General features: G+C 64.1%; 58 protein-coding genes (2 of these 58 only partly in view). 29 read left to right on the plus strand and 29 right to left on the minus strand.

What is annotated here, in order from left to right; translation table 11 throughout:
* On the plus strand, positions 1–1071 hold the 3' portion of the coding sequence (locus tag CK218_RS06800) for a Gfo/Idh/MocA family oxidoreductase (RefSeq protein ID WP_095776902.1). Its footprint begins 39 nt before the window's first position; only the last 1071 of its 1110 coding nucleotides appear in the window; its start codon lies beyond the left edge, outside the window; the stop codon is at positions 1069–1071.
* A gap of 12 nt (positions 1072–1083) precedes the next feature.
* Here the strand turns inward: CK218_RS06800 and CK218_RS06805 are convergent, their stop codons facing one another.
* Positions 1084–1785: a YafY family protein gene (locus CK218_RS06805; protein WP_095776901.1), complete on the minus strand. Its 702-nt coding sequence runs from the start codon at positions 1783–1785 to the stop codon at positions 1084–1086.
* Between the two features lie 126 nt (positions 1786–1911).
* On the opposite strand from CK218_RS06805, the gene CK218_RS06810 reads away from it, so the two are divergent.
* Entirely contained in the window at positions 1912–2547 is a 636-nt protein-coding gene (locus tag CK218_RS06810) for a LysE family translocator (RefSeq protein ID WP_095776900.1), read from the plus strand.
* 21 nt (positions 2548–2568) lie between these two features.
* On the opposite strand, the gene CK218_RS06815 is transcribed toward CK218_RS06810, so the two are convergent.
* The 9 genes from CK218_RS06815 to CK218_RS06855 all read right to left on the minus strand — a co-directional run bounded on the left by CK218_RS06815 (position 2569) and on the right by CK218_RS06855 (position 11062).
* Entirely contained in the window at positions 2569–3660 is a 1092-nt protein-coding gene (locus tag CK218_RS06815) for a 3-deoxy-7-phosphoheptulonate synthase (protein ID WP_095776899.1), read from the minus strand.
* A 286-nt stretch (positions 3661–3946) separates the two neighbouring features.
* A complete protein-coding gene (locus CK218_RS06820; RefSeq protein ID WP_095776898.1) occupies positions 3947–4369 on the minus strand; it encodes a type II toxin-antitoxin system VapC family toxin in 423 nt (140 codons plus the stop codon).
* Complete coding sequence (locus tag CK218_RS06825) at positions 4366–4632, minus strand: type II toxin-antitoxin system Phd/YefM family antitoxin (protein ID WP_095776897.1); 267 nt, start codon at positions 4630–4632, stop codon at positions 4366–4368. The genes CK218_RS06820 and CK218_RS06825 overlap by 4 nt, the downstream gene beginning before the upstream one ends.
* Positions 4633–4787: 155 nt before the next feature.
* Entirely contained in the window at positions 4788–5582 is a 795-nt protein-coding gene (locus CK218_RS06830) for an SDR family oxidoreductase (RefSeq protein WP_067002874.1), read from the minus strand.
* Positions 5583–5613: 31 nt separating this feature from the next.
* Entirely contained in the window at positions 5614–6606 is a 993-nt protein-coding gene (gene iolG, locus CK218_RS06835; protein ID WP_095827261.1) for an inositol 2-dehydrogenase, read from the minus strand.
* 83 nt (positions 6607–6689) lie between these two features.
* Entirely contained in the window at positions 6690–7460 is a 771-nt protein-coding gene (locus CK218_RS06840) for an ATP-binding cassette domain-containing protein (RefSeq protein ID WP_067003269.1), read from the minus strand.
* Positions 7461–7462: 2 nt separating this feature from the next.
* A complete protein-coding gene (locus CK218_RS06845) occupies positions 7463–8539 on the minus strand; it encodes an ABC transporter permease (protein WP_067323903.1) in 1077 nt (358 codons plus the stop codon).
* Positions 8540–8720: 181 nt separating this feature from the next.
* Positions 8721–9662, minus strand: coding sequence for a sugar ABC transporter substrate-binding protein (locus tag CK218_RS06850; RefSeq protein ID WP_067002877.1), 942 nt, complete (start codon positions 9660–9662; stop codon positions 8721–8723).
* A gap of 368 nt (positions 9663–10030) precedes the next feature.
* On the minus strand, positions 10031–11062 hold the full coding sequence (locus CK218_RS06855; protein ID WP_095799066.1) for a LacI family DNA-binding transcriptional regulator: 1032 nt from the start codon (positions 11060–11062) through the stop codon (positions 10031–10033).
* 176 nt (positions 11063–11238) lie between these two features.
* Between CK218_RS06855 and CK218_RS06860 the strand changes: the two genes are divergently transcribed.
* Genes CK218_RS06860 through CK218_RS06875 form a run of 4 tightly spaced genes read left to right on the plus strand, consistent with a single transcriptional unit; the run spans position 11239 to position 14773 of the window.
* A complete protein-coding gene (locus tag CK218_RS06860) occupies positions 11239–12342 on the plus strand; it encodes a fatty acid desaturase family protein (RefSeq protein WP_095827542.1) in 1104 nt (367 codons plus the stop codon).
* Positions 12343–12388: 46 nt separating this feature from the next.
* Entirely contained in the window at positions 12389–12703 is a 315-nt protein-coding gene (locus CK218_RS06865; protein ID WP_067002880.1) for a MocE family 2Fe-2S type ferredoxin, read from the plus strand.
* A gap of 15 nt (positions 12704–12718) precedes the next feature.
* Positions 12719–13936: an FAD-dependent oxidoreductase gene (locus CK218_RS06870; protein ID WP_245434940.1), complete on the plus strand. Its 1218-nt coding sequence runs from the start codon at positions 12719–12721 to the stop codon at positions 13934–13936.
* A gap of 27 nt (positions 13937–13963) precedes the next feature.
* Positions 13964–14773 carry a 3-methyl-2-oxobutanoate hydroxymethyltransferase gene (locus CK218_RS06875; RefSeq protein ID WP_095827263.1) on the plus strand — a complete coding sequence of 270 codons (810 nt, stop codon included), beginning with the start codon at positions 13964–13966 and terminating at the stop codon, positions 14771–14773.
* 18 nt (positions 14774–14791) lie between these two features.
* On the opposite strand, the gene CK218_RS06880 is transcribed toward CK218_RS06875, so the two are convergent.
* From CK218_RS06880 to hslV, 5 genes are all read right to left on the minus strand, one after another.
* A complete protein-coding gene (locus tag CK218_RS06880; protein ID WP_067323893.1) occupies positions 14792–15751 on the minus strand; it encodes a DUF1402 family protein in 960 nt (319 codons plus the stop codon).
* A 128-nt stretch (positions 15752–15879) separates the two neighbouring features.
* Entirely contained in the window at positions 15880–17190 is a 1311-nt protein-coding gene (hslU, locus tag CK218_RS06885) for an ATP-dependent protease ATPase subunit HslU (RefSeq protein WP_067323891.1), read from the minus strand.
* A 5-nt stretch (positions 17191–17195) separates the two neighbouring features.
* A complete protein-coding gene (locus tag CK218_RS06890; RefSeq protein ID WP_095827264.1) occupies positions 17196–17795 on the minus strand; it encodes a DUF2585 domain-containing protein in 600 nt (199 codons plus the stop codon).
* A 5-nt stretch (positions 17796–17800) separates the two neighbouring features.
* A complete protein-coding gene (locus CK218_RS06895; protein WP_095782370.1) occupies positions 17801–18325 on the minus strand; it encodes a GNAT family N-acetyltransferase in 525 nt (174 codons plus the stop codon).
* Between the two features lie 49 nt (positions 18326–18374).
* Complete coding sequence (hslV, locus tag CK218_RS06900; RefSeq protein ID WP_067002895.1) at positions 18375–18926, minus strand: ATP-dependent protease subunit HslV; 552 nt, start codon at positions 18924–18926, stop codon at positions 18375–18377.
* Positions 18927–19129: 203 nt separating this feature from the next.
* Between hslV and hisB the strand changes: the two genes are divergently transcribed.
* The 9 genes from hisB (at position 19130) to coaA (ending at position 24903) form a co-directional block, all read left to right on the plus strand.
* Entirely contained in the window at positions 19130–19729 is a 600-nt protein-coding gene (gene hisB, locus CK218_RS06905) for an imidazoleglycerol-phosphate dehydratase HisB (protein WP_095782136.1), read from the plus strand.
* Between the two features lie 4 nt (positions 19730–19733).
* Complete coding sequence (locus CK218_RS06910) at positions 19734–20207, plus strand: DUF2628 domain-containing protein (protein WP_095827265.1); 474 nt, start codon at positions 19734–19736, stop codon at positions 20205–20207.
* A gap of 1 nt (position 20208) precedes the next feature.
* Positions 20209–20859, plus strand: a complete 651-nt coding sequence (gene hisH / locus CK218_RS06915) for an imidazole glycerol phosphate synthase subunit HisH (RefSeq protein WP_095827266.1) — start codon at positions 20209–20211, stop codon at positions 20857–20859.
* Complete coding sequence (locus CK218_RS06920) at positions 20860–21150, plus strand: DUF1330 domain-containing protein (protein ID WP_095827267.1); 291 nt, start codon at positions 20860–20862, stop codon at positions 21148–21150. It begins immediately after the preceding gene.
* A gap of 2 nt (positions 21151–21152) precedes the next feature.
* Positions 21153–21899, plus strand: coding sequence for a 1-(5-phosphoribosyl)-5-[(5-phosphoribosylamino)methylideneamino]imidazole-4-carboxamide isomerase (gene hisA / locus CK218_RS06925; RefSeq protein ID WP_095776890.1), 747 nt, complete (start codon positions 21153–21155; stop codon positions 21897–21899).
* Entirely contained in the window at positions 21896–22735 is an 840-nt protein-coding gene (locus tag CK218_RS06930) for an arginase family protein (protein ID WP_067002904.1), read from the plus strand. The genes hisA and CK218_RS06930 overlap by 4 nt, the downstream gene beginning before the upstream one ends.
* Complete coding sequence (gene hisF / locus CK218_RS06935; RefSeq protein WP_179294462.1) at positions 22732–23526, plus strand: imidazole glycerol phosphate synthase subunit HisF; 795 nt, start codon at positions 22732–22734, stop codon at positions 23524–23526. Before CK218_RS06930 ends, hisF begins: the two co-directional genes overlap by 4 nt.
* A 9-nt stretch (positions 23527–23535) precedes the next feature.
* Positions 23536–23859 carry a phosphoribosyl-ATP diphosphatase gene (locus tag CK218_RS06940; RefSeq protein WP_095827269.1) on the plus strand — a complete coding sequence of 108 codons (324 nt, stop codon included), beginning with the start codon at positions 23536–23538 and terminating at the stop codon, positions 23857–23859.
* A gap of 84 nt (positions 23860–23943) precedes the next feature.
* Entirely contained in the window at positions 23944–24903 is a 960-nt protein-coding gene (coaA, locus tag CK218_RS06945; protein ID WP_067002907.1) for a type I pantothenate kinase, read from the plus strand.
* Positions 24904–25016: 113 nt separating this feature from the next.
* On the opposite strand, the gene CK218_RS06950 is transcribed toward coaA, so the two are convergent.
* The 4 genes from CK218_RS06950 to CK218_RS06965 form a co-directional block, all read right to left on the minus strand.
* Positions 25017–26141, minus strand: coding sequence for a phosphatase PAP2 family protein (locus tag CK218_RS06950; RefSeq protein ID WP_095827270.1), 1125 nt, complete (start codon positions 26139–26141; stop codon positions 25017–25019).
* 58 nt (positions 26142–26199) lie between these two features.
* The gene (locus CK218_RS06955) at positions 26200–26820 is read right to left on the minus strand and encodes an alpha-ketoglutarate-dependent dioxygenase AlkB (RefSeq protein WP_095827543.1); all 621 of its coding nucleotides are present in this window, start codon (positions 26818–26820) and stop codon (positions 26200–26202) included.
* An 86-nt stretch (positions 26821–26906) separates the two neighbouring features.
* Complete coding sequence (gene arfB, locus CK218_RS06960; protein WP_067002912.1) at positions 26907–27344, minus strand: alternative ribosome rescue aminoacyl-tRNA hydrolase ArfB; 438 nt, start codon at positions 27342–27344, stop codon at positions 26907–26909.
* 82 nt (positions 27345–27426) lie between these two features.
* Positions 27427–29037, minus strand: coding sequence for a phosphoenolpyruvate carboxykinase (locus CK218_RS06965; RefSeq protein ID WP_095827271.1), 1611 nt, complete (start codon positions 29035–29037; stop codon positions 27427–27429).
* A gap of 340 nt (positions 29038–29377) precedes the next feature.
* Between CK218_RS06965 and CK218_RS06970 the strand changes: the two genes are divergently transcribed.
* The 13 genes from CK218_RS06970 (at position 29378) to CK218_RS07030 (ending at position 47426) form a co-directional block, all read left to right on the plus strand.
* Positions 29378–30079: a response regulator transcription factor gene (locus CK218_RS06970; RefSeq protein ID WP_006201274.1), complete on the plus strand. Its 702-nt coding sequence runs from the start codon at positions 29378–29380 to the stop codon at positions 30077–30079.
* Between the two features lie 116 nt (positions 30080–30195).
* Positions 30196–31980, plus strand: a complete 1785-nt coding sequence (locus tag CK218_RS06975; protein ID WP_095827272.1) for a sensor histidine kinase — start codon at positions 30196–30198, stop codon at positions 31978–31980.
* 34 nt (positions 31981–32014) lie between these two features.
* Positions 32015–32476, plus strand: a complete 462-nt coding sequence (locus CK218_RS06980) for a serine kinase (RefSeq protein ID WP_067002919.1) — start codon at positions 32015–32017, stop codon at positions 32474–32476.
* Positions 32477–32640: 164 nt separating this feature from the next.
* Positions 32641–33042: a PTS sugar transporter subunit IIA gene (locus CK218_RS06985; protein ID WP_067002921.1), complete on the plus strand. Its 402-nt coding sequence runs from the start codon at positions 32641–32643 to the stop codon at positions 33040–33042.
* Positions 33039–33335, plus strand: a complete 297-nt coding sequence (locus tag CK218_RS06990) for an HPr family phosphocarrier protein (RefSeq protein WP_067002923.1) — start codon at positions 33039–33041, stop codon at positions 33333–33335. Before CK218_RS06985 ends, CK218_RS06990 begins: the two co-directional genes overlap by 4 nt.
* 171 nt (positions 33336–33506) lie before the next feature.
* Positions 33507–34907 (plus strand): adenosylhomocysteinase, encoded by a 1401-nt coding sequence (gene ahcY / locus CK218_RS06995; protein WP_095827273.1) that lies wholly within the window; start codon positions 33507–33509, stop codon positions 34905–34907.
* A gap of 188 nt (positions 34908–35095) precedes the next feature.
* Entirely contained in the window at positions 35096–37651 is a 2556-nt protein-coding gene (locus CK218_RS07000) for a PAS domain-containing sensor histidine kinase (protein WP_095827274.1), read from the plus strand.
* 6 nt (positions 37652–37657) lie between these two features.
* Positions 37658–39169, plus strand: coding sequence for a tRNA (adenosine(37)-N6)-threonylcarbamoyltransferase complex ATPase subunit type 1 TsaE (tsaE, locus tag CK218_RS07005; protein ID WP_095827275.1), 1512 nt, complete (start codon positions 37658–37660; stop codon positions 39167–39169).
* Positions 39166–39927, plus strand: a complete 762-nt coding sequence (locus tag CK218_RS07010; RefSeq protein WP_095827276.1) for a nucleotidyltransferase family protein — start codon at positions 39166–39168, stop codon at positions 39925–39927. Before tsaE ends, CK218_RS07010 begins: the two co-directional genes overlap by 4 nt.
* A gap of 60 nt (positions 39928–39987) precedes the next feature.
* A complete protein-coding gene (addB, locus tag CK218_RS07015; RefSeq protein ID WP_095827277.1) occupies positions 39988–43107 on the plus strand; it encodes a double-strand break repair protein AddB in 3120 nt (1039 codons plus the stop codon).
* Positions 43104–46616, plus strand: coding sequence for a double-strand break repair helicase AddA (addA, locus tag CK218_RS07020; protein WP_095827278.1), 3513 nt, complete (start codon positions 43104–43106; stop codon positions 46614–46616). Before addB ends, addA begins: the two co-directional genes overlap by 4 nt.
* Before the next feature lie 74 nt (positions 46617–46690).
* Entirely contained in the window at positions 46691–47014 is a 324-nt protein-coding gene (trxA, locus tag CK218_RS07025; protein ID WP_041000044.1) for a thioredoxin, read from the plus strand.
* Between the two features lie 130 nt (positions 47015–47144).
* Positions 47145–47426 carry a cupin domain-containing protein gene (locus tag CK218_RS07030; RefSeq protein WP_067002933.1) on the plus strand — a complete coding sequence of 94 codons (282 nt, stop codon included), beginning with the start codon at positions 47145–47147 and terminating at the stop codon, positions 47424–47426.
* A gap of 18 nt (positions 47427–47444) precedes the next feature.
* Here the strand turns inward: CK218_RS07030 and CK218_RS07035 are convergent, their stop codons facing one another.
* The 7 genes from CK218_RS07035 to CK218_RS07065 form a co-directional block, all read right to left on the minus strand.
* Entirely contained in the window at positions 47445–47864 is a 420-nt protein-coding gene (locus CK218_RS07035; RefSeq protein WP_095827279.1) for a VOC family protein, read from the minus strand.
* Positions 47865–47893: 29 nt separating this feature from the next.
* Positions 47894–49219 carry a folylpolyglutamate synthase/dihydrofolate synthase family protein gene (locus CK218_RS07040; protein ID WP_095827280.1) on the minus strand — a complete coding sequence of 442 codons (1326 nt, stop codon included), beginning with the start codon at positions 49217–49219 and terminating at the stop codon, positions 47894–47896.
* Positions 49220–49433: 214 nt separating this feature from the next.
* Positions 49434–50360 (minus strand): acetyl-CoA carboxylase, carboxyltransferase subunit beta, encoded by a 927-nt coding sequence (accD, locus tag CK218_RS07045; protein WP_067002939.1) that lies wholly within the window; start codon positions 50358–50360, stop codon positions 49434–49436.
* A 97-nt stretch (positions 50361–50457) separates the two neighbouring features.
* Complete coding sequence (gene trpA, locus CK218_RS07050) at positions 50458–51297, minus strand: tryptophan synthase subunit alpha (protein ID WP_095827281.1); 840 nt, start codon at positions 51295–51297, stop codon at positions 50458–50460.
* Positions 51294–52025, minus strand: a complete 732-nt coding sequence (locus CK218_RS29970) for a DUF4145 domain-containing protein (protein ID WP_143749604.1) — start codon at positions 52023–52025, stop codon at positions 51294–51296. The genes trpA and CK218_RS29970 overlap by 4 nt, the downstream gene beginning before the upstream one ends.
* A 2-nt stretch (positions 52026–52027) precedes the next feature.
* Positions 52028–53278: a tryptophan synthase subunit beta gene (trpB, locus tag CK218_RS07060; protein WP_095827283.1), complete on the minus strand. Its 1251-nt coding sequence runs from the start codon at positions 53276–53278 to the stop codon at positions 52028–52030.
* Positions 53279–53369: 91 nt separating this feature from the next.
* Positions 53370–54029, minus strand: coding sequence for a phosphoribosylanthranilate isomerase (locus CK218_RS07065; protein WP_095827284.1), 660 nt, complete (start codon positions 54027–54029; stop codon positions 53370–53372).
* Positions 54030–54139: 110 nt separating this feature from the next.
* Here CK218_RS07065 and CK218_RS07070 point away from each other — a divergent pair, with 110 nt between their 5' ends.
* Positions 54140–54358, plus strand: coding sequence for a hypothetical protein (locus tag CK218_RS07070; RefSeq protein ID WP_095827285.1), 219 nt, complete (start codon positions 54140–54142; stop codon positions 54356–54358).
* 44 nt (positions 54359–54402) lie between these two features.
* On the opposite strand, the gene CK218_RS07075 is transcribed toward CK218_RS07070, so the two are convergent.
* From CK218_RS07075 to CK218_RS07085, 3 genes are all read right to left on the minus strand, one after another.
* Positions 54403–55161 carry a M48 family metallopeptidase gene (locus tag CK218_RS07075; protein WP_095827286.1) on the minus strand — a complete coding sequence of 253 codons (759 nt, stop codon included), beginning with the start codon at positions 55159–55161 and terminating at the stop codon, positions 54403–54405.
* A 118-nt stretch (positions 55162–55279) separates the two neighbouring features.
* Positions 55280–55762, minus strand: coding sequence for a DUF2852 domain-containing protein (locus CK218_RS07080; RefSeq protein WP_095827287.1), 483 nt, complete (start codon positions 55760–55762; stop codon positions 55280–55282).
* Between the two features lie 116 nt (positions 55763–55878).
* Positions 55879–56481, minus strand: partial view of a benzoate/H(+) symporter BenE family transporter gene (locus tag CK218_RS07085; RefSeq protein ID WP_095776870.1) — the 3' portion only. 540 nt of this gene lie beyond the right edge of the window; 603 of the gene's 1143 nt are visible here — the last part of the coding sequence; the start codon falls outside the window, past its right edge; it ends in the stop codon at positions 55879–55881.

Here is a 56481-nt window from a genome sequence, read left to right on the forward strand (position 1 = left end):
AAGTGCCACGCCATTGCCTGGAACGCGGTCGGCACCGTCTTTCCCGATGTCGAGAAGGCGAGGCTGGTGCATCTGGGTGAGGTCAATGACGAGCTTGCAAAGCGCAAAGCGGCCGAGTTCGGCTTCACTCGAGGCTCGGGCGACTGGCGTGCCGTCGTCAACGATCCGGAGGTCGATGTCGTGTCGCTGACCACGCCCAACCAGTTCCATCCGGAAATGGCGATCGCCATCCTCGAAGCCGGCAAGCACCTGTGGTGCGAGAAGCCGATGGCACCGAGTTTTGCCGAGGCCGAGGCGATGGCGAAGGCAGCGACCAAATCCGGCAAGGCTGCCGTGCTCGGCTACAACTACATTCAGAACCCGGCCATCCGCCACATCGGCGCGCTGCTCGAGGAAAAGATCATCGGCGATGTCAATCTCGTGCGCATCGAGATGGACGAGGATTTCATGGCCGATCCCGAGGCGCTGTTCTTCTGGAAGCATGAGGCGGCTTCCGGTTATGGCGCGCTCGACGATTTCGCGGTGCATCCGCTGTCGCTGATCAAAGTGCTGTTCGGCCGCGTCGCTCGCGTCATGTGCGACATGGCGAAACCCTATGCCGACCGGCGCGTCGCCTCCGGCGGCCGCCGTGCGGTCGAGACCTACGATATCGCCAGTGTGCTGATGCATCTGGAGAACGGTGTCGCCGGTACGCTGCTGGTCAACCGCTCGGCCTGGGGCCGCAAGGGCCGTATCGCCCTCCAGATCTTCGGCTCGAAAGGCTCGATCCTCTACGACCAGGAGCGAATGAACGAGTTCCAACTTTATCTGACCGCCGACCGGCCGACCGAGCAGGGCTACCGCACGATCCTGCTGGCGCCGCACCACAAGCCCTACGATTCCTTCGTGCCGGCGCCCGGCCACGGCCTCGGCTTCAACGACCTCAAGATGATCGAGTGCCGCGAGCTTTTGATGCGGATCGCCGGCAAGCCGGCGCGGACCATCGACTTCGACGAAGGGCTGGAGATCGAGCGCACGGTGCACGCCATGGCGCGATCGTTCCAGGAACAGCACTGGGTGGAAGTGAGGTGAGCCGGCTCCCCTTCAGGTGCCGGCGGCGGCTGCTGCATTGATCTCCCAGCCGTCCACCCAAACCTGCCGCAGTTGATCGCCTTCGCCTTTGAACCATAGGCCGGTCGGCTGGCAATCCTCGATGCGGTCGCTGCGGAAATTGCGGATGGCCTGGCGCAGTTCGCACCAAGCGACGATGTTGGCGGTCTCGGCGTAGTAGATCAGCGCGATCGGACGGACGATACGCTGTGTGTCGCGGCCGGCTTCGTCGCGGTAGGCGAGGTCGAGCTTCTCCTCGTCGCGGATGGCGCGGCGCACCAGCGCCAGATCGACCGCCGCGGCCGCAGGCGAAAAACCCCAGGCATGAAGAGCGTTGGCGTCGAGCGTCTGGCGCAAGGGCGGCGGCACCGCGCCGGCGATCTTGGCGCCGACGCGCTTTGCCGCCTGCTTGAGCTCGTCGTCGCCGGTGCGTGCGAGCAGCGCCAGCGAGAGCACGATCGCCTCCATCTCCTCGATCGAAAACATCAGCGGCGGCAGGTCGAAGCCGGGGCGCAGGATATAGCCGATGCCGCGCCCGCCCTCGATCGGCACGCGCATCGCCTGCAGTGCCGCGATGTCGCGATAGACCGAGCGCACCGTCACTTCCAACCGCTCGGCGATCGTCGCCGCGGTCACCGGCTGCCTGGCCAGCCGCAGGATCTGGATGATCTCGAACAGGCGCGAGGCCTTGCGCATTTCCTCAACGGCTCCGAACGCAACTGACACATCCCCGTCAGTTGGGGTGATCTATAGGGCCGCTTACACGCTTGAAAATCAACAGATTCGTTAGCGTCCTGCGGGGTGCGGCGACAGGCAACTGACATGAGTTACACGGAAAATCTCTGGCTATTCTTCATCCTGCTGTTCGGCATCATCGCCGTTCCAGGCATGGACATGCTGTTCGTGCTGGCCAATGCGCTGACCGGGGGGCGCGACAGGGGGCTGGCGGCGACCGGCGGCATTATGCTCGGCGGCGTAGTGCATACGTTGAACGGGGCGATCGGCGTCGGGCTGCTGATTCATTTCGTGCCGGTCCTGTTCAAACCGCTGCTGATCGCCGGCGCCGCTTACATGGCCTATATCGGAATTTCGCTGATGCGCAGCTCGATCACCGTCAGCGATGACGGGCCCGCCGGCAGCCGCTCCGCCTGGAAAGCCTTTCGCCAGGGATTGGTCACCTGCCTGATCAACCCCAAGGCCTATCTGTTTATCCTTGCCGTCTATCCGCAGTTCCTGAAGCCGGTTTACGGTCCGATCTGGATGCAGGCGACCATCATGGGACTGCTGACTGTCGTCACACAAGCAGGAATCTACGGCGGCCTCGCCATCACCGCCGGGCGCAGCCGGGCGCTTCTGGTCGGCAATCCGCGGGCAACGGTCATTGCCGGCCGTGCGGCCGGGCTGCTTCTATTCGCGGTCTCGGTATTCACCGCATGGGAAGGGCTGAGGGCGGCGTGAACGCCGCCCTCGCCAGGGTTGTCAGGCGGCGCCCTGACGGGTGGCGAGCAGTTCGCGCTTCACCGACCGGCGCCACTCGACGGCGCCGGCAAGTCCGTGCAGCAGCGTTTCGGTGGTCGCCCAATCGATGCAGCCGTCGGTGATGCTCTGGCCGTAGGTGAGCTGCTTGCTGGGCACGACGTCCTGACGGCCGGCGACGAGATTGCTCTCGATCATGACTCCGATGATGCGCTCGTCGCCCGCTGCGACCTGGCCCGCCACGTCGTGCGCGACTTTCGGCTGGTTCTCCGGCTTCTTGCCGCTGTTGGCGTGGCTGACATCGATCATCAGGCGCGGCGCGATGCCGATGCGCCCGAGCTCCGCGGCGGCCGCGTCGACGCTTGCCGCGTCGTAGTTCGGCGCCACGCCGCCACGCAGAATGACATGGCAGTCTTCGTTGCCGGTCGTCGCCGCGATCGCGCTGCGGCCGCCCTTGGTCACCGCCATGAAATGATGCGGCTGCGCCGCCGACTTCACCGCCTCGCCGGCGATTCTCAGATTGCCGTCGGTGCCGTTCTTGAAGCCGACCGGGCAAGAGAGGCCCGACGCCAGCTCGCGGTGGATCTGGCTTTCGGTCGTGCGCGCGCCGATGGCGCCCCAGGCGACGAGGTCGGCGATATATTGCGGCGTCGTCATGTCGAGGAATTCCGTCGCCGCCGGCAGGCCGAGATTGTTGACGGCGGAAAGCACGTTGCGCGCCATCCGCAAGCCTTTGTCGATGTTGAAGCTGCCGTCGAGATCGGGATCGTTGATCAGGCCCTTCCAGCCGACCGTGGTGCGCGGCTTCTCGAAATAGACGCGCATGACGATCTCGAGCCGGTCGGCCAGGGCCTCGCGCAGCGCCGCCAGACGGCTGGCGTAGTCCACGGCGGCGACCGGATCGTGGATGGAACAAGGGCCGACGATGACGACCAGTCGATCGTCGGCCCCGGTCAGGATGGAATGGATGGCGTTGCGCGAGGCGGCAACGGTGCGCGTCGCCGTGAGCGAGCGCGGTATCTCGCGCATCACGTCGTCCGGCGTGCTCAGGACTTTGAGTTCCTTGACCCGTAGGTCGTCTGTGGTGGTCAACACGGCTTTCTGCTCCTGGTTAGGAGACCTGCCGGCTGAAACGAAAAAGCCGCCAGGTCTGGCGGCTTTTCGGATTAGATGCTGCAATCTTCAGATCGAGCGCAATCCTCCCGCCGCCAGCGAGCTACCGTAGCTAAAGTACCAAAACGAGGCGGTCAGGTGGATCATGCGGCTCATATAGTCGATGCCGAGGCGCTTGTCACGTCCTCATGAAGCTAAGCATTTGCTTGGTTTGCGCCGTGCTCCGTGGCCTCGGGAAAAAAGAGAGCATCATGCAGCGGTTCACGGTTCATGCAGACCATGGATCGAAAAGTTCGATTGCAAAGCCTTCGAAATCCTTCGAATTACGCGTTGCCAAGGTGAGCTGCTTCGCAATCGCGGTGGCGGCGATCAGACCGTCCATCGACGACAGACCGCGACCGCGGCGCTTGGCAAGGCCCATCAGGTCGCCCCAGGCCAAGGCAACGGCTTCGTCCACCGGCAAAACCCTTTGCTCGAAGCGCTGCGGCAAATCTCGAGCGAGCCATTCGGCCAGTGCCTCTCGTTTGCGGCCCTCATCCATGAGGGAAACGCCGCGCCGGATCTCGGCGATCGACACGACGCTGATGAATGATCGATCCTCATCAAGCCCGTCCAGCCACTTTAGAACGCCTACATCCGGCGCCGGCCTCGTCACCTCTGACAGGACATTGGTATCGAGCAGAAGCCTCAAAGCGGCTGATCACGCGGTTCGTCGGCTTGACGCTCAAGGTCGAGATCGGCGCCGCGCAGCGGCGACTCCAGGAGGAACTCCGCAAGCGTTCCTTTGCGGGCGGTCTTCCGCCGCCATTCCTCTGCGGACACGACGACAACGCTTGGTTTGCCGTTACGGGTGATCGTCTGAGGCGAAGATTGCGCCCGATCTATTACCTCCGAGAGCCGGGCCTTTGCCCCAGCGACCGTCCAGCTCGTATCTTCTTTGGGTCCGGGCAGCATCTCAATCTCATGACTATTCTGACCATCTTGACTATACCGGAATAGCGATGCTGCGGCAACAGGGGCTCTCAGGGGCCGGATACCTTTGGGCGCACGAGGCTGATCACATCTGCACCCATAGCTGGCCTGCTTCTGGTGTAAGCTGCTCGTTGTCACTACTCCCCGATCACGCCAGCTATGTTTTGATCATAATCGACCAGCGAGCCGGTCATGACGCCGGCCTGCGGGCTGAGCATGTAGGTGATCAGCCGGGCGAGCTGCGCCGGCTTCACCAGCTGACCCATCGGCTGCGCGGCCTCGGCCTTTTCCAGCCAGTCGTCCGGCGCATCGTGCCACTTCTTCTGCACGATCGCCTCGCCCTCGGTGTCCATCCAGCCGGGCAGCACCGCGTTGCAGCGAATGCGGTTTTTCCGGTAGGAGCTGGCGACATTCTTGGTCAGCGTCATCAGCGCGCCCTTGCTGGTCGAATAGGGCGTCAGGAAGGACTGGCCGGCATGCGCCGACATCGACAGCACGTTGACGATCGAGCCCGGCGCCCTGCGCTCCAGGAGATGCGCGACGAGGCCCTGCATCAGGAAAAAGGGGCCGCGCACATTGGTGTCGAAGATCTGATCGAAAAGCTCTTCCGATGTCTCGACCAACGAGCCGCGGGCCGAAGTGGCGGCGGCGTTGACCAGCGCGTTTAAGGTGCCGAAATGCGCGAGCGCCGTTGCGACGGCGCGCTTGCAGTCGGCGACCTTGGCGACATCGGCGCTGATGAAGATGGCGTCGACACCGTTTTTCTTGAGCGCTGCGACCGCCTTGTCGCCCTTCTCCTGCGAGCGGCCGACCAGCGCCAGCGCGCGGCAACCCTCGTCGGCCAAGGCTTCCGCCACGGCGAAGCCGATGCCCTGCGCGCCGCCGGTGACGATGGCGCGCGTTTCTGAATTGCGACCGGCTAGACCGTTCATCGCTCTGCTCCTGTAATCGAATTCAAAACCTTCAGGCGACGCGGACGGTCTTGCCCGTCTTGGCAGACTCCAAGGCCGCATCCGCCAACTTCAAGGCGACCAGCCCGTCCTTGCCGCTCGGCGCCGCCTTCTTGCCGGCATTCGCGGCGGCGATGAAGGAAGCGATCTCGTTGGCGTAGGCTTCGATGTAGCGGGTCATGAAGAAATCGTGCAGCGGCGGGCGGGTGTAGCCCTTGTCATTGGCGAGCTCGATCGACACCGGCCGCTGATTCTCGGCCGCAACCATGCCCTTCGAGCCGTGCGCCTCGATGCGCTGGTCGTAGCCATAGGTGGCGCGGCGCGAGTTGGAGATGACGGCCTGCTTGCCGGACGCCGTTTCCAGAATGACGCTGACGGAATCGAAATCGCCCGCTTCGCCGATCTTCTTGTCGACCAGCACCGAGGCGTGCGCGCTGACCGCCACCGGCTCTTCGCCGAGCAGGAAGCGCGCCATGTCGAAATCATGGATGGTCATATCGCGAAAAATGCCGCCGGATCGCGCGATGTAGTCGAGCGGCGGCGCGCCCGGATCGCGCGAGGTGATGGTGACCATCTCGACATCGCCGATGGCGCCGTCGTCGATCGCCTTGCGGACGGCGGCGAAATGCGGGTCGAAGCGGCGGTTGAAGCCGACCATCAGCGTAGCGCCGGCCTTTTCGACCACGGCCAGGCACTGCTCGACGCGCTTGACGTCGAGGTCGATCGGCTTCTCGCAGAAGATCGCCTTGCCGGCCCTGGCGAAGCGCTCGATGAGGTCGGCATGAGTGTCGGTCGGCGTGCAGATGATGACGGCGTCGATGTCCTGGGCCTGCTCGATGGCGTCGATGCTGCGCACCTCGGCGCCATAGCCGGAGGCAAGCTCCGTCGCCGCTTTCTCGAAGGCGTCCGCCACGGCCACCAGCTTGGCCTGCGGGTTTGAGGCTACGGCGCGGGCATGCACCTTGCCGATACGGCCGGCGCCGAGAAGAGCGAAGCGGAGTGTCATGGAATGTCCTTTGAGGGTGGTTCTAAAACGTGTCCGCGCCGGCCGGCGCGGACGATTTGGTCTGGTCCCGTCGTGGCGCCTGGTCAGGCGGCCTGAAGCTCCGCCTGCCCGGTCTTGGCGCCGGTGATGTAAGCGACGATGTCGTTGCCGTCGGTGTCCTGCTTGCGCAAATTGGCGACGATGCGGCCGCGCCGGAAGACGACGATGCGGTCGACCAGGTCGAAGACCTGGCGCATGTTGTGGCTGATCAGGATCAGCGGCTCGCCGTTCTCCTTCAGCGTGCGGATGATGTTTTCGACCTGCGCCGTTTCCTGCACGCCGAGCGCTGCGGTCGGCTCGTCCATGATGATCAGCTTGGAGGCGAAGGTTGCGGTCCTGGCGATCGCCACGCATTGGCGCTGGCCGCCCGACATGTGGCGGATGGTGCTGGAAAGGTTCGGGATCTTCACCGCGGTGCGGATCAGCGCCGCCTCCGTCGCCCTGCGCATCGCCTTGCGGTCGAGAATCGAGAAGGGGCCGAGGTTGAAAAGCACCTTCTCCCGGCCGAGGAAGAGGTTTGACGGCACGTCGAGGTCGTCGGCCAGAGCCAGGTTCTGGAACACGGTCTCGATGCCGGCCTCGCGCGCCTCGATCGGGCCGGCGAAGTTCACTTCCTTGCCGTCGAACCAGATCTTGCCGTCGGTGCGCTGCTCGACGCCGGTGATCTGGCGCACGAAGGTCGACTTGCCGGCGCCGTTGTCGCCCATGATGGCGACATGCTCGCCCTTGCGCAGCTCGAAATTCGCCTCCTGCAGCGCGTGAACGCCGCCATAATGCTTGGTGAGGTTTTCGGTCTTCAGAACGATATCGGACATGGTCAAGCTCCTATCGCCCGGCGGCGCTGGCGCCATTGATCGAGAACGACTGCGCCGACAATGATCACGCCCTTGACCATCTCCTGGTAGTAGGCGTCGAGGCGCAGGAAGGTGAAGCCGGAAATGATAACGCCGAAGATCAGCGAGCCGATCACCGTGCCTATGATAGACCCGCGGCCGCCCGAGAGCGAGACGCCGCCGATGACCGCCATGGCGATGGCGTCGAGCTCGTACATCACGCCCATGCCGGCCTGGGCGGTGAGGTTCTTGGAGGAAAGCACCACCGCGGCGATCGAGGCGAGGATGCCGGCAATCACATAGACCAGCACCTTGTGGTTGGCGATCTTGATGCCGGACATGCGCGCGGCGTCCTCGTTGGAGCCAATGGCGTAACAATGCTTGCCGTATCGGGTGTAGCTCAGGACGAGCTGGAACAGGATCGCCAGTGAAATGAAGATGATGACCGGCATCAGCCCCTTGCCGATGGCCGCGAAGCTGTCGGTCGGGAACGAGATCGGTTGGCCCTTCGACCACCATTTGGCGATGCCGCGCGCCGTGACCATCATGCCGAGCGTGGCGATGAACGGCGGAATGCGGGTGTAGGCGATCAGGGCGCCGTTGATCAGGCCGGCAATCAGCCCGCAGCCGATCGCGACCAGAAGCGGCACGATGACCGGCAGGTCGGTCCATCCGTAGTCAATGAACATCGCCTTCGGGTTGGGATTGCCGTTGACGGTCGCAACCTGCGCGAAACTCATGGCGATCATGGCGGTGGCGCCTACGATCGAGCCCGAGGACAGGTCGATGCCGCCGCAGATGATGACCTGCGTGACGCCGATGGCGATGATGCCGACGATCGACACCTGCAGGATGATGATCTGCAGCCGCTGCTCGTTGAAGATAGCATCGACGTTATCGCGGGTGTTGAAGAGGAAGCTGTCGCCGAGGAAGACGCGGCCGATCAGCTCGAATGCGCCGACCAGGATGACCAGCGCCAGAAACACGTTGAACTCGGCAGGCCAGGGGCGCTTCTTGGCGTCATAGCTCAGCCCGCCAATGCCATGCGATGTCTGTGACACGTCTTCTTCCTCCGAATGACCGCGCCCGCTCTCCCGCCCGGTCGGGCGGGAGAAGGAAGGGAGCGACGCTGCTCTGTCTGCAGCCGATTTCAGCCAGCTCGATGCGTCGGAGCGCCGCTCCAGGGTTTGTCCTCACGCAAGTCCGTATGGAAAACTTCCCTGGAATTGCGTTGGCGCGACCTCAGTTCTTCTTCAGGAACTTGTCGATGTTCGCCGGCGTCACGAGCTGGAAGGGGATGTAGACCTTGCGCTCCACCTTCTCGCCCTTGGAGAGCTTCAGCGCCGCATCGAGCGCGCCCGCGCCTTGGCCAGCCGCATCCTGGAAGACCGTGACGTCGAGATCGCCCGCCTGCATCGCGGCCAGCGCGTCCTGGGTTGCGTCGACGCCGCCGACCACGACCGACTTCATGTCGATATTGGCGGCCTTCATCGCCTGGATGGCGCCGATGGCGCTTTCGTCATTGTTGGCGATGACGCCGTCGAACGGCTTGCCGGACGACAGCCAGTTGGTCATCAGGTTCTGCGCTTCGTCACGCTTCCAGTTCGAGGTCTGCTTGTCGATGATCTTGATGAAGTTGCAGTCCGGCGTGGCAATCACTTCATCGATATCCTTGGTGCGCTGCACCGCCGCCTGATTGGAAAGCTCGCCCATGATCACATAGACATTGGCTTCCTTCTTGCCGGCTTCCTTGAACAGCCGGCAGATTTCCTTGGTCTCGAGCGTGCCGGACTCGGCCTCATTGGACGCGACGAAAGCCTGGTTGTCGGGCAGCTTGTCGACATTGACCGGCTCGCGGTTGACATAGACCAGCGGGATCTTGGCCGCGGCCGCCGCATCCGACATCGCCTGGGTGGCCGAAGTGTCGACCGGGTTGACGATGATCGCGTCGACGCCGGAAGCGGCGAAGTTCTTGATCTGGTCGAGCTGCTTGGCCACGTCGTTCTGCGCGTCCTCGACCTGCAGTTCGACGCCGTCCATGCCCTTGGCCTGGGCGATCATGCCGTTGCGCAGCACGGTCAGGAAATTGTCGTCGAAAAGAGCCATCGAGACGCCGATCTTGGCGGCGAAGGCGGACGAACACATCAGCGCCGAAAGCGCGACGCCCAAAAGCAGTTTCTTCATTTTAGTTTCTCCTCCACTTGGTGTCCGGCTGCACCGATTGAACCGGAATCCCCGATGTTACCGGGGAATCTCTCCCATGGCCCTTCCGGCGGCGTTTTCCTCGCATAATGGAACGCCTGGTCCTCTGTTTGAAACAGATGTTCCGGAACGAAAGAACCAAAATACCCAGTTGGTGAAATATTTATTCCATTTCGCTTGCAGCCGTCAAGGGAGATTCGAAATGGACGTGCCGGTTTTTCGATGGAGGCAAGCGTGCAGCGCCCTCGCGGCCGGGCATGCAAACGTTCTGCGGCGGACTTCCGGGCGATTTCACGGCGCGAAAGAATTCCATCAGCCTGATGGATCACATCATTCCGACGGGAGGCGGCTTAGATGTTTTCCGGCAGATAGATGTCGAAGGGGAGAAAAGTCTGGCCGGGCGCATTGGCGGCGCCGGTCTCGATGGCATGCGCCATCAGCCCGACAAGCTCGCGGCAGAGCGCCGCCAGCGGGGTCGAGATCACCATGGTCAGGATGTTGTCGGCAAGTGCCGCGCGCGACTCCGCATTGATCTCGTTGCAGACGACCACCGGCATATGCGCCGGCTTCGCCGCCCTCAACGCCGCGACCGCGCCCTCCATGCCGCCGCCAGCGACGTAGCAGCCGGCAAGGTCGGGATGCCGAGCCAGAAGCTCGAGCATCGCATCATGCGTCACCTGGTTGGCCTCCAGGTTGACCAGCGTCTCCATCACAGTGAAATCCGGCGCATGCTCGCGAAAATAGGAACGGAAGCCGATCTCGCGCAGCTCGTGACCATGAAAACGGTGGCTGCCGACGAAAAGCGCGACCTTGCCTGGCTTGCTGGCGGCCTTTGCGATCATCCAGGCCGCGGTGCGTCCGACCTTGCGGTTGTCGAGCCCGACATAGCCTTCACGGATGCCGGCGGCGAAGTCGGAGAGCAGCGAAAAGACCGGCTGCCCTCGCGCCTTCAGCGCCTCGACCACCGCCGTCAGGGTGGGATGGTCCGGACCGACCACGGCGATGGCCCTGGATTTCGCCGCCAGCTTGCGCATCTGGGCGGCGATCTCATCGGGCGCCAGCGAAGCGGCGAAGTCGATCGTCGCAGTGCCCCGGAAACGTTGCGATTGCGAGACCGCAAGCTCCAGCTCGCGCGCGAAATCGCCGTAGAAAACGTCATTGCCGCGCAGCAGCAGGAAGCCGAGACGATATTCGGGCAACTCCTGGCGCATGCGCTGCCTGATCAGGCCAGCGGCGTGATAGCCGATGTCGGTCGCCGCCTCGTAGACGCGACGCGCCGTCTCCTCGCGCACCGGCAGGCGATTGTTCAACACCCGGTCGACCGTGGCGACGCTGAAGCCTGAAACGCGCGCGAGATCGGTGATTGTCGGCCGCTTTGCCATGAGTGCTCCATCGCTTGCCCGACTCAGATTAGCCCAATCTGATAGAAAATGATAGAATCTATCTTTGTGACATTGAGGCTATCATGACTTGGCGCTATGGTGAAGTCGAAGCCAGCCATGGGCGAGGCGCGGCATTGCCGAGGGCCATTCGCCAGGTGCTGATGGAGGACCCCGCAATGACGGCAATCACGTCTCCGGCGCCGTCCGGACGCGACTACAGCCTGACCGGCCGCGACGCCAAGCGCGCGGTCGAGAACGGTCTTTCGGCGGCCCAGTGGTACCACACCGACATCCCGCGCAAGCAGATGAAGGAGCTGATGCAGCGCTCCGACCAGCCCGCTATCCGCGACACCATCATCTGGCTCGGTGCGCTGATCCTCAGTGGCGCGGGCGGCGCTTGGTTCTGGGGCAGCTGGTGGTGCGTACCGTTCTTCTTGGTCTATGGCACGCTCTACGGTTCCTCGACCGACTCCCGCTGGCACGAATGCGGCCACGGCACGGCCTTCCGCACCCAATGGATGAACGATGCGGTCTACCAGCTCGCCTGCTTTATGATCATGCGCAATCCGGTGACCTGGCGCTGGAGCCATACACGCCACCACACCGACACCATCATCGTCGGCCGCGACCCGGAGATCGCCGTCATGCGACCGCCGGACCTTTTGCGCGTTGTGCTGAATTTTTTCGGCGTGCTCGATGCTTGGCATGCGATGACCGACATGGTGCGCAATGCCGCCGGCGTCATCAGCGCCGCAGAACAGACCTTCATCCCGGAACAGGAGCAGCCCAAGGCCATCCGCATCGCCCGTATTTGGCTCGCCATCTATGTCGCGACCATCGCGCTGGCGCTCTATCTGCATTCATGGCTGCCGCTGATGCTCGTCGGCCTGCCCCGCCTCTACGGCGCCTGGCACCACGTCATGACCGGGCTGCTGCAGCATGGCGGGCTGGCCGACAATGTCATCGACCATCGGCTGAACAGCCGCACCGTCTACATGAACCCGATCAGCCGGTTCATCTACTGGAACATGAACTACCATGTGGAGCACCACATGTTCCCGATGGTGCCCTACCACGCGCTGCCCAAGCTGCATGAGCTGATCAAGCACGATTTGCCGGCGCCGACGCCGTCGATCCTGGCCGGCTACCGCGAGATGATCCCCGCCTTCCTGCGCCAGCTGCGCAACGAGGACTACTTCCTCAAGCGCGAGCTGCCGCCGACGGCAAAGCCCTACCGGGAAGAGCTGCACAACAATCCGGTAGCGGCCGCGGCCGAGTGACCGGATCCGACACAACCGACTACGAAGAATTTCGCCGGAGGACGACATGAGCGACTGGGTCGAGGCCTGCGCGGCCGGAGACATCGACGAGGAGGACGTAATGCGGTTCGATCACGCCGGCCGCACCTACGCCATCTATCGCAGCCCGGAGGACGAGTATTACGCGACCGACGGCCTGTGCTCGCATGAGAAGGTGCATCTGGCCGACGGGCTGGTGATGGACGACATCATCGAGTGTCCAAAACACAATGGCCGCTTCAACTACAAGACCGGCGACGCGCGCGGGGCGCCGGTCTGCGTCAATCTCAAGACCTATCCGGTCAAGGTCGACGCCGGCAAAGTCCTCATTCAGCTTGGGTGAAGCATGGCGGGAGGAATGGTCATCATCGGCGCCGGCGAGTGCGGCGGTCGTGCCGCGCTTACCCTGCGCGACCTTGGTCATGAAGGGCCGGTGACGCTGGTCGGCGACGAGCCGCATCTGCCCTATGAACGGCCGCCGCTGTCAAAGGAGACGATGACCAGCGAGGCGCCCCTCATCAAGGCGATCGCCAGCGACGAGCTTCTGGCCGAACGCTCGATCCGCCACATCCATTCCGTTCGGGCCGTCGCGATCGACCGCGCCGCGCATCTCGTGCGCCTCTCCGACGGCTCTTCGTTTGCCTATGACAAGCTGCTGCTGGCGACCGGGTCCGTGCCGCGCATGCTGCCGATGCCTGGTCTGGGCGGCCGCTGCGTTTATCTCAGGACCTTCAACGACGCGCTCGCCATCCGCGCCCATCTCAAGCCGGAGAACCGCGTCGCCATCATCGGCGGCGGTTTCATCGGCCTCGAGCTTGCCGCTTCGGCGCGCAAGCTAGGCGCAACGGTCACGGTGCTCGAGGCGCAGCCGCGCATCCTGATGCGCGGCGTGCCGGCCGAGGTCGCGGAAAACATTCATAAGGCGCATGAGGCCCAAGGCGTGAAGGTGCTTACCGGCCAAGGCATCACGGCGATTGTCGATGACGGCACGCAAGTTCGCATCACGCTTGCCGACAGGCAGGACATCGTCGCCGATCTTGCCGTGATCGGCATCGGCGCGGTGCCGGTGACGGCGCTCGCCGCCGAAGCAGGACTTGCGATCGACAACGGTATCGCCGTCGATGAGAACCTTTGCACCGCGGATCCGGATGTTTTTGCCGCCGGCGACTGCTGCTCGTTCCCGCTCGCCGTCTATGGCGGTCGGCGCGTGCGGCTGGAAGCCTGGCGCAACGCGCAGGAGCAGGGCGCGCTCGCCGCGAAGAACATGCTGGGCGCCAACGAGGCGCATGCCGCGGTGCCGTGGTTCTGGTCGGATCAATATGGGCTCACGCTGCAGATCGCCGGGCTTTCGGACGAAGGCCGCTCGACCGTACGGCGCGACCTCGACGACGGCGCCTTCATTCTGTTCCACCTGGCCGAGGACGGCAGGCTGGTCGCCGCCAGCGGCATCGGGCCCGGCAATGCGGTGGCGCGCGACATTCGGCTGGCCGAGATGCTGATCGCCAAGCGGGCGACGCCCGCGCCTGAGGCGCTCGGCTCGCAATCGGTCAAGCTGAAGTCGCTGCTGGCGGCATAGACCCGAATAACCGAGGGGTTTACGGACATGGCACGCAACAGACCGACCGTCGCCGATTTGCAATCGCTCAAGGGCAAGCGGCAGCTTTCGAAGCTGCGTGTTTTCTCGCTGGAGGAGGCCGAGGCCGCCGAGCGTGCCGGCCTCGACATCATCTCGGTTCCCTATGACCTTATCTTCGATCCGCGTTTTCGCGACGCCGCGCCCACCTGCTTCGCCATTCCCGGCGACGAACGCATCAAGATGGGCGCAACCACCGACGAGATCCTGCGCATGGCGGTGAAGCTGCGCGCGGCCAGCGCCGACGCCATGTATTGCTCGGCCAGCCTGCAGACCATCCGCCGGCTGCGCGACGAGCATATTCCGGTCTGCGGCCATGTCGGGCTGATCCCGGCGCATGCCACCTGGACGGGCGGCTTCAGGGCGGTCGGCAAGACGGCCGAAAGTGCCGCCTTCGTCTGGAAGCAGGTCAAGGACCTTGAAGCCGCCGGCGCCTTCGCCGCCGAGATCGAAGTTGTGCCGGCCCCGGTTGCAAGCGCGATCTCGCGGCGTACATCGCTGATCATGATCTCGATGGGCGCCGGCGCCGGCTGCGATGCGCAATATCTGTTCGCGGAAGACGTGCTCGGCAGCAATCGCGGCCATTATCCGCGCCATGCCAAGCGGTACCGCGACTTCGCGGCGGAATTCAACCGCCTGCAGACCGAGCGCGTCGCGGCCTTCCGCGAATATGCCGACGATATCCAGTCGGGCGCCTATCCAGAGCCGCGGCACATGGTCGAGGCGGATGCCGACGAAATGCGCAAGTTCGAGGCGTTTCTCGCCTCGGAAGGCTACTGAGCCACCCGGGTCAGCCGGCTAGAACAGCGTCTTCAGCTCGTCCAGCTTGTCGTTGACCAGCCAGCCGTAATAATTCTCCTCGGGCAGCTTTTCCGGTTCCCCGGCAGCGCGACGCTTCTCGTTCTCCTCCTCCAACGCATAGGCGCGCTGCTCGGGGTTGCCGACATTGTAGAGCGTGGCGGTCAGGCCCGGATTGTGCGAGATGTCGAAGCCGGCGATGCTATTGTAGGCGTCGATCGACTTCCTGATGGTCGCAGCGACGTAAGGCAGCGTGAGGTCGGGATCCATGATGGTCTTGTAGACCGTGTTCGGATCATTGACGTCGAGCTCGGGCAGGCCGGAGACCTTGTGCACGAGATCGCTCATCTGCAGCGCCGTCAGCGGGTTGAGCTGGCCGAGTCCGAAAGTCTGGCCGGCATAGTAGGGCTGGAAGAAAGTGGCTCCGAAGCGGTCGTTGGGGAAGCTGGTCCCGCCGACGGTCTTGCCACGGAAGGAATGGTTCCACACCTGCTCGCGGCATTCCCAAAGATCGTAGCTGTCGGTTATGCCGGCGCATTTCTGGAATTGCGGCCGCTCAACGAAATCGCTGACGTCCTCCCCTTCATAAGCAAAGGTGAGCTTGCTCGACAGGTATGACATTGCCTTGACGTAATAGGTCTGCAGCCGATCATAGGCGTCGACATTGTAGGTGTGCTCGCCGACGATAGCGCCGACGATGTGCATCGGATCGATGTCGTAGGCGGCTGCCACTTTCCGGATCTTGGCGCGCAGCTCGGCATCGTTCTGCAAGAGCGCGTAGACCTTGCGATACTTGGCCTGGAAGCTGGTGTTGGTGGCCTGAGTGCGCCGGCTGGAAGCGCCCGGAATATCCGGCTGCACGCTGTTGCGATTGCCCGGCGGCACCATGGTCGCCGCGTTTGCCGTTGCCATCGCCGCGGCCAATGCCAGCCCAACAAAAAGAAGTATGCGTTTCTTCATCCACCGCCGCCTTCAAGTCGGCGGCAAACTAGGTAAAGCGCGTGGGAGAGTCGAGACGAGGCAAGCTTCCGACGGGACGAAAGGTGGCCAGATGGTACCATCTGGCCACACATCGCCGGGCTCGCCCGTTAGAGGATGAACCGTGACAGGTCGGTGTTGCGCGAGAGATCGCCGACATGCTTCTGCACGTAGTCGGCATCGATGGTGACCGCCGTGCCGTGGCGGTCCGGCGCGTCGTAGGAAATCTCGTCCAGCACCCGCTCCATCACCGTCTGCAGGCGTCTGGCGCCGATATTCTCGACATTGGCGTTGAGGTCGACGGCAATGCCGGCGAGCGAATCGATGGCGTCGTCGGTGAAGGCCAACTCGACGCCTTCGGTCTTCATCAGCGCAATATACTGCTTGATGAGGCTGGCCTCCGTTTCGGTGAGGATGCGGACGAAATCCTGCTTCTCCAGGGCACGCAACTCGACCCGGATCGGCAAGCGGCCCTGCAGCTCCGGAAGCAGGTCCGAAGGCTTGGAGACGTGGAACGCGCCCGAGGCGATGAAAAGAATATGGTCCGTCTTGATCGGCCCGTACTTCGTCGCAACGGTGGTGCCTTCAACCAGCGGCAGCAGATCGCGCTGAACGCCTTCACGTGAGGGACCGCCCGAAATGTCGCTCCTGGCCGCGATCTTGTCGATCTCGTCGAGGAACACGATGCCGTCATTCTCCGTCGATTCCAGCGCCTGGCGAACCACCTCGTCCTGGTCGAGCAGCTTGTCGGACTCGTCATTGATCAGTAGCGCGTAGGATTCCTTCACCGTCGTCTTGCGGGTCTTGGTCTTCCTGCCGCCCATCGCCTTCGACAGCATGTCGTTGATGTTGAGCACGCCGATATTGGCGCCCGGCATGCCGGGGATCTCGAAGCCCGGCATACCGCCGGTGCCGGTGTCCGCCACCTCGATCTCGATCTCCTTGTCGTCGAGCTCACCGTCGCGCAGCCGCTTGCGGAAGCTGTCGCGCGTGGCCGGGCTCGCGGTCTTGCCGACCAAAGCTTCGAGCACGCGCTCTTCGGCATTGATGTGAGCGCGCGCCTTGACGTCCTCGCGCATCTTCTCGCGCGTCAGCCCGATGGCGACCTCGACGAGATCGCGCACGATCTGCTCGACGTCGCGGCCGACATAGCCGACCTCGGTGAACTTGGTGGCCTCGACCTTGACGAAAGGCGCGCCGGCCAGCCGCGCCAGCCGGCGCGAGATCTCGGTCTTGCCGACGCCGGTCGGGCCGATCATCAGGATGTTCTTGGGCATCACCTCTTCACGCATCTGGCCCTCCAGCTGCTGGCGGCGCCAGCGGTTGCGCAAGGCGATCGCCACGGCGCGCTTGGCGTCTTTCTGGCCGATGATGAAGCGGTCGAGTTCCGAAACGATTTCGCGGGGAGAAAAGGTGCTCATATTACTCAAATTCCACTTTGCCACTGCCTGATGGACTCGAACGGATGCAGCAGCATGATCACGTTGAGTGTCAGATTGTCCCGGATGATGTAGCCCGTGCCGAATTCGAAAATGAGCGCCAGAGCCACGATCACCAATATAGGGAGCTTTCGCGCCGTCACAAATCCGAGCGCCATGAACAGCGTGTCGGACACCGAATTGATGATGCTGTCGCCGTAATAGTTGAGGGAGATAGTGCCGGCGCGGTAGCGGTCGATGATGAAGGGGCTGTTCTCCAGGAGTTCCCAGCCGCCTTCGATGAGGACGGCGAAAGCCAGCCTCAGCCCGACGGGCGAGCGCGGGAACAGAGCCCAGGCCAGCGCATAGAACAGGAAGCCGTGGATGATGTGCGAGAAGGTGTACCAGTCGGCGATGTGCTGGGAATTCTCCGAGCTGTTCACCACACCATGCCAGAGCTTGACGTAGCCGCAGGTGCAGATCGGCGGATGGCCCATGCCGTAGAGAATGCCGGCCTGGAAAACGACGAGAGCCAGCACCAGCAACAGCCCCATGCGCCAGCTGTCTTCATAGGCCGACAGCGTCTTGTCTCCCCCGGATGCGGTCATTGTGATCAGTCCCCCTCTTGTTGGTCGCTTTCGGCCGCATCGACGGCCATCAGCACGACGTCCCCATATTCCGAATGCCTGCGGCCGATCGGCCTGAAGCCGGCCTTTTCATAGGCGCGGATGGCGCGGCCATTGCCGGGATGCGGATCGATGACGACGCGCGGCGCGCCTTCCTCGAACAGTTCCGCGACGAACTGGCGGACGATGGCCGAGCCGTGGCCGATGCCGACCAGGTCCGGCGGCCCGATCGACAGATCGATACCCAGCGTGCCGAATGGCTGGTCGGCGTAAGGATGGTCGTCCTCGAGATGCGGATCGTAGCTCTGCAGATAGGCGATCGGCCTGCCGCCCAATTCGACGATCAGCGGCTCCACCGAAACCGACCCGATATGCTCGCGTATCTCGGCGATCTCCTTTTCCGGATCGCCCCACCATTCGGCGATATGCGGCTCGGCAAGCCAGCGGGCGATCATCGGCAGATCCTTTTGGGTGACCGGCCGAAAATCGTAGCTGTCTTCCTGTTCGACCATGATCTGTTCCAGAAGCCGATTCCCATTTTTCGGGATCATGGCCGGCCGCCTAGGCGGCATCGAGCGTTTCGACGACGAAGCTGCTGTTGGTGTAGACGCAGATATCGGCGGCGATCTGCATCGCCCTGCGGGCGATCTCCTCGGCGTCCTTGTCGGTGTCCATCAGCGCGCGGGCGGCGGCGAGCGCGTAGTTGCCGCCGGAGCCGATGGCCATGACGCCATGTTCTGGCTCGAGCACGTCACCGGTGCCGGTCAGCGCCAGCGAGACCGACTTGTCGGCGACCAGCATCATCGCTTCCAGGCGCCGCAGATAGCGGTCGGTGCGCCAGTCCTTGGCGAGCTCGACGCAGGCGCGGGTCAGTTGGTCAGGATATTGTTCGAGCTTGGCTTCGAGGCGTTCGAGGAGAGTGAAGGCGTCGGCGGTTGCGCCAGCAAAACCGGCAATGACACTGCCGCCCTTGCCGATGCGGCGCACCTTGCGTGCATTGCCCTTCATGATGGTCTGGCCAAGGCTGACCTGGCCGTCGCCGGCGATGACAACCTTGCTGCCCTTGCGCACGGTGACGATGGTCGTGGCGTGCATGGTCAGTTCATTCGACATTTCCTGCTCCGAGTCGCGCTATCCCTCAAAGGCGATTGGCGCGGTACGAGTGACTTTGATCGGCCATATGTATGCATAGGGCGAGTGATTGCAAACCGTCCGCGGCAAGGCCGATACAGTCCGGAATGGCAACTGGCAATCGCCGGATCATGCTGATAGAAGGCTCTCGTTTTCAAGCCCGCGCCTCTGAACAGGACAGACTGATGCCGCCCCGTTCCGCAGAAATCAGCCGCAAGACCAAGGAAACCGAGATTTCCGTATCGGTCCATGTCGACGGCACGGGTAAATCCGACATTTCGACGGGTGTCGGCTTCTTCGACCACATGCTCGATCAGCTGTCGCGCCATTCGCTGATCGACATGACGATCGAGGCCAAAGGCGATCTTCACATCGACGACCATCACACGGTCGAGGATACCGGCATTGCCATCGGCCAGGCGCTGAGCAAGGCTTTGGGGGAGCGGCGCGGCATTATGCGCTATGCCTCGATCGACCTGGCCATGGACGAGACGCTGACCCGGGCGGCGATCGACGTTTCCGGCAGGCCGTTCCTGGTCTGGAACGTTTCCTTCTCGTCGCCGAAGATCGGCACATTCGACACCGAGCTGGTGCGCGAATTCTTCCAGGCGCTGGCGCAGAATGCCGGCATAACGCTGCATGTGACCAACCACTACGGCGCCAATAATCATCATATTGCGGAAACCTGCTTCAAGGCCGTGGCCAGGGCGCTGCGCGTGGCGCTGGAGCCTGACCCGCGCCAGCCCGATGCGGTGCCGTCCACCAAGGGATCCCTGAAAGGATAACCCTATGGCCATCTATGTCGTGATGGAGCCGCCTGCGGGGGGCAACGAGAAGGACGCCGCCTTGGTGCGCGACAGCTTCACCTGGCTCGGCTTCCTGTTCTCGCCGATCTGGCTCGCCTGGCACCGCCTCTGGATCGAGGCCCTGCTCACCTTCGCGGCCATGGCGGCGTTGTCCATGCTCGGCGAGAAACTAAGGCTTGAATGGGCTGGATCGGCGCTCTCGCTGCTGGTGTCGCTCTATATCGGCTTCGAAGGCCAGGCCCTGCGGATCGCGGCGCTCCGCCGCCGCGGCTGGCGGGAATGGGGCGTCGTCGAGGCCGGCAGGCTCGGCGATGCCGAGGTCAGTCACGCGCTCGAAGCCAGCGAGCGCACGCAGGAACAGGCGCCGATGCCGCACATCGTGCCCGACACCAACCTGGCGCGGCCGGCGCAGACGGGCATGGCGCTGGGGCTGACCCATACGCCGGGAAGGCCCTGACATGCGGGTAGCGATCATCGACTATGGGTCGGGCAATCTGCGCTCGGCCACCAAGGCCTTCGAGCGCGCCGCGCATGAGGCGGGCATCGCAGCGACCATCGATCTCACGGCCGACGCCGAGCGGGTGCGCAGCGCCGACCGTATCGTCCTGCCGGGCGTCGGCGCCTATGCCGACTGCGCTGCCGGCCTGCATGCCGTCACCGGCATGTGGGAAGCGGTGGAAGAGGCGGCGCTTCGCAAAGGGCGGCCGTTCCTCGGCATCTGCGTCGGCATGCAATTGATGTCGGAACGCGGGCTGGAAAAGACCGTCACCGAGGGTTTTGGCTGGATTGCCGGCGACGTCAAGGAAATCACGCCGAAGGATCCGGCACTAAAGATCCCGCAGATCGGCTGGAACACGATCGAGCTCGCGCGCAAGCATCCGCTGTTTTCGGGCATCGAGACCGGTCCGAAAGGGCTGCACGCCTATTTCGTCCATTCCTACCACCTGGAGGCGAGGAACCCGGCCGAGGTGCTGGCGACGGCCGACTATGGCGGGCCGGTGACGGCGGCCGTTGCCCGCGACAACTTTGCCGGCACGCAGTTCCATCCCGAGAAAAGCCAGGCGCTCGGCTTGGCGCTGATCACCAATTTCCTGAATTGGAGGCCCTGAATGAGCAAGAAGGGCTACTGGATCGCCATGATCGATGTCCGCGACCCGGACACCTACAAGAAATACATCGAGGCCAACGCGAAGGCCTTCGCCAAATTTGGCGCGAAGTTTGCTGTTCGGGCCGGCCGCCATACCGACCCGGAGGGGGCAACGGGAAACCGCCATGTCGTGGTGGAGTTCGATTCTTACGACAGGGCGCTCGCCTGCTATCAGTCGCCCGAGTACCAGGAAGCCTTGAAATTCCAGCTGGCGGCATCGACCGGCCACTTCGCCATCGTCGAGGGCGCTTGATCGTGATCCTGTTTCCGGCAATAGACCTCAAGGACGGCAAATGCGTGCGCCTGAAGCACGGCGACATGGCAACCGCCACCATCTACAACGATGACCCGGCGGCCCAGGCACGAGCCTTCGAAGAGCAAGGCTTCGAATGGCTGCACGTCGTCGACCTCAACGGCGCCTTCAAGGGACAGAGCGTCAATTCCGCGGCGGTCGGCGCCATCCTCAAGGCGACGAAGAACCCGGTGCAGCTCGGCGGGGGCATCCGCACGCTGGCGCAGATCGAGGACTGGCTGGACCGCGGGCTGGCGCGAGTCATCCTCGGGACCGTGGCGGTGCGGGAGCCCGAACTGGTGAAGGAGGCATGCAGGACCTTTCCCGGCAAGGTAGCGGTCGGCATCGACGCCAAGGGCGGCAAGGTGGCGGTCGAGGGCTGGGCCGAAGCCTCGGAACTCGGCGTCATCGAATTGGCGAGGAAGTTCGAAGGCGCGGGCGTGGCCGCCATCATTTACACCGACATCGACCGCGACGGCGTGCTCTCCGGCATCAACTGGGATGCCACCATCGACCTTGCCGAGGCGGTGTCGATCCCGGTGATCGCTTCCGGCGGATTGGCCTCCATCGCCGACATCGTGCGCATGACCATGCCCGATGCGAAGCGCCTGGAGGGTGCGATCTCCGGTCGCGCGCTCTATGACGGGCGCATCGACCCGGCGGAGGCGCTCGCCATCCTGCGCGGCAACAACGCGGAGGCACGAGCGTGAACATCTCGATCATCCTGGCGTCCTATGACAGCGGCCACTTTCACGGCCGCTGTGGCCAAGGCCCCGATGCGCTGATCTCCGGCGGGCTGGCCGAGGCGCTGAAGCTTGCCGGTCACGACGTCGAGGTGCGCGACATCGGCAAGGTCGTCGAGGACGAGCAGGAGCGCGAGATCGGCACGGGATTTGCCGTCTGCAACGTCGTTTCGGGCGAGGTCCGCATCGCGCTGGACAACGGCCGCTTCCCCATCGTTCTGGCCGGCAACTGCCTGACCAGCGCGGGCGCGGTTGCGGGCGAAGGCGCGGATGCCATCATCTGGGCCGACCAGCATGGCGACCTCAACACGCCGGAAACCTCCACCTCCGGCTTTCTCGACGGCATGGCGCTGGCAACGGCGCTTGGATTGTGTTGGCGGCGCATGGCGGCGCAGATTCCCGGCTTCAAGCCGATCGAGCCGGCCCGCTGTGTCCTGGTCAACGCACGCGACCTCGATACCGCCGAGAAAGAGCTTTTGGAGAAGCTGCCGATCATCCGCACCGAGTGTCCGGACTGGGCAGTGGCCGCGGCGAAGCTGAAGGCCACGGGTGCCGAGCGCATTCACATGCATGTCGACCTCGACGTGCATGATCCGGAAACGCTGCAGGCCAATCGTTACGCAACGCTCGGCGGCCCGGCGCCGGAGCAGGTCCGCACCGCGATGTGCGGCTTTGCCGGCCCGCTCAGCATCGCCGGACTTACTATTTCCGCCTACGATCCGGCGTTCGACCCGAAGGGCGAGGTGCCGCCGCAGGTCGGCGAGCTGGTGGTCGACCTTTTGTCGACCATGGAGGGGCGCTGATGCTGAAAGCCCGCGTCATTCCCTGTCTCGACGTCAAGAACGGCCGCGTGGTCAAGGGCGTCAATTTCGTCGACCTGGTCGATGCCGGCGATCCGGTCGAGGCGGCGAAGGCCTATGATGAGGCGGGCGCCGACGAGCTCTGCTTCCTCGACATCACCGCATCGTCCGACAATCGCGAGACGATCTTCGACGTGGTCGCCCGCACGGCCGAACAATGTTTCATGCCGCTGACCGTCGGCGGCGGCGTGCGCCAGGTGGCCGACATCCGAAGGCTGCTTCTGGCCGGCGCCGACAAAGTATCGATCAATACGGCGGCGGTGAAGAACCCGGATTTCGTCGCGGAGGCCGCGGACAAGTTCGGCAACCAGTGCATCGTCGTCGCCATCGACGCCAAGAAAGTATCGGCTGCCGGCGAGGCCGACCGCTGGGAGATCTTCACGCATGGCGGGCGCGAGAAGACCGGCATCGACGCGGTCGAGTTCGCCAAGAAGATGGTCGATCGCGGCGCCGGCGAGATCCTGCTGACCTCGATGGACCGCGACGGCACCAAGGCCGGCTACGATATCGCGCTGACCCGCGCGATCGCCGATGCCGTGCGTGTGCCGGTCATCGCTTCGGGCGGCGTCGGCACGCTTGATCACATGGTGGAAGGCATCCGCGATGGCCATGCCGGCGCCGTGCTTGCCGCCTCGATCTTTCATTTCGGCACCTACACCATCGCCGAGGCCAAGGCACATATGGCGAGCGCCGGCCTGCCGATGCGGCTGGACTCGACCGTTCATCGGACTTAAACCACTGCTATGGCTCAATTTTCGCTCGCCGAGCTGGAAACGATAATCCATCAGCGCGCCCATTCCGGCGACCCGGAGTCATGGACGGCGAAACTGTTCGCCAAGGGCATGGACAAGGCGGCGCAGAAGCTCGGCGAGGAAGCGGTCGAGGCCGTGATCGCCGCCGTTCGCGGCGACAGGCAGGCCCTCGTTTCGGAAAGCGCCGATCTTCTATATCATTGGCTGGTAGTCCTCGGCATCGCGGGCATTCCGCTGCAGGACGTGCTGAAGGAGCTCGAGGGCCGTACCGGCCGCTCGGGCGTCGCCGAAAAGGCGTCCCGGCCCCGGGGCTGACCGCTAAAGACGGATAGAGCATGATGTCGTCCGAAAACCGTTCCACACTTTTCGGCATCATGCTCTAGGAGGGCAGGAGACTCGATGGACCAGCTTGCTCCGACCGAGAAATACTCCCCCTTTCGTTTCTTCTCGGCCGAGCAATGGTCACAGTTCCGCGCCGACACGCCGCTCACGCTGACCGAGGACGAGATCGACCGGCTGCGTTCGCTCAACGACCCGGTCGACCTCGAAGAGGTCAAGCGCATCTATCTTTCGCTTTCCCGTCTGCTTTCGGCGCATGTCGAGGCGAGCCAGCTGCTGTTCAGGCAGCGCCAGGCCTTCTTCAACGCGCAGGACGTCGTCAAGACGCCGTTCATCATCGGCATCGCCGGCTCGGTCGCCGTCGGCAAATCGACCACCGCTCGCGTGCTCAAGGAACTGCTGGCGCGCTGGCCGTCGAGCCCGAAGGTCGATCTCATCACCACCGACGGCTTCCTCTTGCCGAACGAGATCCTGCGCCGCAACAATCTGATGGAGCGCAAGGGCTTTCCAGAAAGCTACGACGTCGGCGCCCTGCTCCGCTTCCTGTCCGGCATCAAGTCGGCGCAGCGCGACGTCCGGGCCCCGGTCTACTCGCACCTGACCTACGACGTCATTCCGGGCGAGTTCGTCACCATCGACAGGCCGGACATTTTGATCTTCGAAGGCATCAATGTTTTGCAGCCGGGCAAGCTGCCGAAGGACGGCAAGATCGTGCCGTTCCTGTCGGATTTCTTCGACTTCGCCATCTATATCGATGCCGACGAGAAGCTGATCCACCAGTGGTACACCCAGCGCTTCATGCGACTGCGCGAGACTGCCTTCCGCAACCCGGACTCCTTCTTCCACCGCTATTCACAGCTGTCGGAGGATGCCGCCCGCGCCATCGCCGAGGGCCTGTGGAGCAACATCAACCTGAAGAACCTGCGCGAGAACATCCTGCCGACCAGGGCGCGCGCCGACCTCATCCTGCGCAAAGGCGCCAACCACCTGGTCGAAGAGGTGGCATTGCGGAAACTCTGATCGAATCCAGCGGACCGGCGCCTAAAGCGCATGGCCTGGCGCCGATTCAAGCGACGCGTTTTCAAATTAGTCTTTGTTCTTAGCCGGCGGCAGCTTCGATAAGGAGCCGGGTCTCAGCAGACCGTAGCGGCCGCCACGGGACGGTTGACGGCTCCGACCGGCATGGTCGGCACGAGGCGACGGTCGGCGGGGATCAGCTTGCGAGCGACGACGTAAATCACAGACACGACGACGACGGCTACATAGCTGTCTATTGCATAGTGCCATGCCAGATAGACCGAGCTGACAGCAACAAAGGCTACGTAGAGCAGAGCGAAGACGCCGAGCAGGCGGCTGTATTCGCGCACGAATAATGCATTGAGCATCGCAAGGCCGACGTGAACGCTGGGAAACGCCGAGATACCCGTGGCAAAACCGGTCTGCTTGGCCTCATACAGCGACCATAGATACTGCTGGTAGGCGGCAGCGGAGTTGCTCGACCCAGCCCCGCGGGCCAGGAATGCAAGCTGTTCACCAAACCGCGCCGTGTCTCCCGTGACCGCGCCGTAAAATGCCGGACCCGCCGAGAGGAACAGCGCCGCCAGGATGTTCCCGACAACAATCCAGACTGCCATAAAGCAGGCGAGATAGCGCGTTCGGACCGATGCCACCATGGGCGATGTCGCTACGAAGAACAACCCGACGAAATTCAGCAAAAACCAGAAGACGTTGTAGTTCCATTCTATTATGGCGCGCACCAGATCACTTTCGGCCACGGAGTAGAGCCAGCGCCACGGATCGGCGCCCAAATGGAGGAAAGCGTCGATGTCCGCGTGCAGGACATCGAATTGAAAACCGCCTTGCCAGGCTGACATTCCGTTCTTCACGGACGTGAAATTGCCCTGAAAGATCATGAGCGCCATCAGAAGGCACAATCCCGATAGCGAGTATGCCAACCGCCCGGTCGAAAACACTCTTTTCGCAGCCAAACGTCGCCGGGAATTGAAGCGATGTACAATGAGAATTGCGTCGGCAAGGATTGCTATTGTGGGCAGTGCGAAGCCATTGAGAGAAATCCAGGACCCGAAATATATCGAGAACGCGAGGCGGTCGGCCGCGCCAATCGCGTTCAGAAAGATCAGCCCGGCCAAAACATAAATGACGATGGCCAGATAGAGGCCCGAATCCCTGCGAACAAGTTGGGCTGCCTCCGTGACGATTGCCCACAGGCCGCGGAGGACCGAATAGCTTTCCCTCATTGCCGAGCCCCAAGCTGCAATAGCTGCCCGTCTTTATGAGGAAAACTTCTAGATTTCGTTAGCTTGCGGGCACGGTTACCCGCCGCAGCGTCAGATTGATACGGCCGCCACTCCTCAACAGCGCCGAGGTCGCTGGGTAGATGCGGTCAACGCCGTGGAAACAGAGGCGTCCCTCCCCGCCAAGCACGACGACATCGCCGCTCTTCAGCCTGAACGACTTGGTGCCGCCTTCGCGCGTGGTGTGACCGACCCGAAACAGGCAGTCGTCGCCGAGCGACACCGAAACGACGGGTGCTGCGAAATCCTGCTCGTCGCGGTCCTGGTGCAGGCCCATCTTGGCCTCGCTCGAATAGAGATTGACGAGGCAGGCTTCCGGCGGATGCGGATAGGCCGACACCTCGCGCCACACTTTTAGCAGGGCTTCGGGAATCGGCGGCCAGGGCTCGCCTGTCACCGGGTGCATCGGCTGGTAGCGATAGCCGCGCTCGCGGTCGGTCACCCAACCGAGCGCGCCGCAATTGGTCATGCGCACGCTCATCTCCTTGCCGGTGCGCGGCATGGCCGGCACATAAAGCGGCGCCGCCTGCACGACGCGCCTGATCTCCTCGACCAGCGCTTCCTGCTCCATGCGCGGCAGATAGCCCGGCATATGGCGAACGCCCTTGGGCAGAACGAGCATGGCATTCGATCCGATCAGTTCGTCCGAGCATGCCACCGGCAGAACGGCTTCGCGACCCGAAAGCGGCCGTCGTCGGATGTCGGCCCCTAGTCGCTTTCAACCCGGCCGCGCAGCTTCTTCACCGTCGAGCGCCCGGCCTTGGTCTTGAGGCGCCGCTCGACGGCGCCCTTTGAAGGCTTCGTCTTCTTGCGCGGCGGCGGCGGCGGCTCGGCCGCCTTGGCGACCAGTGCCGTCAACCTGGCTCGCGCGTCGGCGCGATTCTGTTCCTGAGTGCGGAAGCGCCCGGCCTCGATGACGATGACGCCATCCTTGGTTGCGCGCTGGCCGGCGAGCTTGATGGCGCGCTCCCGCACCCGCTCCGACAGGCCCGGCGCATTGGCGGCGTCGAAGCGCAGCTGGACGGCGGTCGCCACCTTGTTGACGTTCTGGCCGCCCGGGCCGGAAGAGCGGATGAAATCCTCGTGCAGGTCGTCCGGATGGATGACCGCGTCACTGGCGATGATGATCCTGTCGTCGGCATTCATGCGCACAGTCATGGCGCGGCGGCGGGAAAAAGAAAAGGCCCGGCCGAAGCCGGGCCCTGAAGGAAGATGTTCGGAGCGGCAGCTATTCCGCCGCCTCCTGCAGGCGCGGTGCCGCGCCGCGGATGGCCGCGTCGACATGTGTTTCGAATTTCTCGAAGTTGGCGGCGAACATGTTGACCAGCTTGGAAGCCTGCCGGTCATAGGCCGCCTTGTCGGCCCAGGTCGAACGCGGATCGAGAATGGCGCCGTCGACGCCCGGCACCGCCACCGGCACCTCGAAGCCGAAATTGGCATCGGTGCGGAATTCGGCGGCATTGAGCGAGCCGTCGAGCGCCGCGCCGAGCAGGGCGCGCGTCACCTTGATCGGCATGCGACGGCCGGTGCCATAGGCGCCGCCGGTCCAGCCGGTGTTGACCAGCCAGCAATCGACGCCGTGGCCGGCGATCAGCTCGCGCAGCAGATTGCCGTATTCTGACGGATGGCGCGGCATGAAGGGCGCGCCGAAGCAGGTCGAGAAGGTCGCTTCCGGCTCGGTAACGCCCTTTTCGGTGCCGGCGACCTTGGCCGTATAGCCGGAGAGGAAATGATACATCGCCTGCGCCGGCGTCAGCCTGGCGATCGGCGGCATCACGCCGAAGGCGTCGGCGGTCAGCATGATGATGTTTTTGGGATGGCTGGCGCGTCCGGTCTTCGAGGCATTGGGGATGTAGTCCAGCGGATAGGCGCAGCGGGTGTTTTCGGTGAGGCTGCCGTTGTCGAAATCCGGCACGCGGTCGGCGCCGAGCACGACATTTTCCAGCACGGTGCCGAAGCGCTGCGTGGTGGCGAAGATCTCCGGCTCGGCCTCGGCCGAAAGCCTGATCGTCTTGGCGTAGCAGCCGCCCTCGAAATTGAAGATGCCGTGCGGGCCCCAGCCATGCTCGTCATCGCCGATCAGCGTGCGTGACGGATCGGCCGACAGTGTCGTCTTGCCTGTGCCGGAAAGGCCGAAGAAGACGGCCGCGTCGCCGGCGGGTCCTTCATTGGCCGAGCAATGCATCGGCATGACGCCTTTTTGCGGCAGCAGGTAGTTCAGCACGGTGAACACCGATTTCTTCATCTCGCCGGCATAGGACGTGCCGCCGATCAGCACGATCTTGCGGGTGAGGTCGACCGCGATAACCGTCGCCGCGCGGGTGCCGTGGCGGGCCGGGTCGGCGCGGAAGGACGGCAGGTCGATGATCGTCATCTGCGGCACGAATCGGTCGAGCTCGGCGGCTTGCGGGCGGATCAGGAGATTGCGGATGAACAGCGAGTGCCAGGCGAATTCCGTCACGACGCGAACCGGCAGTTGGAACTCGGCATCGGCGCCGCCGACGAGATCCTGCACATAGAGATCCTTGGCCGCAGCATGGGCGCGGAAATCGGCGAGCAGTGTCTCGAACTGCGCCGGCGAGATCGCCTTGTTGTTTTCCCACCAGACATGCGGGGCGGTGCTGTCGTCACGCACGACGAACTTGTCCTTCGGCGAGCGTCCGGTGTGCTGGCCGGTCTCGGCAACCAGCGCGCCCTGCGCCGTCAATTTCGCCTCGCCGCGGCGGATCGCTTCCTCATAGAGCTCGGCAGCGCCGAAATTATATCGCACCGTGCCCGTGGTCCTCAGGCCGATCGCGTCAATGGCGCGGTCGGGGTTGCGTTTGCCGGCTTCCGACATCAATTTCCTCTCCGGATTTTGGCCGCGTCTGACCGGTCATTGCCGGAACGCGCAAGGGACTAGTTAGGGTCAGAACCAGAAAAGGCGAATGATATCAAATCATTAATCGATTTAAAAATTTTGAAAGTTGTTTAAATCGTTTATATGTGCAAAAAATCACAGAGGTTGCCCAAAGGATTGGCAGGCTTCGTTCGTCCAATCCGGTTACGGGTGCGATCGTGTGTAGCGGCAGGCCGCCCGTGACTTCGGACAAGGCCCGTGCCACATTTTGTACCCAATTTGTCCTGCAAAAGCCCTTTCTCGACGACAGAAGGGACAGCTCATGAGGGAGCCGCTTGAAATGGCAACAATCGCGCTTGTCGACGACGACCGAAATATTTTGACTTCGGTGTCGATCGCGCTCGAATCCGAGGGCTACCGCGTCGAAACCTACACCGACGGCGCGTCGGCGCTCGAAGGCCTGGCGGCGCGGCCGCCGAACCTCGCCATCCTCGACATCAAGATGCCGCGCATGGACGGCATGGAGCTGTTGCGCCGGATGCGGCAAAAATCCGACTTGCCGGTGATCTTCCTGACCTCGAAGGACGATGAGATCGACGAACTGTTCGGCCTCAAGATGGGGGCCGACGACTTCATCCGCAAACCGTTCTCGCAGCGCTTGCTTGTCGAGCGGGTGCGCGCGGTGCTGCGCCGCACCAGCGCCCGCGAGGCGGCCGCCAAGGCGCCCAGCCAGCAGGCGCGCTCGCTCGAGCGTGGCCAACTGGTGATGGACCAGGAGCGGCACACCTGCACCTGGAAGGGCGAGCCGGTGACGCTGACGGTAACCGAGTTCCTGATCCTGCATTCGCTGGCGCAGCGCCCCGGCGTGGTAAAAAGCCGTGATGCGCTGATGGACTCGGCCTATGATGAGCAGGTCTATGTCGACGACCGCACCATCGACAGCCACATCAAGCGGCTGCGCAAGAAGTTCAAGGCCGTCGATGACGACTTCGAGATGATCGAAACCCTTTACGGAGTCGGGTACCGGTTTCGGGAGGCTTGATATATTGAATAGGCAATGGTGAATGGTGGATGGTGCGAGCGGCCCACCGGGCTCTATCGAAGCGCCCCATTTTTCCATTCGCCATGCACCATTCACCGGACAGGGACTGCTAGTTGATGGCAGTGGACGTAGAGCGAGGCAGGCGGGCGGGCGCGGCGAAGCGCCCGTCGCGTATCGTGCCTGCATTCCTGTCGAAGATCACGGTGCCGATGCGCCGCTTCCTCGGCCACCACATCTTCTCCAGCCTGACGCGGCGCATCCTGTTTCTCAACCTGGCCGGCCTCGCCGTGCTGGTCACGGGCATCCTCTATCTCAACACCTTCCGCGACGGGCTGATCGACGCGCGCGTCGAAAGCCTGATGACGCAAGGCGAGATCATCGCCGGCGCCATCGCGGCCTCGGCGACGGTCGAGACCGACTCGATCAGCATCGATCCGGAAAAGCTGCTCGAGCTGCAGGCCGGCGAAAGCCTGGGGCCAGGCTCCGACCAGCTCGACAATCTCGATTTCCCGATCAATCCCGAGCGCGTGGCGCCGGTGCTGCGGCGGCTGATCTCGCCGACCCGCACGCGCGCCCGCATCTACGACCGCGACGCGAACCTGCTGCTCGATTCGCGGCATCTCTATTCGCGCGGCCAGATCCTGCGCTACGACCTGCCGCCTGTCGGCGACGAGCAGCCCGGCCTGTTGGAACGCGTCGAGAAATTCGTCTTCGACTTCTTCCGCAACAAGGACCTGCCCGTCTATCACGAACAGCCCGGCGGCAATGGCGCGGCCTTCCCCGAAGTGGTCAAGGCGCTGACCGGCAGTCCTTCGACCATCGTTCGGGTAAGCGAGCAGGGCGAGCAGATCGTCTCGGTGGCGGTGCCGATCCAGCGCTTCCGCGCCGTGCTCGGGGTCTTGATGCTGTCCACCGAAGGCGGCGATATCGACAAGATCGTCGCGGCCGAACGCAAGGCGATCCTGCGCGTGTTCGGCATCGCGGCTCTTGTCACGGCCATCCTCTCGCTGCTGCTGGCCTCCACCATCGCCAATCCGCTGCGGCGGCTGTCGGCTGCCGCCGTACGGGTGCGGCGCGGCGTCAAGAACCGCGAGGAGATCCCTGACTTCTCCGACCGTCAGGACGAGATCGGCAATCTGTCGATCGCGGTGCGCGACATGACAAACGCGCTCTATGCGCGCATCGAGGCGATCGAAAGCTTCGCGGCCGATGTCTCGCACGAGCTCAAGAATCCGCTGACCTCGCTGCGCAGCGCGGTCGAAACGCTGCCGCTGGCCAAGAACGACACCTCACGCGCGCGCCTGATGGAAATCATCCAGCACGACGTGAAGCGGCTCGACCGGCTGATCACCGATATTTCCGATGCCTCGCGGCTCGACGCCGAATTGGCGCGCGAGGATGCCTCGACGGTCGATCTGAAGAAGTTCATCACCGATCTTGTCGCGGTCTCGCGCGAGACGACGCGCAACAAGAAGTCGGTCGAGATCGAGCTCAAGGTCGCCAAGCTGCCGCAGGGCGTCAAAGGCTACGTCGTTGTCGGCCATGATCTGAGGATAGGCCAGGTCATCACCAACCTGATCGAGAACGCGCGTTCCTTCGTTCCCGAGGAACACGGCCACATCACCATCTCGCTGGCGCGCGCCGGCAAGTTCAACATCGTCACCGTCGACGACAACGGTCCGGGCATCAGAGCCGAAAAGATCGACCGCATCTTCGAGCGCTTCTATACCGACCGGCCCGCCGGCGAGGCCTTCGGCCAGAACTCCGGCCTCGGCCTGTCGATCAGCCGGCAGATCGTCGAAGCGCATGGCGGCACGCTGACGGCGGAAAACATCCCCGGCACCAAGCCGGGCGAGATCAAGGGCGCGCGCTTCGTGGTGACCCTGCCGGCCGAAGGCTGATCTCCGTTCCCAGACACGATTCGAAGAAACGATCATGTCCGATCCTGCCGTGAAGCCCGAAAATATCCACGCAACGGCGATCCTGATCGGCGATCGCGGCGTCCTCATCACCGGGCCGTCCGGCGCCGGTAAGACGACGCTGGCGCTGACGCTCATCGACCATTGCCGGGTGCGCGGGCTGTTTTCGCGACTGATCGGCGATGACAGGCTGCTTGCCGCCCCGCGTCACGGGCGGCTGGTCTGCCGGGCGCCGGCCACCATCGCCGGTCTCGCCGAAGTGCCCGGCTTCATTCCGAGCCCGCTGCCGTTCGAGCCGGGCGGCGTGATCGACCTGCACGTCCGGCTGGTGCCGAAAGAGGAAATGGCCCGCTTCCAGGAAGAAATCAGCGAGCCGGTCGCGGGCTGCCCGGTGCCGCGCATCGATCTTGCCGAGCGCAATGTTGTCACAGGCGTGCCGGCCGTGATGGCGCGGCTGTCGATAGCGCCTTTTTCATGATCCGGTCCGGATTTTTTGCTGCAATGCGTCAAAATGGACCGGGCCGTCGCAATTTTGGGCTTGTCAACCGGCCGTGCGTCGACAAGATAGCGCTCCCGCCGCCTGGAATGGTTGGCGAACATAAAATACGCCAGTGAAGCGGCGATGACGGGAGCCACCAAAGAATGATCGGACTCGTGCTCGTGACGCACGGTCAACTCGCCACCGAGTTCCGGCATGCCGTCGAACACGTGGTGGGGCCACAGGACAATTTCGAAACGGTCGCGATCGGCGCCGACGACGACATGGAGAAGCGCCGGGCCGACATCGTCGACGCGGTGGCACGCGTCGACACCGGGGCCGGCGTCATCGTGCTCACCGACATGTTCGGCGGCACGCCTTCCAATCTCGCCATCTCGGTGATGGAATCGGGCCGCACCGAGGTCATCGCCGGCATGAACCTGCCGATGCTGATCAAGCTCTCCTCGGTCCGCAAGGGCGACAACATGGCGGCCGCGCTCGACGAGGCGCAGGCCGCGGGGCGCAAATACATCAACGTCGCCAGCCAGCTTCTGAGCAGCAAATGAACGCCCATGCGCCGGAAAGAGACGAGGTTGTGCGAGAGTTTCCGATCGTCAACCAGCGCGGCTTGCATGCCCGCGCCTCGGCCAAGTTCGTCCAGGTCGCCAGCGGCTTCGACGCAACCATCCATGTCGAGAAGGACGGCGTGAAGGTCGGCGGCACCTCGATCATGGGCCTGATGATGCTGGCGGCAAGCCCCGGCTATTCGATCCGCGTCACCGCCAGCGGTCCGCAAGCCGGTCCGGCCATGGACGCGCTGGAGCAATTGGTCGCCTCGCGCTTCGGCGAGGAAATCTGACGGTTGCCGCTCGCTGCTCGCATCGTCTCGAAAGACATGCACGAATAAAGATTTCTTTATATCCCATTGTCGTTTGGCAGCCGATCTGCTAGTCAGGCCGGCAATCCGCGCCCTCCATGCGCCGTCCCGGCGCCGGCGCGCTTTTGAAGACAATCACACCGGAGCACTGCCATGACGGGTAGCAAGGACTATGTGGTCGCCGACATTTCGCTTGCCGGCTGGGGCCGCAAGGAGATCGAGATCGCCGAAACCGAGATGCCGGGCCTGATGGCCTGCCGCGAGGAATTCGGCGACAAGAAGCCGCTCAAGGGCGCGCGCATCACCGGCTCGCTGCATATGACGATCCAGACCGCGGTGCTGATCGAGACGCTGAAAGCGCTGGGCGCCGATATACGCTGGGCCTCCTGCAACATCTTCTCCACCCAGGATCACGCCGCCGCGGCGATCGCCGAGGCCGGCATTCCGGTCTTCGCCATCAAGGGCGAGTCGCTGCAGGACTACTGGGATTACACCGACCGGATCTTCCAGTGGGCCGACGGCGGCACGTCCAACATGATCCTCGACGACGGCGGCGACGCCACCATGTACATTCTGCTCGGCGCGCGCGCCGAGGCGGGTGAGGACGTGCTGTCCAATCCGGGCAGCGAAGAGGAAGAGATCCTGTTCGCCCAGATCAAGAAGCGCATGAAGGCTTCGCCGGGCTTCTTCGCCAAGCAGAAGGAAGCGATCCGCGGCGTCACCGAGGAGACGACCACCGGCGTCAACCGCCTCTACCAGTTGCAGAAGAAAGGCCTGCTGCCCTTCCCGGCGATCAACGTCAACGACTCCGTCACCAAGTCGAAATTCGACAACAAATACGGCTGCAAGGAATCGCTGGTCGACGGCATCCGCCGCGGCACCGACACGATGATGGCCGGCAAGGTCGCCGTGGTCTGCGGCTACGGCGATGTCGGCAAAGGCTCTTCGGCCTCGCTGCGCGGCGCCGGCGCTCGCGTCAAGGTGACCGAGGTAGACCCGATCTGCGCTCTGCAGGCGGCGATGGACGGCTACGAAGTGGTCACGCTGGAAGACGCAGCCCCCACCGCCGACATCATCATCACCACCACCGGCAACAAGGACGTCGTCACGCTCGACCATATGCGGGCTATGAAGGACATGGTGATCGTCGGCAACATCGGCCACTTCGACAACGAGATCCAGGTGGCGTCTCTGCGCAACCTGAAATGGACCAACGTCAAGCCGCAGGTGGACATGATCACCTTCCCGGACGGCAAGCGGATGATCCTTCTGTCCGAAGGCCGCCTGCTCAACCTGGGCAACGCCACGGGCCATCCGAGCTTCGTCATGTCGGCTTCGTTCACCAACCAGGTGCTGGCTCAGATCGAGCTGTTCACCAAGCACGGCCAGTACCACAACCAGGTCTATGTGCTGCCCAAGCACCTCGACGAGAAGGTGGCGCGGCTGCATCTCGACAAGCTTGGCGCGCGCCTCACCGAGCTCTCTTCCGAGCAGGCGGCCTATATCGGCGTGACGCCGCAGGGCCCGTTCAAGCCTGAGCACTACCGCTATTAACCAAAACGAAAATATCTACAACATATTGAAGCCGGGTGTTGACTTTGCGCCCGGCTTCATTTTTTGCACCTGTGATTCTTCACGCCGATTCCGGCAGGCGTTATTGTTGTGATTCGCGGTCCGGGGACAGTTGGGCCGGGGACGCATTCAGGGCGGTCTTGCATTCAAGCGGCGAAGAGGACCAAGACATGCCGGGGGATAACCCGCCACGCGCGGGAAAGGCCGTTTCCGGCGGCCACGAGGATTCGATCACGACCGGCTCCGCCGCGGCGGGCGGAGCCCTCTCATGGCGCGCCGGCGCCCGTCTCGGCACGCTTCTTGCCGCCGCCACGTCTGCCGCCCCATTGCTGAGCGTTGTGGCGCATGCCGATACGGGCGTGGCCGCGGCGGTCAGCACGGTCGAAGTGATGCAGCTTGCCATGTTTGCCGGCGTCATGGGGGCAGCCCTTGTCTCGGCCATCTTCCTGATCCGCGAGCGGGCACGGACGGCGTCGCAAAATGTCCAGCTCAGGGCGCGAATCGCCGACGTCAACGCGGCCTTGCAGCGCTCCGAGGCGCTGCTCAATTTGCGCGACCAGCGCGTCGTCGTGTGGAGTTCCGAGATCAAGAAACCGGAGCTGATCGGCAGCCTGCCGCTCGAAAGCGGCGCACCGGACGAGCGGTCCGCCTTCCTCGCTTTCGGCCGCTGGCTGATGCCGCGCTCCGCCGCGGCGCTCGAGAACGCCATAGCGGCGCTGCGCGACCAGGCGAAGACTTTCGACCTCGTCATCGAAACGCAGGCGGGCATGCCGCTGGAGGTGCATGGCCGCAAGAGCGCCGCGCATGTCCTGGTCCGCTTCATATCGCTGTCGGAAACGCTGCGCAGCCAGGCCCGGCTGAAGATCGAGAACCAGCGGCTCAGCGCCGACTACGATACCATGCTCGGCCTGCTCGACGCGCTGAAGATGCCGACATGGCTGCGGGCGGCCGACGGTCGGCTGAAATGGGTCAACCGTGCCTATGCCGAGGCGGTCGAAGCGGAAAGCGCGGAGGCCGCCGTGCGCGAAGCCAAGGAGTTCCTCGGCGGACAGGCGCGCGAGCAGATTGCCGAACAGCACAAGTCGCGCCCCGTCTTCGAGCAGACATTGTCGACGGTCATCGAGGGTGATCGCCACATGTTTTCGGTCACCGACTTTGCGAGCGCCGACGGCTCGGCGGGGCTCGCGTGCGACATCAGCGCGATCGAGACGATCCGCGCCGAATATGAGCGCACCGTGCGCAGCCATGCCGACACGCTCGACCAGCTCAACACGGCGGTGGCGATCTTCGATACCGACGAAAACCTGCGCTTTTTCAACCAGGCATTCCAGAAACTGTGGGGCCTGGACGGCGGCTTTCTGCACAGCGCCCCCTCCAACGCGCTGCTGCTCGACCGGCTGCGCAGCGAAGGCAAGATCGCCGAACAGCCGGAATGGCGGCGCTGGAAGGAGAACCTGCTCGGCGCCTATCGCGCCGTCGAATCGCAGGAGCATTGGTGGCACCTGCCGGACGGCAAGACGATCCGCGTGGTGGCCAACCCGCAGCCCAAGGGCGGCGTCACCTGGGTGTTCGAGAATCTGACCGAGAAGATGGACCTCGAAAGCCGCTATCAGACCGCCGTGCGTGTGCAGGGCGAGACGCTGGACAATCTGGCGGAGGGCGTGGCGGTGTTCGGCCCGGACGGGCGGCTGCGCCTGTCCAACCCCGCCTTTATCGCGCTGTGGGGGCTGGCGCCGGACGCGATCAAGGCTAACGTGCATGTCTCGGCGATCCGCGATCTTTGCGACCAACGCGCGGCAGACAGTCCGTGGGGCGGCTTCGTCGCCGCCATCACCGGCTTCGACGACGAACGCCGCGACCGCCACGGCCAGGCGGAACTCGTCAACGGCACGGTGCTGAGCTATGCCGTGATCCACCTGCCCAACGGGCAAGTGATGATGACCTTTGTCGACGTCACCGACACCGTCAATGTCGAGCGGGCGCTGAAGGACAGGAACGAGGCGCTGGAGAAGTCAGACCAGTTGAAGAACGAGTTCGTGCAGCACGTCTCCTACGAACTGCGCTCGCCGCTGACCAACATCATCGGCTTCACCGAACTGCTGTCGCTGCCGACGACGGGACCGCTGACGCCGAAGCAGCGCGAATATGTCGAGCATGTCGGCTCGTCGTCCTCGGTGCTGCTCACCATCGTCAACGACATACTGGATCTTGCGACGGTCGATGCCGGCATCATGCAGCTCGACATTTCCGAGATGAGCATCGACAGGACGATCGCCGCGGCCGCCGAGCTGGTCGCCGACCGGCTGGAAGAGCATCAGATCAAGCTCAAGGTCGACGCTGCATCGGCGCCGAAGAGCTTCCACGGCGACGAGATCCGGGTCCGCCAGATCCTCTACAATCTGTTGAGCAATGCCGCGAATTATGCGCCAGCGGCGAGCACGATCACGCTCACTTGCCGTCAAATGGCCGACGGCGTCGAATTCTCGGTGCATGACGACGGGCCGGGCATGCCGCCGGACGTGCTGGAATCGGTCTTCCGACGCTTCGAGCCGCGCGCCAATGGCGGCCGCCGACGCGGCGCCGGGTTGGGACTGTCGATCGTCAAGAGCTTCGTCGAATTGCACGGCGGAACGGTGCGTATAGAGACCGGCGCCGACAAGGGCACGACCGTGATCTGCACCTTCCCGGAGACGCCCTCCGGCGGCATCCGCGAAGCGGCCGAGTAACGCGCTTTGGCAGAAACGGTGTTGGAACGATTTCTCGCCGACGAGGCGGCGACCGCAAGGCTTGGCGAAGACCTTGCCATGGCGCTGCGGGCTGGCGACGCAATTGCGCTGAAAGGCGATCTCGGCGCCGGCAAGTCGACGCTGGCCCGCGCGCTCATCCGGGCGCTTGCCGACGACGCCGGCCTCGAAGTGCCGAGCCCGACCTTCACGCTGGTGCAGAGCTACGAGACGCGGATACCCGTGCACCATTTCGACCTCTACCGCCTATCCTCGCCGGACGAGCTCGACGAGCTCGGCCTCGACGACGCGCTGGCGCAGGGCGCGGCACTGATCGAATGGCCGGACCGAGCCGGCGACCAGCTGCCGGCAAATGCGCTCCAGGTCGAGCTTATCGAGCAGGGCGCGGGCCGGTCGGCAAGGATCTCCGGACAGGGAGCCGCCTTCGAGCGCGCGGCGCGCTCGCTGGCGATGCGTGATTTCCTGGCCTCGGCCGGCTGGGGCGAAGCGAGCCGCCGTCATTTCGTCGGCGACGCGTCCGCCCGTTCCTACGAGATCGCCTCGCTTCCCGGCCGGGCGCCGCGGGTGCTGATGAACTCGCCGCGCCTGGTGCTCGGACCGCCGGTGCGGGACGGCAAGCCTTACGCCGTGATCGCTCACACCGCACAATCGGTCACCGCCTTCGTCGCCATCGACCGCGCACTTCTCGCCGCCGGCGTCAGCGTGCCGCTTACCCATGCGCAGGATCTCGACCAGGGCTTTCTGCTGCTCGAACATCTCGGCTCGGAAGGATTTTTGGGCGGCGACGGCCAGCCGATCGTCGAGCGCTATGAGGCAGCGGCGGAGCTGCTCGCCATGATGCATGGCAAGGCCTGGCCCGACCGCATGGAGGCCGCGCCGGGCGTGTACCACGACGTTCCGCCCTTTGACCGCGAGGCGATGCTGATCGAAGCGGACCTTCTGGTCGATTGGTATGTGCCGATGGTCACCGGCGAGCCGGCAAGCGATGAATTGCGGGCAGGCTACCACAAGGCATGGAACGCGGTGCTCGACCGGCTCGAGGGCCAGGAATACACGCTGATGCTGCGCGACTTCCATTCGCCCAACATCATCTGGCGGGCAGAGCGTTCCGGCCTCGATCGGCTCGGCATCATCGACGTGCAGGACGCGCTGATCGGCCCGGCGGCTTACGACGTCGCCTCTTTGGCCATGGATGCGCGTGTCACCGTCTCGACCGAGATCGAGCGGCGGACGGTCGAAGCCTATGTCGCAGCGCGGCGTTCGGCCGGCGCCTTCGACGAAGCCGGCTTCGCCGAGGCCTATGCGATCATGGCGGCGCAGCGCAATTCGAAGATCCTCGGCATCTTCGTGCGGCTCGAAAAGCGCGACGGCAAGCCCTACTATCTGAAGCACCTGCCGCGCATCCGCGACTATCTGAGGCGGGCGCTGGCGCATCCGGCGCTTGCCGGCCTGAAGGAATTTTACATGGCCCACGGCCTGCTCGAGGAGCGCTCGCCATGAAGCCGAAGACCGCGATGGTGCTTGCGGCCGGTCTCGGCAAGCGCATGCGGCCGATCACCGACACGATGCCGAAGCCGCTGGTGACGATCGCCGGCAAGACCTTGCTCGACTGGGGGTTGGACAGCCTGGAAGCCGCCGGCGTCGCCAGCGCCGTCGTCAACGTTCACTACCTGCCGGAGCAGATCATCGCCCATGTCGCTGGCCGCCAGGCGCCGAAGATCGTCATTTCCGACGAGCGCGCGGGCTTGCTGGACTCAGCCGGCGGCATCGTCAAAGCGCTGCCGCTCTTGGGGAGCGAGCCTTTCTACATCATCAATGCCGATACGTTCTGGATCGACAGCGGCGAGCCCAGCCTCGAGCGCCTCGCCCTTGCATGGGACGCCGCCAGAATGGATATTCTGCTGATGCTCACCGATCTCGACTCAGCGATCGGACACTGCGTCGGCACCGATTTCCTCGTGGCGCCGGACGGCGCGCTGCGCCGTTCCAAAGGCGACCCTGCCGGCTTGATCTATGCCGGTGCCGCGATCATCGATCCGCACATCTTCAAGGATGCGCCCGAAGGCCCGCATTCGATCAACGCCTATTTCGACAAGGCAATCGCCGCCGGCCGCCTGTTCGGCATGAAGATGAGAGGCCGCTGGATCACCGTCGGGACGCCGGACGCCATTCCGGCGGCCGAAGCGGCGGTCACCGGCGCGCCCGCGACCGCGTCGGCCCAAAAATCGGGTGCGATTTTTGGAAAGCACGATGCGTAGACTCAAAGAGTTAGATCGTCGTTTGTGCGCTCAAACGGGCGCACGGCGATCTAATACGGTATGAGCGGCTCGCGCCGCGTCCTTTCCATCCCGTCCGGAGCGCCGTTCCTACCGACGCTGGCGGAGGCGTTGCTCGAAGGCCGTCTGATCCCGGGCTTCCGCTTCGACGGCGAGCCGCTGGCACTGGCCGATGCGACCATCTATGTGCCGACGCGGCGCGCAGCCCGCGCGTTGCGCGGCGCCTTCGTCGACATGCTCGGCAGACGCTCGGCCATCTTGCCGACGGTACGGCCGCTCGGCGAGTTCGACGAGGACGAGGTCGCCTTTGATGCCGAGGCGGCACCGGCAATAGACCTCGCACCGCCGATCGCCGCGCAGGAAAGGCTGCTGTTGCTGGCGCCGCTGGTGCGCGCCTGGAAGGAAAGCCTGCCGGCGCATGTCAAGGCTCGCTTCAACGAGGAGTTCGTCGTGCCGACCTCGGCCGCCGACGCCATTTGGCTTTCGCGCGACCTTGCCCGGCTGATGGACGAGATCGAGACCGAGGGGACGGACTGGGCGAAGCTCGCCACGCTGGTCACCGGCAACCTTGCCGGCTGGTGGCAGGTGACGCTCGATTTCCTCGCCATCGTCACCGACAACTGGCCGGAGTTGCTCAAAGAGCGTGACCGCTCCAATCCGGCCGCGCACCGCAGCGCGCTGATCCGGCTGGAAGCGGCGCGGCTGAAGCGCAGTCCGCCGACCGGACCGGTGATCGCCGCCGGTTCGACCGGCTCCATTCCAGCCACGGCCGAGTTGCTTGCCGTGATCGCCGGCTTGCCGAACGGCGCCGTCGTGCTGCCCGGGCTCGACCGTGAGCTCGACGACGCGTCCTTCGCGGCGATAACCGCGCCCGGCGCGCGGCCGGCAACACTTGGTCACCCACAATACGGCCTCGCCAAGCTGATCGGCAGCATTGGCATTGAGCGCCGCGATGTCGAGGAGATCGGCGCTGCGTCAAGACCGCTTGCATTACGCGCCGCCCTTGTCGGCGAGGCGCTGCGGCCGGCCGAGACCACCGAGCTTTGGACGGAGTCGCGGCCGCGTTTCCCGGTCAGCGATGTCGAGCAGGCGCTGGCCGGCGTGACGCTGGTCGAGGCTGCCAATGAGCGCGACGAGGCGGCAGCGATTGCCATTGCGCTAAAGCGCGCAGTGGAAATGCCGGGCAAGCGCGCGGCGCTCGTCACCGGCGACCGCGCCCTGGCGCGACGCGTCTCGGCCGAGCTGCTGCGCTTCGGCGTCGTCGCTGACGATTCCGGCGGCACGCCGCTAGCCAACACGCCGGCCGCCAGCCTGCTCAGGCTGGCGCTAGGCGCAGCATTCCGGCCAGGCGATCCGGTGGGTCTATTGTCGCTGCTCAAGCATCCGCTGCTTGGCCTCGGTCTCGAACGCCAGAGCGTGCGCAAGGCTGCCGAGCTGATCGAGCTGGTGGCGCTGCGCGGCGGCACCGGCCGGCCGGACGTCGCTTCCCTCGACGCGCTTTTCGAGACGCGGCTCGCGGGCCTTGGCGGCGACAGCCGTCAGCCCTTCTGGTTCCAGCGCCTCACGGTACGCGGTATCGAAGAGGCGCGGGGCGTGCTCAATCGCCTCACCGATGCGCTATCCCCGCTCACGGCGATGCGCGGCGAGAAGGATGCCGATATCGCGACATTGACGCGGGCGAGCGTCGTGGCGCTGGAAGGTCTCGGCCGCGCGGCCGATGACAGCCTGACCAGCCTCTATGCCGGCGACGCCGGCGAGAAGCTCGCCGAGCTTCTGCGCGGGCTGGTTGCCGCGTCATCGCCGTTTATGTTCGATGCGGGCGAATGGCCCGACGTGATGGAGGCGCTGATCGCGCCGGAAACGGTCAAGCCGGCGCAAGGCACCGACCGCAACATCGCCATCTGGGGCGCGCTGGAAGCTCGCCTGCAAAGCGTCGACACGCTCGTCATCGGCGGCCTCAATGAAGGGGTCTGGCCGCGCAAGCCCGAGAGCGACCGGTTCATGTCGCGGCTGATGAAGACCGGCATCGATCTCGAGCCGCCGGAGCGGCGCATCGGCCTGGCCGCGCATGATTTCCAGATTGCGATGGGTACTGAAACGGTGGTGCTGACCCGCTCGGCCCGATCCGGCGACGCGCCGGCGGTGCCGTCGCGCTGGCTGCAGCGCATCCTGACCTTCATCGGCAAGGACCAGGCGACGGCAGTTCGCCGGCGCGGCGACGCGCTGCTTGCCTGGGCGCGCGCGCTCGATGCCGGCGACAGGAAGGATTTCGCGTCCCGCCCACAGCCGAAACCGCCGCTGCACCTGCGGCCACAGCATTTCTCGGTCACCGAGATCGAGACGCTGCGCCGCGACCCCTATGCGATCTATGCCAGGCGGATTCTCGGCCTGATGCCGCTCGACCCGGTGATCCGCGACCCCGGCGCTGCCGAACGCGGCACGCTGTTCCACGAAATCCTGCATTTGTTTTCGCGCAGGGTGGAAGATCCGAGGGCGCCGGGCGCGCTGGCAGCCCTCATCGAGGCCGGTCGCGCGTGCTTTGCCGACGCGGCACTTCCGCCCGATATCGAGGCGGTGTGGTGGCCGCGCTTCGAAAAGCTCGCGGAAAACATCATCGAATGGGAGCATACCCGCGCCGACGCCGTCGCCCGGCGCTATGCCGAGGAACGCGCCGAAAAGACCGTTGTCGGCCGCACCGGCATCACGCTGTCGGGCTATGCCGACCGGGTCGACCTTCTCGCAGGCGGCATGGCCGACATCCTCGACTACAAGACCGGTTCCTCGCCTTCGAAGGCGCAGGCGCATACGCTTCTGTCGCCGCAGCTGGCACTCGAGGGCGCGCTTCTTCGGCGGGGCGCCTTCAAGGAGCTCGGCATCTGCGAGCCCTCGCAGCTTGCCTTCGTGCGGCTGAAGCCGAACGGCGAGGTGTTCGAGGAATCGATCCTCGAATACAACCGCAAGCCGAAGACCGCCAACGAGCTTGCCGAGGAAGCGTGGGCGCGGCTGGAAAGGCTGCTCTTCCACTATGCTGACCCGACCAGCGGCTATCTGTCGCGCGCGCTGCCATTCCGTGAAGGCGAGGCCGATGGCGACTACGACCATCTGGCGCGCGTGCTGGAGTGGTCGGCCGGCGGCGCAAGCGAGGACGAGGCGGAAGGATGAGATATCCCATCCCCTCCGACACCGCCGCCAGCCAGGCGCGCGCTTCCGATCCGCAAAATTCCGCCTGGGTCTCGGCCAATGCCGGCTCGGGCAAGACCCATGTGCTGGCGCAACGCGTCATCCGGCTTCTGCTCAACGGCACCGATCCGTCGAAGATCCTGTGCCTGACCTACACGCGCGCCGCCGCCGCCAACATGTCGAACCGCGTGTTCTCGACGTTGTCGGAGTGGACGGCGCTTCCAGACGCCGAGCTTGCGACACGGATCGCGGCGCTCGACGGGCGGGCGGCCGACCGCGATACGATGCGGCGCGCGCGCCGATTGTTTGCCGAGGCGCTGGAAACGCCGGGTGGCCTGAAAATTCAGACCATCCACGCCTTCTGCGAATCGGTGCTGCATCAGTTCCCGCTCGAAGCCAACATCCCGGCGCATTTCGAGATGCTCGACCCCCAGATGGAGGCCTCGCTTTTCGCGGATGCGCGACGCGACATGATCTCGGGTGCCGGCGCTGGTGTCGAAGGCCTGGCGGAAGCCTTTGCCACGGTGCTGGAGCGCGGCGGCGAATTCGGGCTCGACATGCTGCTCTCCGAGATCGTCGGCAAGCGCGACGAACTGCGCGCCTTTATCGAAAAGCTGGGCAAGGACCGAGATTTCCGGCTGCTGTTCGCCGAGTTCGGCTTCAACCCCGGCCAGACGGCAGCCGGCATTGCCGCTTCGGTCTGGCCGCTGCCAGGCTTTGCGCCGAGCCAGTTCGCTGAATTCGCGCGCGCCGCCGAAGCCGCCGACGCGCGGCAAGTGCTGAACAACGTGCTGCCCTATGCGCAGACCGCCTTTGCCGAAGCCGATCCGATCAGGCGACTGCGACTGCTCGTCAAGGCATTTCTGCGCTCCGATGGCGACCCTTACGATCCACCGAAGATCTTCAAGAAAGCGCTGGTCGACAGGCTGCCCGACCTGCCCGAGCGCTATCTCGCGGCGGCCAAGGCGATCCTTGAAGTATCGGAACGGCTGGCGCTGTTCCGCATGCTCGAAGGCACGGCTGCCGCGCTCACGGTCGCCGGCTGGCTGATCGCCCGCTACGAGCAGCTGAAGCGAAGCCGCGGTTTCCTCGACTTCAACGATTTGATCACCCGCACGGTCAGCCTGCTGTCGCGGCCCGATGCCGGGCCGTGGGTGCAGTTCAAGCTGGACCAGGGCATCGACCATATCCTGCTCGACGAGGCGCAGGACACCAGTCCCGACCAGTGGGAAGTGGTGAAGAAGCTGACGGAAGAATTCTTCGCCGGGCTCGGCCAGCGCGAGACGGTGCGGCGCACCGTGTTCGCCGTAGGCGACGAGAAACAGTCGATCTACTCCTTCCAAGGCGCAGCGCCCGATTCCTTTGCCGAAAGCCGGCTTTTGTTTGCCGGGCGGGTGCGCGACGCGGAGGCTTCGTTTGCCGACCTGAAGCTCACCTGGTCGTTCCGCTCGAGCGACGACGTGCTCGCCGCCGTCGACCGTGTCTTCGCCGAACCAGGCGTGCGGCGCGGCATCAGCCACGATCCCGATCCGCTCAGCCACAAGGCGATCCGCATCGATGCGCCGGGCTATGTCGAGGTGTGGCCCTCGATCGGCGCCGAAATGGTCGAAGAGCCCGACGACTGGACCTTGCCGGTCAACCACGCCAGCGCGCCCGCCGTGCGCGTGGCCGAACATGTGGCAACGACGATCCAGAACTGGCTGCGCCACGGCGAGGCCATCGAAGGCAAGGGCCGCAAGCTGACCGCCGGCGACATCCTGGTGCTGGTGCGCAAGCGCGATCGCTTCGTGCACGCGCTGTCGCGCAGCCTCAAGAACCGGCAGATCCCGGTCGCCGGCGCCGACAGGCTGAGCCTTCCCGGCCACATCGCCGTGCAGGACCTGATCGCGCTCGGCCATTTTTTGATCCAGCCGGAGGACGACCTGTCCCTGGCCGCCGTGCTGCGCAGCCCGATCTTCGAGGTTTCCGAGGAGACGTTGCTCACGCTCGCCGGCGAGCGGCCAAAGGGCCAGTCGCTGATCGCATCACTCCGGCAGCATGCCGGCGGAGACGAGGTCTTGGCCGCCGTTGTTAGCCGGCTCGATGGCTGGGCGACTGAGGTGGCGTTCAAGCCGGTGTTTGAATTCTATGCCGCCGCGCTTTCGCGTGACGGCCTGCGCCGCAAGATGACGGCCCGGCTCGGGCCGGAAGCCGGCGACATCCTCGACGAGTTCCTGAGTTTCTGCCTGGCTGAGGAACGTACCGGCCTGCCGGGGCTGGAATCCTTCCTCTCGACGCTGGAAAACAGCGGGCCGGAGATCAAGCGCGAGATGGACCAGACCCGCAACGAGGTGCGCGTCATGACCGTGCACGCCGCCAAGGGCCTGGAGGCGCCGGTCGTCTTCCTGGTCGACGGCGGCTCGGCGCCGTTCAGCGACCAGCACCTGCCGCGGCTGATGGCCTTCGAAAGCTCGGGCGCTGATTGGAAGGGCAAGGGCTATCTCTGGCGCTCGGCGAGTGACGTCGCCAACGGCGTTTCGAAAGCGGCCTCGGCGCGGGCGCGCGAGCTTGCCGACGACGAATACCGGCGGCTGCTCTATGTCGGCATGACGCGCGCCGAGGACCGGCTGATCGTCTGCGGCTATCACGGCAAGCGCGCGCCGAGCACCGGCACCTGGCATTCGATTGTCAGCCGGGCACTGCTGGGTGCGCCGGAAAGCGCTGAGCGGCCGCATCCGGCGACACCCGACGTGGCGGTGCATCGCTTCCATATGACCAAGCTGCCGCCGATGGCGCTCAATCAGGCTGAGGAGACGATACTGTTCGATCATGCCGCGCCGCTGCCGGACGGCCTGTTCCGGCCGCTCCCGCCCTATGAGGACTTGCCGCGGCCGCTCTCGCCTTCAGGCGCCTCGGCGCTGATCGACGAAGCGACGGAAAGCTTGCCCGACACGCGCTCGCCGGTGCTCGCTGCGGAAACCGAACCCGGCTTTGCGGTGATGCGCGGGCTGGCACTGCACAAATTGCTGCAGATGCTGCCCGGCATCGCCGAGGACGGGAGGCGGAGCGCGGCCGAGCGCTATCTAGCGCGCGCCGGCGCCGACTGGCCGGCCGAAGAGCGCGACACGGCGCTGGAAGCCGTGCTTTCCATCCTGTCCGACAGAAGCTTCGGGGCGCTGTTCTCGCCGTCCTCGCGGGCGGAAGTCGCCGTCATGGGCGGCCTGGAGGTAAGGGGCAGGCTGCGCTCGATCTCCGGCAAGATCGATCGGCTGGCCGTCACCGCGGAAACGGTCTCGATCGTCGACTACAAGACCAACCGGCCGGCGCCGGCCAGCCTGGCCGAAGTGCCGCCGGCCTATGTCCTGCAGCTTGCGCTCTACCGCGCGCTGCTTCAGCCGCTCTATCCGGGCCGCACGGTGACGGCCGCGCTGCTGTTCACCGAGGCGCCGCGCCTGATCGAGCTGCCGACAGCGGCCATGGACGGTGCCCTTGCCCGACTCACGGGAGCGTGACACAAGAACTGCTTGAACATCGCCACCACAGCCACCACATTTGGTGCAACCCGAGTTTTCGAAAGGATTTCAGCATGGCCACCGTCAAGGTCGACAAGGGCAATTTTCAGGCCGATGTGCTCAATGCCAAGGAGCCGGTTGTGGTGGATTTCTGGGCCGAGTGGTGCGGTCCGTGCAAGATGATCGCCCCGGCTTTGGAAGACATCGCCAAGGAGCTCGGCTCGAAGGTGAAGGTCGCCAAGCTCAACATCGACGAGAATCCCGAGTTGGCCGCCCAGTACGGCGTGCGCTCGATCCCGACGCTGATGATCTTCAAGGGCGGCGAAGTGGCCGACATGAAGGTGGGTGCGGCGCCGAAGACGGCGCTGTCGCACTGGATCAATGGCAGCCTCGCCTGAGCCAATCCGAATATCAGAAAGATCGAGCCCGGCCATCGCGCCGGGCTTTTTCCTTGGCGCCATCGCTGACGGCGCTCTGGCCCTGACGCTTCGGGCAGCCATCTCCTTTCCTTAAGAAAAGGAGAGCCCCATGACCGGAACAGCCAAGGCCACAGTTCACGTCGACAATGAGCGCGTGATCGTCACCGAATACCGCTTCGCCCCGGGCGCCAACACCGGCTGGCACCGCCATGGCCACGACTATGTCATCGTGCCGCTGATGGACGGCAAGGTGAAGCTGGTGACCAAGGACGGCGAATCCTTCGCGGAGATGAAGCAAGGCGCGCCCTATTTCCGCCGGGAAGGCGTCGAGCACGATGTCATCAACGCCAATGACGGCGAATACGCCTTTATCGAGATCGAGCTGAAATAACCTTCGAGGCAGGCGCCGCTACCAATCGGCGACGCGATCGCCGCCGATGAATTGCGCGCTTTTGTCCGTGTATTCGAACAGCTCGATCTTCACGCCGTTGGGGTCTTTGATCCAGGCCTGCCAGGTGCCGTCGCAAGCGAGCTTCTTCGCCGTGACCTCGACCTCTTGCGACCGGATATGGGTGATCGCGGCGTCCATGTCTTCCACCTCCAGGCAGAAGTGGTTGATCTGGTTCGCCTCGCTGTAGCGGGCTTCGGCCTTCTCGAACACCTCGACATGGCTGCGGCCGCCGCAATCGAGATAGAAACCGAAGATCTTGCCGTCGCGCAGGAAGTTGAACCGCGTGTCCATGCCGAGCACATCCCGGTAGAAGCCGCGCGTCGCCTCAAGGTCATGCGCGAAGATGCAGACGTGGGCCAGCTGGTTCACCTTGATCACGATTGCTCCTCGCGACTGCCTCGGCGCTATCAGGTCGGCGGCGTGCCGTTCTCGTCCAGCACGGCGCCGGCGAAATATAGCGAGCCGCCGATGAGGATGCGCGGCGCCGGACCGTCCCAGCTGTCGCGCAACAGCATCAGCGCGTCGGCGACGGAGTTGACCGGCTCGGCCGACAGGCCGGCCTCGGTGGCGCGCAGCGCGAGCTCGTCATTGGGCACACCGGCATCGCTCTTGCTCACCGGCACCGTGTAGACATGGCGGGCAAGCCCCTTGAAGGCGCTGAAATAGCCGGTCTGGTCCTTGGTGTTGATCATGCCGGCGATGAGGATCAGCGGGCGCGGGTTCTTTTCCTCCTGCTCGGCCAGCGCTTCGGCGATGACGACGCCGGCGCCCGGATTGTGGCCGCCGTCGAGCCAGATCTCGGCGCCCTTTGGGGCAAGCTCAACCAGCCTGCCCTGCGTCAGCTTTTGCATCCGGGCCGGCCACGCGGTGCTAGTCATCGCTTTTTCGGCAGCGCGATGGCTTATCTCGAAGCCGGCGGCCTTGACCGCGGCGATCGCCGCGGCGGCATTGGCGAACTGATGCCGACCGGGCAGGCGCGGCAGCGGCAGGTCCATCAGACCGTCCTCGTCCTGATAGACCATGCGGCCGTTCTCCTCGAAGGCCAGGAAATCCTGACCGTAAACGACGGTCGGGCAATCCAGCCGCTCCGCGGTCTCGATCAGCACCTCCAGCGCGGTCTCGCTTTCCTGCGCGCCGATCACCACCGGGCAGCCGCGCTTCATGATGCCGGCCTTTTCGGCCGCGATCAGCTCAACGCGGTCGCCGAGATAGGCTTCGTGATCCATCGACACCGGCATGATCACCGAAACGGCAGGCCGGGAAATGACATTGGTGGCATCGAAGCGGCCGCCGAGCCCGACCTCGATGATCGCCGCCTCGGCCGGATGCTCGGAAAACAGGATGAAGGTGACGGCGGTGAGTATCTCGAAAACGGTGATCTTCTGGCCCTGATTGGCCTTGGCGACGCGCGCGATGGCCTCGGCAAAGACATCGTCGTCGACCAGCTTGCCGCCGCCCTCGGCGGCCAGCCGGTAGCGCTCGTGCCAGTTTACCAGGTGCGGCGAGGTGTGCACGTGGACGAGATGACCGGCCGCCTCCAGCAGCGCCCGCGAGAAGGCGGCGCAGGAGCCCTTGCCGTTGGTGCCGGCGATGTGGATGACCGGCGGCAGCCGGTCCTGCGGGTTGCCGAGACGCTCGAGCAGGCGGGCGATGCGGTCCAGCGAAAGGTCGAAACCTTTCGGATGAAGCGTCATCAGATGTTCGATTTCACGATCGGCGGCGAGCGTTGTCATGGCGGAATCCTAGAGCATTTGCGGCGAAAGAACAGGATCGCCTTCAATGCTTTTCGTTCGTGTGCAATTCCGGACGCAAAACCGCTACGCACTCTTGCTGGAATTGCTCTGGCGCATGAGCCCGAACCGGGATCGGTTTTGGAAAGGGATCATGCGCAAACGGCTACTGCGCAGCGCAGTTGGCGCAATCGCGTGGGCGGCAAACGATGTCGCGTCAGGCCTGCGGCCGGGATTCGGCGTTGACGACCGCCGGCGGCAGGATCTCAGGCTCCAATGGCGTCTCGGCCACTGGGGTCTTGAGCAGCATCTTCAACAGTCGTGCGATGGTCGAGCGCATCTCCAGACGCGAGACCACCATGTCGACCATGCCGTGTTCCATCAGATATTCGGCGCGCTGGAAGCCATCGGGGAGTTTCTCGCGGATCGTCTGCTCGATGACGCGCGGCCCGGCGAAGCCGATCAGCGCGCCGGGCTCGGCGATGTGAACGTCGCCAAGCATGGCATAGGACGCGGTCACGCCGCCGGTGGTAGGGTTGGTCAGCACGACGATATAGGGCAGACCGGCTTCCTTCAGCCGGTCGACGCCTACCGTGGTGCGCGGCAATTGCATCAGCGAGAGGATGCCTTCCTGCATGCGGGCGCCGCCCGAGGCGGCGAACAGGATCAGCGGCCGCCTGCGCTGCAAAGCGACCTCGAAGGCATGGACGATGGCTTCGCCCGCGGCCATGCCGAGCGAGCCGCCCATGAAGGCGAAATCCTGCACGGTAACCACCACCGGCAGGCCTTCGATGGTGCCGACTGCGTTAAGAATCGCGTCCTCGAGGCTTGTCTTGGCCTTCGCCTCTTTCAGCCGATCGGTGTAGCGCTTCTCATCGCGGAACTTCAGCGGATCCTGCACGACCTTGGGGTTTTCCAGCGTCTCGTATCTGCCGTCGTCGAAGAAGTATTTCAGCCGCTCCTTGGCCGAGATCTTCATATGGTGGCCGGAAGACGGGATGACGAACTGGTTGGATTCGAGGTCCTTGTGGAAGATCATCTCGCCGGTCTCGGGATCCTTGATCCAGAGATTTTCCGGCATGTCGGTGCGCCGGCCGAGCATCGAATTGATCTTCGGTCGAACGTAGTTGGTGATCCAGTTCATCGCTTCGGCTCCTGTCCCGACGAAGAGACGTCCAGCAATTCCAGGAAAAGTGTGTGGCGGTTTTCCGTACGGAATTGCGTAAAAACAAATAGTCAGACTATTCGGCGGCAGCAAGGCGGGCCGAGCGGACGCCCTGGGCAAGCCCGCTGACCAGCGTGGCGACCGCTTCGGCCGGATCGGCGGTCTTCTCGCCCTTGGGCCCGAGCACATTGGCGACCGCGTTGACGATGGCCGTGCCGACGACGACGCCGTCGGCCGAAGCGCCGATGGTGCGCGCCTGCTCGGCGGTCTTGACGCCGAAGCCGACGCAGACCGGCAGCGCGGTGTGACTCTTGATCCGCTTGACCGCCGCCGACACCTTGGCAGTGTCGGCCAAGGCCGAGCCGGTGATGCCCGTCATCGACACGTAGTAGACGAAGCCGGAGGTGTTCTCGAGCACCTTCGGCAGGCGCTTGTCGTCGGTGGTCGGCGTCGCCAGGCGGATGAAGTTGACGCCGGCCTTCAGCGCCGGAATGCAAAGCTCCTCATCCATCTCCGGCGGCAGGTCGACGACGATCAGGCCGTCTATACCGCTGGCCTTGGCGTCAGCGAGGAAGCGGTCGACGCCGTAGATGTAGATCGGATTGTAGTAACCCATCAGAACGATCGGCGTCTCGTCGTCGCCGGCGCGGAATTCGGACGCCATCTTCAGCGTTTTCGCCAGCGTCTGGCCGCCCTTCAACGCCCGAAGGCCCGCCGCCTGGATGGCCGGGCCGTCGGCCATCGGGTCGGAGAAGGGCATGCCGAGCTCGATGATGTCGCTGCCGGAGGCAGGCAGCCCCTTCATGATCGACAGCGAGGTTTCGTAATCGGGGTCGCCGCCCATGATGTAGGTGACGAGAGCCGGGCGGCCTTCTGCCTTGAGCTTGGCCATGCGGCGGTCGATGCGGGTGGTCATGGTGTTTTCTTCTTCCGAGGAGTTTTTCTCTTAGGCTTTGGCGGTATTGTGGATTTCAGACCACTAACGTTTGCACGCATAATAAAGACACGGTGCAAAAAGGCCTCAACAGCCTCCAATATCAGACTCAAGTCCTTGTCTGACGGTTTCCACCCCCGATGAGCGGCAGCGCTCCCAGCGTCAGTGGCAATGGCCAAAATACCTTTTTCCGTTTGCCCTATGTAATCCTGGGACAAAAGCTCGTCGAGCTTCTCGTCAAACGTTATGGCAGCATCGATACCAAGTACTTCTGTTGCTCTGTCGAGAAGCGTTCTAACGCCTATAACTGAAAAAACAGAAAGTCCTATATTTAGAGCAGAGTATATATCATTAATGAGTTCATACAGTGTAATGTCGATCGATATAAGATCATTTATCCAGTTAGGTTTTTCTTTTTTTATCTGCGGAACTTCTGGCCAATGACTTACACTCTCCGCGAATTCAACCTGCTGACCGTACTCTCCATTAACATAGATGTAGTCTTCAGAAAAAACACTTACAGTTTGATGATAAATACCCTCGCAGGCTGGGCATTGCAGAATCCGGTGATCGGTCTGATACCAAGTCTGGCTTTCTTCATCGTCCTCACGATGCTTTGCGTGACCGACAACATCTGCCCAACGGGCTGGCCCACAGTTTGGACAATGGCCTCTCACTCTTGACGGAGTGAAATTAACCTGGCCGCTCATTGTCAGATCTCCATGCCCAGCATGTTGGCGACCGTATGCACGTCCTTGTCGCCGCGGCCGGATAGGTTGACGATGACGATCTGGTCCTTGTCCATCTTCGGCACGATCTTCATCGCATGCGCGATGGCGTGCGCAGATTCCAGCGCCGGGATGATGCCTTCGACGCGGGTCGTCAGTTGGAAGGCCTCCAGCGCCTCGTCGTCGAGGATCGGCTCATATTCGACGCGGCCCGAATCGCGCAGCCAGGCATGCTCGGGCCCGACGCCCGGATAATCGAGACCGGCCGAGATCGAATGGCCGTCGAGAATCTGGCCGTCCGCATTCTGCAAGAGATAGGTGCGATTGCCGTGCAGCACGCCCGGCGCGCCGGCATTCATCGAGGCGCAGTGCTCGACGCCGTCGAGGCCGCGACCGCCGGCCTCGATGCCGATGATGCGCACATCCTTGTCGTCGAGGAACGGGTGGAAAAGGCCAATGGCGTTGGAGCCGCCGCCGACGGCGGCGATGATGACGTCGGGCAGCCGGCCCTCCTGCTCCAGCATCTGGGCGCGTGCTTCCGTGCCGATCACCGACTGGAAGTCGCGCACCAGCTCCGGATAGGGATGCGGGCCGGCGGCGGTGCCGATCAGGTAATAGGTGTCCTCGACATTGGTCACCCAGTCACGCAGCGCCTCGTTCATCGCGTCCTTCAGCGTGCCGTGGCCGGCGGTGACCGGGCGAACCTCGGCGCCGAGCAGCTTCATGCGAAAGACGTTCGGGCTCTGGCGGGCGACGTCGGTTGCACCCATGTAAACCACGCAGGGATAGCCGAAGCGCGCAGCGACCGTGGCGGAAGCGACACCATGCTGGCCGGCACCGGTCTCGGCAATGATGCGCTTCTTGCCCATGCGCTTGGCGAGCAGGATCTGGCCGAGGCAATTGTTGATCTTGTGCGAGCCGGTGTGGTTCAGGTCCTCGCGCTTGAAATAGACCTTGGCGCCGCCCCCGAGGCCCTTCGCCGAGGAAACCTCGCGAAGATACCTTGTCAGGCCCTCGGCGAAATAGAGCTTCGACGGTCTACCGGCATAATGGGTCGAGAGGTTCTCCAGCTCCGCCTTGAACTCCGGATCATTCTTGGCCTTGTTCCACTGCTCTTCGAGATCGAGGATCAGCGGCATCAGCGTCTCGGCGACGAAGCGGCCGCCGAAAATGCCGAACATGCCCTGCTCGTCGGGCCCGGTGCGGAAGGAATTGGGCATAGCCGGCCTGTTCATCGCCGATCTCCTGAGTCTTTGCTTCTGAGCACGTCCTTATCGGAAAACCGGTTCCCACTTTTCCGGGACATGCTCGGGTTTGAAAACTTCCTCAGGCGGCGCGGTCGTCGCGCGCGGCCCTGACGGCCCGGAAAAACTGCTCGATCAGCGCCGGATCCTTGACGCCCGGAGCGCTCTCCACGCCGGAGGAGATGTCTATCCCGGGCGGATTGGCCAGTCTGAGGGCATCGCCGACATTGGCGGCGTTGAGCCCTCCGGAAAGCATGTAATCGAGGCCGGCGTCAAGGCCGGCAAGGATGCGCCAGTCGAAGGCGACGCCATTGCCGCCAGGCAATTGCGATCCCTTGGGCGGCTTGGCGTCGAACATCAAGCGGTCGGCAACGCCGACATAGGGCTTTATCCGCTCGAGATCCGCGGCTTCGCTGACCGACAGCACCTTCATCACCGGCAGGCCGTAGCGGGTCTTGAGCTCGGCCACCTGCACCGGCGTTTCGGAACCATGCAGTTGCAGCATATCCGGCTGCATCCTCGCGACAATCTCGTCGAGAAGGGCATCATCCGCATCCACGGTGACGGCAACCGCCTTGGCCTTGCCGATGGCCGCCTGGCGCAGACGGCCGGCCTCGGCCGGATGGACGAAGCGCGGGCTTTTGGCAAAGAAGATGAAGCCGACATGGCTGGCCCCGCCAGCGAGCGCGGCGGCCATCGCGGCGTCGGTCTTCAATCCGCAGATCTTGATGTCGAGCGTCATGGCGCGGGATTGGCACGAAAAGCCGCAAGAGTCGAGAAAAAGCATGCCGTTGCCGGGCCGACGGAAAGCGCTACCTTTCGAGTAGGGACACAGGCGGGAGCAGAAAGATCATGACCGACAAGGCCGTCGCCGAACTCAGGCAGAAGATCGCGCAGGCGCGCGAGGTGATCGTGCATCTGATGGACAAGTCCGCTTTCAACGGCGCCGAGGCGCACCGGGCGCTCGACTATTTCGGCAGCGACGCGTTCGACCGGAATTTTCTGCCGTGGCCGCATGCGAGTGAGGAAGGGCTGCGGCCGGAGGAACTCAACGCGGCGAATGACGATTGAGCGGCTGCGGTGGGCCGCCAGCTATACGGGTGCCAGGGCGACGCCTACTCAAACACGATCGCCTGCAGCGCGCCGCCGTTGCGCTTCAGCCAGTCCTTGCAGCGATCGGTGTCGGGGCAGAGCTTTTCGCACAGCTTCCAGAATTTCGGTCCGTGGTTCATCTCTTTCAGATGCGCGACCTCATGCGCCACCAGGTAATTGATGACCGGCGGCGGCGCCATCATGATGCGCCACGAGAAGGACAGATTGCCCTCCGAGGTGCATGACCCCCAGCGGCTGGAGGTATCCTTGTAGCGGATCGCCTTGGCGCGCTTGCCGATCGCCTCGGTGTGCTTGACCACCAGCTTCTCGATCTCGCGCTTGGCCTCGCGTTTCAGATAATCGGCGATGCGGCGCGGCAGGTGGACACGCTCGCCATGGATGATGAGCAGCGGGCCGCGCTCGTCGCGCGCGATGGTGACGGTGCCGCGTTTCGCCGGCTCATGGACGATGCGGTACGGCACGCCGCGGATCGGGATCTTGATGCCGGGCCGCACCTGCGGGCGCATCGGCACCTTGGCCAGGCGCTGCTCCAGCCAGTCCTGATGGCGGTCGAGGAACTTCTCCACCTCGCCGCGGCGCAAGCCGGGCGGCACGGTTATGCGCAGCCCCTGGCCGCCGGAATCGATACGCAGCGTCAACCGCCGGGCCCTCGCGCTCTCGACGATTTTGAGCGGCAGGGTGCGGCCGGCGACGCAATGCTCGCGCTCCACGACGGGCTTGGGTTCTGGCTTGGTCAGATTGCGAAAGAAGCCGAGGGTCATGGCCGGACGATACGCGATTCGAGAAAAACGACCAGTAGAGTGAGGCTACATGGAGAACAAAAAAGAAACGGCGCCGCTTGCGCGACGCCGCATGTCGGCCGAGCCTTATGATTGAGGCTCAGTCGTCAAGGAGGTTCGAGCCCTTGCCGCGCCTCGGCCCCGTCGCTCCGGTCGGACCACTCGTCGTGGTCGGCGCGGTCCGCTTGTTGCGCTCGGCCATGAAGCGGTCGAACTCTTCCTGGTCCTTGGCACGGCGCAGCTCGCGGGCATACTCGTCGAACTCGTTCAGCATCTCGTCGAGCTTGCGGCGCTCCTCGGCGAGGCGTTCGAGTTCCTTCTCGCGCCAGTCGTCGAAAGCGACGTTGCCGGTGCGGGACGAGCCATGGCCCCAGCGGGCCGCCTTTTCCGAGCCACGGCGGCAGCCGGCGAAGATGCCGTCGGTGGCGCGGTTGACATCGCGCTTGAAGCCTTCGAGCCGGTCGCCCCAGATGATGTAGGCAAGCATGGCGAAGCCCAGCGGCCAGAACACCATGAAGCCGATCACCATCAGCGCGATGGTCGCCGGCGTCCAGGCCGGACGGATCAATGCACTTGTGTTCATTTTCTCCCAATCCTTCCGTTGGAGACAGCCAAACCGGCTGCGTGGAATCGAAATGGGAAGGCGAAATCGGCGATTCAAGGCAAGTCCGGCCAAAACCGGCGAAAGGCCTGAAATGATTATCGCTTTTTGAGTTTCTCGAGGAAAAGCACTGCCATTCCGGCGACCAGCCCCCAAAAAGCCGCGCCGACGCCGAACAAGGTGAGCCCTGAGGCCGTCACCGCAAAGGTGAGCGTGGCCGGCATGCGCTCGCCCGCATCATGGAGCGCGATCGAGAGCGCGTTGGCTAAAGGCGCCATCAGCGCCAGGCCGGCGACCAGCACGATCAGGCTCTGCGGCAGGACGGCGAAGATCGCCACCAGCGAAGCGCCGAAGATGGCGAAGACCAGATAGGCGAGCGCATAGAACGGCCCCGTCTTCCAGCGCTCGGCGGGATCCGGATGGACATCCGGGCCGGTGCAGATCGCCGCGGAGATCGCCGCCAGATTGGTCGTCGAGGCGCCGAACGGCGCCGAGAGCAGCGAGAACAGCCCGGTGACGCCGATCAGCGGGCCAGGTTCCGGGTGGTAGCCGGCGGCTTTCAGCACCGCGAGACCGGAGAGGTTCTGGGAGGCCATGGTGACGAGGTAGAGCGGCAAGGCCAGGCCAATGATCGCCGAAACGGTGAACTGCGGAGCGATCAGCGTCAGTGTCGACAATTCCGGCGCCGGCAGGCCGCCGAC

This window comes from Mesorhizobium sp. WSM3879, from assembly GCF_002294915.1.
Taxonomy (GTDB): Bacteria; Pseudomonadota; Alphaproteobacteria; order Rhizobiales; family Rhizobiaceae; genus Mesorhizobium.

Coding starts and splice junctions, on each gene's coding strand:
- CK218_RS06975 (WP_095827272.1), top strand. CDS start 30,196: ATGGCAGTGGACGTAGAGCGAGGCAGGCGGGCGGGCGCGGCGAAGCGC.
- CK218_RS06895 (WP_095782370.1), bottom strand. CDS start 18,325: ATGGTCGAACAGGAAGACAGCTACGATTTTCGGCCGGTCACCCAAAAG.
- CK218_RS07080 (WP_095827287.1), bottom strand. CDS start 55,762: ATGAACACAAGTGCATTGATCCGTCCGGCCTGGACGCCGGCGACCATC.
- CK218_RS06890 (WP_095827264.1), bottom strand. CDS start 17,795: ATGACCGCATCCGGGGGAGACAAGACGCTGTCGGCCTATGAAGACAGC.
- addB (WP_095827277.1), top strand. CDS start 39,988: ATGAGCGGCTCGCGCCGCGTCCTTTCCATCCCGTCCGGAGCGCCGTTC.
- CK218_RS07075 (WP_095827286.1), bottom strand. CDS start 55,161: ATGACCCTCGGCTTCTTTCGCAATCTGACCAAGCCAGAACCCAAGCCC.
- CK218_RS06855 (WP_095799066.1), bottom strand. CDS start 11,062: ATGGCAAAGCGGCCGACAATCACCGATCTCGCGCGCGTTTCAGGCTTC.
- CK218_RS06940 (WP_095827269.1), top strand. CDS start 23,536: ATGGCTCAATTTTCGCTCGCCGAGCTGGAAACGATAATCCATCAGCGC.
- accD (WP_067002939.1), bottom strand. CDS start 50,360: ATGAACTGGATCACCAACTACGTTCGACCGAAGATCAATTCGATGCTC.
- iolG (WP_095827261.1), bottom strand. CDS start 6,606: ATGACACTCCGCTTCGCTCTTCTCGGCGCCGGCCGTATCGGCAAGGTG.
- trpB (WP_095827283.1), bottom strand. CDS start 53,278: ATGAACAGGCCGGCTATGCCCAATTCCTTCCGCACCGGGCCCGACGAG.
- CK218_RS07065 (WP_095827284.1), bottom strand. CDS start 54,029: ATGACGCTCGACATCAAGATCTGCGGATTGAAGACCGACGCCGCGATG.
- ahcY (WP_095827273.1), top strand. CDS start 33,507: ATGACGGGTAGCAAGGACTATGTGGTCGCCGACATTTCGCTTGCCGGC.
- CK218_RS06985 (WP_067002921.1), top strand. CDS start 32,641: ATGATCGGACTCGTGCTCGTGACGCACGGTCAACTCGCCACCGAGTTC.
- CK218_RS06955 (WP_095827543.1), bottom strand. CDS start 26,820: ATGCTCGTTCTGCCCAAGGGCGTTCGCCATATGCCGGGCTATCTGCCG.
- CK218_RS06880 (WP_067323893.1), bottom strand. CDS start 15,751: ATGAAGAAACGCATACTTCTTTTTGTTGGGCTGGCATTGGCCGCGGCG.
- CK218_RS06865 (WP_067002880.1), top strand. CDS start 12,389: ATGAGCGACTGGGTCGAGGCCTGCGCGGCCGGAGACATCGACGAGGAG.
- CK218_RS06870 (WP_245434940.1), top strand. CDS start 12,719: ATGGTCATCATCGGCGCCGGCGAGTGCGGCGGTCGTGCCGCGCTTACC.
- coaA (WP_067002907.1), top strand. CDS start 23,944: ATGGACCAGCTTGCTCCGACCGAGAAATACTCCCCCTTTCGTTTCTTC.
- CK218_RS06875 (WP_095827263.1), top strand. CDS start 13,964: ATGGCACGCAACAGACCGACCGTCGCCGATTTGCAATCGCTCAAGGGC.
- hslU (WP_067323891.1), bottom strand. CDS start 17,190: ATGAGCACCTTTTCTCCCCGCGAAATCGTTTCGGAACTCGACCGCTTC.
- CK218_RS06950 (WP_095827270.1), bottom strand. CDS start 26,141: ATGAGGGAAAGCTATTCGGTCCTCCGCGGCCTGTGGGCAATCGTCACG.
- CK218_RS06965 (WP_095827271.1), bottom strand. CDS start 29,037: ATGTCGGAAGCCGGCAAACGCAACCCCGACCGCGCCATTGACGCGATC.
- arfB (WP_067002912.1), bottom strand. CDS start 27,344: ATGAATGCCGACGACAGGATCATCATCGCCAGTGACGCGGTCATCCAT.
- hisB (WP_095782136.1), top strand. CDS start 19,130: ATGCCGCCCCGTTCCGCAGAAATCAGCCGCAAGACCAAGGAAACCGAG.
- CK218_RS07000 (WP_095827274.1), top strand. CDS start 35,096: ATGCCGGGGGATAACCCGCCACGCGCGGGAAAGGCCGTTTCCGGCGGC.
- trpA (WP_095827281.1), bottom strand. CDS start 51,297: ATGACCACCCGCATCGACCGCCGCATGGCCAAGCTCAAGGCAGAAGGC.
- CK218_RS07040 (WP_095827280.1), bottom strand. CDS start 49,219: ATGACAACGCTCGCCGCCGATCGTGAAATCGAACATCTGATGACGCTT.
- CK218_RS06830 (WP_067002874.1), bottom strand. CDS start 5,582: ATGAACGGTCTAGCCGGTCGCAATTCAGAAACGCGCGCCATCGTCACC.
- hslV (WP_067002895.1), bottom strand. CDS start 18,926: ATGTCGAATGAACTGACCATGCACGCCACGACCATCGTCACCGTGCGC.
- CK218_RS06850 (WP_067002877.1), bottom strand. CDS start 9,662: ATGAAGAAACTGCTTTTGGGCGTCGCGCTTTCGGCGCTGATGTGTTCG.
- addA (WP_095827278.1), top strand. CDS start 43,104: ATGAGATATCCCATCCCCTCCGACACCGCCGCCAGCCAGGCGCGCGCT.
- CK218_RS06810 (WP_095776900.1), top strand. CDS start 1,912: ATGAGTTACACGGAAAATCTCTGGCTATTCTTCATCCTGCTGTTCGGC.
- CK218_RS07030 (WP_067002933.1), top strand. CDS start 47,145: ATGACCGGAACAGCCAAGGCCACAGTTCACGTCGACAATGAGCGCGTG.
- CK218_RS07010 (WP_095827276.1), top strand. CDS start 39,166: ATGAAGCCGAAGACCGCGATGGTGCTTGCGGCCGGTCTCGGCAAGCGC.
- CK218_RS06980 (WP_067002919.1), top strand. CDS start 32,015: ATGTCCGATCCTGCCGTGAAGCCCGAAAATATCCACGCAACGGCGATC.
- CK218_RS06920 (WP_095827267.1), top strand. CDS start 20,860: ATGAGCAAGAAGGGCTACTGGATCGCCATGATCGATGTCCGCGACCCG.
- CK218_RS06910 (WP_095827265.1), top strand. CDS start 19,734: ATGGCCATCTATGTCGTGATGGAGCCGCCTGCGGGGGGCAACGAGAAG.
- CK218_RS06860 (WP_095827542.1), top strand. CDS start 11,239: ATGACGGCAATCACGTCTCCGGCGCCGTCCGGACGCGACTACAGCCTG.
- CK218_RS06825 (WP_095776897.1), bottom strand. CDS start 4,632: ATGCTGCCCGGACCCAAAGAAGATACGAGCTGGACGGTCGCTGGGGCA.
- CK218_RS06970 (WP_006201274.1), top strand. CDS start 29,378: ATGGCAACAATCGCGCTTGTCGACGACGACCGAAATATTTTGACTTCG.
- CK218_RS06990 (WP_067002923.1), top strand. CDS start 33,039: ATGAACGCCCATGCGCCGGAAAGAGACGAGGTTGTGCGAGAGTTTCCG.
- CK218_RS06805 (WP_095776901.1), bottom strand. CDS start 1,785: ATGCGCAAGGCCTCGCGCCTGTTCGAGATCATCCAGATCCTGCGGCTG.
- trxA (WP_041000044.1), top strand. CDS start 46,691: ATGGCCACCGTCAAGGTCGACAAGGGCAATTTTCAGGCCGATGTGCTC.
- hisH (WP_095827266.1), top strand. CDS start 20,209: ATGCGGGTAGCGATCATCGACTATGGGTCGGGCAATCTGCGCTCGGCC.
- CK218_RS07070 (WP_095827285.1), top strand. CDS start 54,140: ATGACCGACAAGGCCGTCGCCGAACTCAGGCAGAAGATCGCGCAGGCG.
- CK218_RS06840 (WP_067003269.1), bottom strand. CDS start 7,460: ATGTCCGATATCGTTCTGAAGACCGAAAACCTCACCAAGCATTATGGC.
- CK218_RS29970 (WP_143749604.1), bottom strand. CDS start 52,025: ATGAGCGGCCAGGTTAATTTCACTCCGTCAAGAGTGAGAGGCCATTGT.